The organism is Hoeflea sp. TYP-13, from assembly GCF_040932035.1.
GTDB lineage: Bacteria > Pseudomonadota > Alphaproteobacteria > Rhizobiales > Rhizobiaceae > Hoeflea_A.
Map to the genome: position 1 here is coordinate 515,180 of NZ_JBFRBB010000005.1, position 54,636 is coordinate 569,815.

Annotated in this window: 46 protein-coding genes and 1 riboswitch (1 of these 47 running past the window's edge); of the genes, 18 read left to right on the forward strand and 28 right to left on the reverse strand. The window is 57.6% G+C overall.

The features are described from left to right. Nucleotides 1–465: the 3' end of an AbgT family transporter gene (locus ABVT35_RS25440; protein ID WP_368470387.1), read on the forward strand. It extends 1,080 nt beyond the left edge of the window; the window shows 465 of its 1,545 coding nt (coding positions 1,081–1,545); its start codon lies off the left edge, out of view; its stop codon occupies nucleotides 463–465. A gap of 79 nt (nucleotides 466–544) precedes the next feature. Here the strand turns inward: ABVT35_RS25440 and ABVT35_RS25445 are convergent, their stop codons facing one another. Further along, nucleotides 545–1,249: a DUF1013 domain-containing protein gene (locus ABVT35_RS25445; RefSeq protein ID WP_368470388.1), complete on the reverse strand. Its 705-nt coding sequence runs from the start codon at nucleotides 1,247–1,249 to the stop codon at nucleotides 545–547. A gap of 237 nt (nucleotides 1,250–1,486) precedes the next feature. Between ABVT35_RS25445 and acs the strand changes: the two genes are divergently transcribed. Next, nucleotides 1,487–3,436: an acetate--CoA ligase gene (acs, locus tag ABVT35_RS25450; RefSeq protein WP_368470389.1), complete on the forward strand. Its 1,950-nt coding sequence runs from the start codon at nucleotides 1,487–1,489 to the stop codon at nucleotides 3,434–3,436. A gap of 45 nt (nucleotides 3,437–3,481) precedes the next feature. Here acs and ABVT35_RS25455 read toward each other — a convergent pair whose 3' ends face one another. The 6 genes from ABVT35_RS25455 to ABVT35_RS25480 all read right to left on the reverse strand — a co-directional run bounded on the left by ABVT35_RS25455 (nucleotide 3,482) and on the right by ABVT35_RS25480 (nucleotide 13,105). After that, nucleotides 3,482–4,777 carry a class I SAM-dependent methyltransferase gene (locus ABVT35_RS25455; protein ID WP_368470390.1) on the reverse strand — a complete coding sequence of 432 codons (1,296 nt, stop codon included), beginning with the start codon at nucleotides 4,775–4,777 and terminating at the stop codon, nucleotides 3,482–3,484. 196 nt (nucleotides 4,778–4,973) lie between these two features. Beyond that, entirely contained in the window at nucleotides 4,974–6,548 is a 1,575-nt protein-coding gene (locus ABVT35_RS25460) for a pilus assembly protein TadG-related protein (protein ID WP_368470392.1), read from the reverse strand. Between the two features lie 264 nt (nucleotides 6,549–6,812). After that, nucleotides 6,813–8,234, reverse strand: coding sequence for a pilus assembly protein TadG-related protein (locus ABVT35_RS25465; RefSeq protein ID WP_368470393.1), 1,422 nt, complete (start codon nucleotides 8,232–8,234; stop codon nucleotides 6,813–6,815). A 311-nt stretch (nucleotides 8,235–8,545) separates the two neighbouring features. Then, nucleotides 8,546–10,216 (reverse strand): pilus assembly protein TadG-related protein, encoded by a 1,671-nt coding sequence (locus ABVT35_RS25470; protein ID WP_368470394.1) that lies wholly within the window; start codon nucleotides 10,214–10,216, stop codon nucleotides 8,546–8,548. 521 nt (nucleotides 10,217–10,737) lie between these two features. Next, complete coding sequence (locus tag ABVT35_RS25475; protein WP_368470395.1) at nucleotides 10,738–12,390, reverse strand: pilus assembly protein TadG-related protein; 1,653 nt, start codon at nucleotides 12,388–12,390, stop codon at nucleotides 10,738–10,740. A 460-nt stretch (nucleotides 12,391–12,850) separates the two neighbouring features. Next, nucleotides 12,851–13,105, reverse strand: a complete 255-nt coding sequence (locus ABVT35_RS25480; protein WP_368470397.1) for a DUF1674 domain-containing protein — start codon at nucleotides 13,103–13,105, stop codon at nucleotides 12,851–12,853. 103 nt (nucleotides 13,106–13,208) lie between these two features. Here ABVT35_RS25480 and htpX point away from each other — a divergent pair, with 103 nt between their 5' ends. The 4 genes from htpX to purH all read left to right on the forward strand — a co-directional run bounded on the left by htpX (nucleotide 13,209) and on the right by purH (nucleotide 19,147). Beyond that, a complete protein-coding gene (gene htpX, locus ABVT35_RS25485; protein WP_368470398.1) occupies nucleotides 13,209–14,162 on the forward strand; it encodes a zinc metalloprotease HtpX in 954 nt (317 codons plus the stop codon). Further along, complete coding sequence (locus ABVT35_RS25490) at nucleotides 14,153–15,532, forward strand: transcription antitermination factor NusB (RefSeq protein WP_368470400.1); 1,380 nt, start codon at nucleotides 14,153–14,155, stop codon at nucleotides 15,530–15,532. The genes htpX and ABVT35_RS25490 overlap by 10 nt, the downstream gene beginning before the upstream one ends. 106 nt (nucleotides 15,533–15,638) lie before the next feature. Next, nucleotides 15,639–17,393, forward strand: a complete 1,755-nt coding sequence (locus ABVT35_RS25495; protein ID WP_368470401.1) for a heparinase II/III family protein — start codon at nucleotides 15,639–15,641, stop codon at nucleotides 17,391–17,393. 137 nt (nucleotides 17,394–17,530) lie between these two features. Next, nucleotides 17,531–19,147 carry a bifunctional phosphoribosylaminoimidazolecarboxamide formyltransferase/IMP cyclohydrolase gene (gene purH / locus ABVT35_RS25500; RefSeq protein ID WP_368470402.1) on the forward strand — a complete coding sequence of 539 codons (1,617 nt, stop codon included), beginning with the start codon at nucleotides 17,531–17,533 and terminating at the stop codon, nucleotides 19,145–19,147. Nucleotides 19,148–19,161: 14 nt separating this feature from the next. On the opposite strand, the gene ABVT35_RS25505 is transcribed toward purH, so the two are convergent. Together ABVT35_RS25505 and ABVT35_RS25510 are read right to left on the reverse strand one after the other, a co-directional pair. After that, on the reverse strand, nucleotides 19,162–20,532 hold the full coding sequence (locus tag ABVT35_RS25505) for an MFS transporter (protein WP_368470403.1): 1,371 nt from the start codon (nucleotides 20,530–20,532) through the stop codon (nucleotides 19,162–19,164). A gap of 76 nt (nucleotides 20,533–20,608) precedes the next feature. Next, entirely contained in the window at nucleotides 20,609–25,408 is a 4,800-nt protein-coding gene (locus ABVT35_RS25510) for an NAD-glutamate dehydrogenase (protein ID WP_368470404.1), read from the reverse strand. A gap of 120 nt (nucleotides 25,409–25,528) precedes the next feature. Here ABVT35_RS25510 and ABVT35_RS25515 point away from each other — a divergent pair, with 120 nt between their 5' ends. After that, nucleotides 25,529–26,104: a peroxidase-related enzyme gene (locus ABVT35_RS25515; RefSeq protein ID WP_368470405.1), complete on the forward strand. Its 576-nt coding sequence runs from the start codon at nucleotides 25,529–25,531 to the stop codon at nucleotides 26,102–26,104. 36 nt (nucleotides 26,105–26,140) lie between these two features. Here ABVT35_RS25515 and ABVT35_RS25520 read toward each other — a convergent pair whose 3' ends face one another. From ABVT35_RS25520 to ABVT35_RS25550, 7 genes are all read right to left on the reverse strand, one after another. Beyond that, nucleotides 26,141–26,773, reverse strand: a complete 633-nt coding sequence (locus ABVT35_RS25520; RefSeq protein ID WP_368470406.1) for a TPM domain-containing protein — start codon at nucleotides 26,771–26,773, stop codon at nucleotides 26,141–26,143. Then, a complete protein-coding gene (locus tag ABVT35_RS25525) occupies nucleotides 26,767–27,582 on the reverse strand; it encodes a YgcG family protein (RefSeq protein ID WP_368470407.1) in 816 nt (271 codons plus the stop codon). Before ABVT35_RS25525 ends, ABVT35_RS25520 begins: the two co-directional genes overlap by 7 nt. Nucleotides 27,583–27,590: 8 nt before the next feature. Continuing rightward, the gene (locus ABVT35_RS25530) at nucleotides 27,591–28,208 is read right to left on the reverse strand and encodes a LemA family protein (RefSeq protein ID WP_368470408.1); all 618 of its coding nucleotides are present in this window, start codon (nucleotides 28,206–28,208) and stop codon (nucleotides 27,591–27,593) included. 82 nt (nucleotides 28,209–28,290) lie between these two features. Further along, the gene (locus ABVT35_RS25535) at nucleotides 28,291–29,565 is read right to left on the reverse strand and encodes an aspartate aminotransferase family protein (protein ID WP_368470409.1); all 1,275 of its coding nucleotides are present in this window, start codon (nucleotides 29,563–29,565) and stop codon (nucleotides 28,291–28,293) included. Between the two features lie 9 nt (nucleotides 29,566–29,574). Continuing rightward, nucleotides 29,575–30,684: a mandelate racemase/muconate lactonizing enzyme family protein gene (locus tag ABVT35_RS25540; RefSeq protein WP_368470410.1), complete on the reverse strand. Its 1,110-nt coding sequence runs from the start codon at nucleotides 30,682–30,684 to the stop codon at nucleotides 29,575–29,577. After that, complete coding sequence (locus ABVT35_RS25545) at nucleotides 30,681–31,781, reverse strand: alcohol dehydrogenase family protein (protein ID WP_368470411.1); 1,101 nt, start codon at nucleotides 31,779–31,781, stop codon at nucleotides 30,681–30,683. The genes ABVT35_RS25540 and ABVT35_RS25545 overlap by 4 nt, the downstream gene beginning before the upstream one ends. Beyond that, the gene (locus ABVT35_RS25550; RefSeq protein WP_368470412.1) at nucleotides 31,778–34,255 is read right to left on the reverse strand and encodes an FAD-dependent oxidoreductase; all 2,478 of its coding nucleotides are present in this window, start codon (nucleotides 34,253–34,255) and stop codon (nucleotides 31,778–31,780) included. The genes ABVT35_RS25545 and ABVT35_RS25550 overlap by 4 nt, the downstream gene beginning before the upstream one ends. Before the next feature lie 75 nt (nucleotides 34,256–34,330). Here ABVT35_RS25550 and ABVT35_RS25555 point away from each other — a divergent pair, with 75 nt between their 5' ends. The 8 genes from ABVT35_RS25555 (at nucleotide 34,331) to ABVT35_RS25590 (ending at nucleotide 40,944) form a co-directional block, all read left to right on the forward strand. Next, nucleotides 34,331–35,227, forward strand: a complete 897-nt coding sequence (locus ABVT35_RS25555; protein WP_368470413.1) for a MurR/RpiR family transcriptional regulator — start codon at nucleotides 34,331–34,333, stop codon at nucleotides 35,225–35,227. A gap of 10 nt (nucleotides 35,228–35,237) precedes the next feature. Further along, complete coding sequence (locus ABVT35_RS25560) at nucleotides 35,238–36,329, forward strand: aromatic ring-hydroxylating dioxygenase subunit alpha (protein ID WP_368470414.1); 1,092 nt, start codon at nucleotides 35,238–35,240, stop codon at nucleotides 36,327–36,329. Then, a complete protein-coding gene (locus tag ABVT35_RS25565) occupies nucleotides 36,322–37,773 on the forward strand; it encodes an aldehyde dehydrogenase family protein (RefSeq protein ID WP_368470415.1) in 1,452 nt (483 codons plus the stop codon). Before ABVT35_RS25560 ends, ABVT35_RS25565 begins: the two co-directional genes overlap by 8 nt. Nucleotides 37,774–37,793: 20 nt before the next feature. Continuing rightward, nucleotides 37,794–38,174 (forward strand): carboxymuconolactone decarboxylase family protein, encoded by a 381-nt coding sequence (locus ABVT35_RS25570; protein ID WP_368470416.1) that lies wholly within the window; start codon nucleotides 37,794–37,796, stop codon nucleotides 38,172–38,174. Then, nucleotides 38,174–38,998: an alpha/beta hydrolase gene (locus ABVT35_RS25575; RefSeq protein ID WP_368470417.1), complete on the forward strand. Its 825-nt coding sequence runs from the start codon at nucleotides 38,174–38,176 to the stop codon at nucleotides 38,996–38,998. The genes ABVT35_RS25570 and ABVT35_RS25575 overlap by 1 nt, the downstream gene beginning before the upstream one ends. Nucleotides 38,999–39,087: 89 nt before the next feature. Continuing rightward, nucleotides 39,088–39,336, forward strand: a complete 249-nt coding sequence (locus tag ABVT35_RS25580; protein WP_368470418.1) for a hypothetical protein — start codon at nucleotides 39,088–39,090, stop codon at nucleotides 39,334–39,336. 9 nt (nucleotides 39,337–39,345) lie between these two features. After that, complete coding sequence (gene pdxY / locus ABVT35_RS25585) at nucleotides 39,346–40,239, forward strand: pyridoxal kinase PdxY (RefSeq protein WP_368470419.1); 894 nt, start codon at nucleotides 39,346–39,348, stop codon at nucleotides 40,237–40,239. Nucleotides 40,240–40,302: 63 nt separating this feature from the next. Then, complete coding sequence (locus ABVT35_RS25590) at nucleotides 40,303–40,944, forward strand: carbonic anhydrase (RefSeq protein ID WP_368470420.1); 642 nt, start codon at nucleotides 40,303–40,305, stop codon at nucleotides 40,942–40,944. A gap of 56 nt (nucleotides 40,945–41,000) precedes the next feature. Here the strand turns inward: ABVT35_RS25590 and ABVT35_RS25595 are convergent, their stop codons facing one another. Then, on the reverse strand, nucleotides 41,001–41,483 hold the full coding sequence (locus ABVT35_RS25595; protein ID WP_368470421.1) for a hypothetical protein: 483 nt from the start codon (nucleotides 41,481–41,483) through the stop codon (nucleotides 41,001–41,003). A gap of 1,419 nt (nucleotides 41,484–42,902) precedes the next feature. Between ABVT35_RS25595 and ABVT35_RS25600 the strand changes: the two genes are divergently transcribed. Beyond that, a complete protein-coding gene (locus ABVT35_RS25600) occupies nucleotides 42,903–43,805 on the forward strand; it encodes a LysR family transcriptional regulator (protein ID WP_368470423.1) in 903 nt (300 codons plus the stop codon). 219 nt (nucleotides 43,806–44,024) lie between these two features. Here ABVT35_RS25600 and ABVT35_RS25605 read toward each other — a convergent pair whose 3' ends face one another. The 8 genes from ABVT35_RS25605 to ABVT35_RS25640 all read right to left on the reverse strand — a co-directional run bounded on the left by ABVT35_RS25605 (nucleotide 44,025) and on the right by ABVT35_RS25640 (nucleotide 50,466). Further along, entirely contained in the window at nucleotides 44,025–44,852 is an 828-nt protein-coding gene (locus ABVT35_RS25605) for a lytic transglycosylase domain-containing protein (RefSeq protein WP_368470424.1), read from the reverse strand. A 161-nt stretch (nucleotides 44,853–45,013) separates the two neighbouring features. Next, on the reverse strand, nucleotides 45,014–45,439 hold the full coding sequence (locus ABVT35_RS25610; RefSeq protein ID WP_368470426.1) for a hypothetical protein: 426 nt from the start codon (nucleotides 45,437–45,439) through the stop codon (nucleotides 45,014–45,016). Nucleotides 45,440–45,579: 140 nt separating this feature from the next. After that, nucleotides 45,580–46,614, reverse strand: a complete 1,035-nt coding sequence (locus tag ABVT35_RS25615; protein WP_368470427.1) for an aspartate-semialdehyde dehydrogenase — start codon at nucleotides 46,612–46,614, stop codon at nucleotides 45,580–45,582. 358 nt (nucleotides 46,615–46,972) lie between these two features. Beyond that, nucleotides 46,973–47,806 carry a phosphatase PAP2 family protein gene (locus ABVT35_RS25620; protein ID WP_368470428.1) on the reverse strand — a complete coding sequence of 278 codons (834 nt, stop codon included), beginning with the start codon at nucleotides 47,804–47,806 and terminating at the stop codon, nucleotides 46,973–46,975. Nucleotides 47,807–47,872: 66 nt separating this feature from the next. Continuing rightward, nucleotides 47,873–48,985, reverse strand: coding sequence for a 3-isopropylmalate dehydrogenase (leuB, locus tag ABVT35_RS25625; RefSeq protein WP_368470429.1), 1,113 nt, complete (start codon nucleotides 48,983–48,985; stop codon nucleotides 47,873–47,875). Nucleotides 48,986–49,034: 49 nt separating this feature from the next. Further along, complete coding sequence (locus ABVT35_RS25630; protein WP_368470430.1) at nucleotides 49,035–49,415, reverse strand: RidA family protein; 381 nt, start codon at nucleotides 49,413–49,415, stop codon at nucleotides 49,035–49,037. 31 nt (nucleotides 49,416–49,446) lie between these two features. After that, nucleotides 49,447–50,052, reverse strand: a complete 606-nt coding sequence (gene leuD / locus ABVT35_RS25635) for a 3-isopropylmalate dehydratase small subunit (protein ID WP_368470454.1) — start codon at nucleotides 50,050–50,052, stop codon at nucleotides 49,447–49,449. 183 nt (nucleotides 50,053–50,235) lie between these two features. Then, on the reverse strand, nucleotides 50,236–50,466 hold the full coding sequence (locus ABVT35_RS25640) for a hypothetical protein (protein WP_368470431.1): 231 nt from the start codon (nucleotides 50,464–50,466) through the stop codon (nucleotides 50,236–50,238). Between the two features lie 231 nt (nucleotides 50,467–50,697). On the opposite strand from ABVT35_RS25640, the gene ABVT35_RS25645 reads away from it, so the two are divergent. After that, nucleotides 50,698–51,630 carry a CoA ester lyase gene (locus ABVT35_RS25645; RefSeq protein ID WP_368470432.1) on the forward strand — a complete coding sequence of 311 codons (933 nt, stop codon included), beginning with the start codon at nucleotides 50,698–50,700 and terminating at the stop codon, nucleotides 51,628–51,630. Continuing rightward, complete coding sequence (locus ABVT35_RS25650; RefSeq protein WP_368470433.1) at nucleotides 51,627–51,833, forward strand: DUF1737 domain-containing protein; 207 nt, start codon at nucleotides 51,627–51,629, stop codon at nucleotides 51,831–51,833. Before ABVT35_RS25645 ends, ABVT35_RS25650 begins: the two co-directional genes overlap by 4 nt. Before the next feature lie 45 nt (nucleotides 51,834–51,878). On the opposite strand, the gene ABVT35_RS25655 is transcribed toward ABVT35_RS25650, so the two are convergent. The 3 genes from ABVT35_RS25655 to ABVT35_RS25665 form a co-directional block, all read right to left on the reverse strand. Next, nucleotides 51,879–52,202: a hypothetical protein gene (locus tag ABVT35_RS25655; protein ID WP_368470434.1), complete on the reverse strand. Its 324-nt coding sequence runs from the start codon at nucleotides 52,200–52,202 to the stop codon at nucleotides 51,879–51,881. Between the two features lie 162 nt (nucleotides 52,203–52,364). After that, nucleotides 52,365–52,576: riboswitch (cobalamin riboswitch) on the reverse strand. Nucleotides 52,577–52,644: 68 nt separating this feature from the next. Continuing rightward, complete coding sequence (locus tag ABVT35_RS25660) at nucleotides 52,645–53,568, reverse strand: hypothetical protein (protein WP_368470455.1); 924 nt, start codon at nucleotides 53,566–53,568, stop codon at nucleotides 52,645–52,647. Next, complete coding sequence (locus ABVT35_RS25665; protein WP_368470435.1) at nucleotides 53,568–54,311, reverse strand: TSUP family transporter; 744 nt, start codon at nucleotides 54,309–54,311, stop codon at nucleotides 53,568–53,570. Before ABVT35_RS25665 ends, ABVT35_RS25660 begins: the two co-directional genes overlap by 1 nt. Between the last annotated feature and the right edge of the window lie 325 nt (nucleotides 54,312–54,636).

Sequence of the window (54,636 nt, forward strand, 5' to 3'; positions counted from 1 at the left end):
GCCATGTTCATCTGGTCGAATCTCGGGCTGATCCTCGCCATCGATGGTGCCGAATTCCTGCGCTGGACCAATCTTCCAGGCCCGCTGCTGCTCGCAGGTCTGTTGGTTCTTTCCGGCTTCATCAACCTTTTTGTCGGCTCGGCTTCGGCCAAATGGGCGCTGCTCGCGCCGATCCTGGTGCCGATGCTGATGCTGCTCGGCATCAGCCCGGAAACGGCGACGGCCGCCTACCGCATCGGCGATTCGGCCACCAACATCATCACACCGCTGATGGTCTATTTCCCGCTGATCCTGATCTTCTGTCAGCGCTGGGACAAGAATTTCGGCATGGGCAGCCTGATGGCGGTGATGATCCCCTATTCGGTCTGGCTGATGATCACCGGCGTCGTCATCATCGTCGCGTGGACGGCCTTCAATATCCCGCTGGGACCGGGCGCTGTGGTCGATTTCAGCCTGACCCGATAAAATCAAAAGGACCGCGCTACCTGTCTCGGCAACGCGGTCCGGTAAATTCCTCGACAGGCAGTGCCTGAGCGGTCAGCGCCTACTCGGTCGGCTCTTCGGGTGTGTCCGTTTTCAGCGAGTTGAGCTTGGCAAAGACGGCATCGGCGTCGATCTCGTCCTCTTCCTTCTTCGGCGCAGGTGGTGTCGTATCGAAGGCGAAGCCCTCGGTTTCCTTTGCCGGAAGCAGGGTTTCATCCTCGCGGGAAATCACCTCCGACGGACGTTCCTTGGCCGCCTTCTCCACCTCGATATCAAGATCGATCTGCGTGCAAAGCCCAAGCGTCACCGGGTCGAGCGGCGTAAGGTTCGCCGAATTCCAGTGGGTGCGTTCGCGGATCTGCTCGATCGTTGATTTTGTCGTGCCGACGAGACGCGAGATCTGCGCGTCGCGCAGTTCGGGGTGGTTGCGCACCAGCCACAATATGGCGTTGGGCCGGTCCTGCCGCTTGGAAACCGGCGTGTAGCGCGGTCCCTTGCGCTTGAGTTCGGGCACATGAACCTTGGGGCTCGACAGTTTCAGCTTGTGCGCGGTATCGGCTTCGCCCTTGGCAATCTCGTCGCGGGAGAGCTGTCCGGTCTGGATCGGATCGAGGCCTTTTATGCCTTGCGCCGATTCACCGTCGGCAATGGCTTTGACCTCAAGCGTGTGCAGCTTGCAGAATTGAGCTATCTGTTCAAAGGTCAGGGCCGTATTGTCGACGAGCCAGACGGCTGTGGCCTTCGGCATAAGCAGTTGTTGAGCCATGGATATAATTCTCCTGTCCGCCCGCTCCGGTGGCGCGGGCCGTGGGTAGTACCACTTATTTCCGGGAAATCACCGCCTCTATAGCGCCCTTCGCAAATAAATGCAATCAAAGAGGATATAGGCCCATAAGTCTAATTGCCGTGATAGAAACAACTGCTATTAAGGGCGCACAATCAGGTACATGCCGGCAGAACCGGGAGGTTGGCAACTGCCCGGTCGCAAGCAAAGGAGGAGTGTATGATCGAAAAGACCCACAAAGTGCTCAAGGCCGCTAAAAAGCGCGCACTGGTCGACAACGACACCTATCTTGACTGGTATCGTCAAAGCACCAAGAACCCGGAAAAATTCTGGAAGAAGCACGGCAAGAGGATCGACTGGTTCAAGCCCTACACGAAGGTCAAGAACACCTCATTTTCCGGCAAGGTGTCTATCAAATGGTTTGAGGACGGCGTCACCAACGTGTCCTACAACTGCATCGACCGGCATCTGAAGAGCCGTGGCGATCAGGTTGCGATCATCTGGGAAGGCGACAACCCCTATGACGACAAGAAGGTCACCTATAATGAGCTTTACGACAAGGTCTGCAGGCTTTCCAATGTCCTGAAGACAAATGGCGTCAAAAAGGGCGACCGGGTCACCATCTACATGCCGATGATCGTCGAGGCGGCCTATGCGATGCTTGCCTGCGCCCGTATCGGTGCCGTCCACTCGATCGTTTTCGGCGGCTTTTCCCCCGACGCGCTGGCCGGCCGTATCCACGATTGCGATTCGACCTTCGTCATTACCGCCGATGAGGGCCTGCGCGGCGGCCGGCCCATTCCGCTGAAGGAAAACACCGACAAGGCCATCGAGATCGCCAGGAAGGACGGGGTTACCGTCAAGAATGTTCTGGTCGTGCGCCGCACCGGTGCCGATGTCGGCTGGGTCGAAGGACGCGACATTGCCTATCAGGAAGCCATTCAGGCGGCCAAGCCCGACTGCCCGCCCGCCAAGATGAAGGCGGAAGATCCGCTTTTCATTCTCTACACGTCCGGCTCAACCGGAAAGCCCAAGGGCGTGCTGCACACAACCGGCGGCTATCTCGTCTACGCATCCATGACCCATGAATATGTCTTCGATTATCATCCCGGAGACATCTACTGGTGCACGGCCGATGTCGGCTGGGTGACCGGGCACTCCTATATCGTCTACGGCCCGCTCGCCAATGGCGCGACCACGCTGATGTTCGAAGGCGTGCCGAACTACCCCGATGCCGGCAGGTTCTGGGACGTCGTCGACAAGCACAACGTCAACATCTTCTATACCGCACCGACGGCGATCCGCGCCTTGATGGGGGCCGGCGACGATTTTGTCAGCCGCTCGTCGCGCAAATCGCTGCGCACGCTCGGCACGGTTGGCGAACCCATCAACCCGGAAGCCTGGGAATGGTACTACAATGTCGTGGGCGAGAAGAAATGCCCGATTGTCGACACCTGGTGGCAGACCGAGACCGGCGGCATCATGATCACGCCACTGCCGGGCGCAACTGATCTCAAGGCGGGCTCTGCGACGCGGCCGTTCTTCGGCGTCCAGTTGCAGCTCGTCGATGGTGAAGGCAAAGAACTCGAGGGCGCGGCGGAAGGCAATCTGTGTATTGTCGATTCATGGCCCGGCCAGATGCGCACCGTCTATGGTGACCATGACCGCTTCGTCCAGACCTATTTCTCCACCTACAAGGGCAAATACTTCACCGGTGATGGCTGCCGCCGGGACGAGGACGGCTATTACTGGATCACCGGACGGGTCGACGACGTCATCAATGTGTCCGGTCACCGCATGGGAACGGCCGAGGTAGAATCGGCCCTGGTTTCGCATGACCGGGTTTCCGAAGCGGCTGTCGTCGGCTACCCGCACGACATCAAGGGACAGGGCATCTACTGCTACGTCACCCTGATGGCCGGCCAGAACGGCAGCGAGAGCCTGCGCAAGGAACTGGTCAAGCATGTGCGCCAGGAAATCGGCCCGATCGCCTCGCCCGACAAGATCCAGTTCGCACCCGGATTGCCGAAAACCCGCTCCGGCAAGATCATGCGCCGCATCCTGCGCAAGATCGCCGAGGACGATTTCGGCTCACTGGGCGACACGTCGACATTGGCCGATCCGGCAGTGGTCGACGATCTGATCGAAAACCGCCAGAACAAGCAGTAGCTCTGCAAGCAACCGGAATGAAAAGGGGGCCTGCGGCCCCCTTTTTTACCTGTAAAGATCAGCCCTTGTCGGTGGCAGACCGCTCGGGCCCCGGCGCTTGTGTGAGGAAAGCGTCTGATAGAGCCGTGCGCCGTCGCGCTCGAAGGTGATCGCGCAACCGCCAAGATAAAGCAGCCACATGCGCGTCTTTACCTCGCCGACTTCCGCAACCGCGGCGTCGTAATTCGCCAGCAGCCGGTCATGCCACAACCGGCAAGTGCGCTGATAATGTTCGCGCCAGGCCTCCACGTCATGCACCTCGAAATCGTTCTGTTCCAGCATCGTCACCGTATTGCCGATATGGTCCAGTTCACCGCCCGGAAAGATGTATTTTGTTAAGAGCTTGAACTCTTCATTGCCCTTGCGGAACTTTTTGGCATCCCGCTTGGCCGGTCTTGTGATGGCATGGTGAAGAAACAGGCCCTCAGGCTTGAGGACACGTTTAACGGTCCCGTAATAAGTCGGGTAATTGTCTATGCCGATATGTTCCTGGATACCGATTGCCGCAACCTTGTCGAACTGGCCCTGAACTGTCGCATAATCGGCCAGTTCGAACTTCACCCGGTCAGAAAGCCCCAGCCTCTCGGCCTTGGCTCTGGCATATTCGACCTGCTGCGTCGCTAGCGTCACGCCGAGGGCTGAGACGCCGTAGTGCTGAGCGGCATAACAGGAAAGGGCGCCCCAGCCGCAGCCGATATCGAGCATCGTCTCGCCCGGTTTGAGCCGCAGCTTGCGGCAGATCATCTCCAGCTTGTCCTGCTGCATCTGCTCGATATCGTTGTCCCAGTCAGTGCAGTAGGCGCAGGTATAGACCATCTCCTTGTCGAGCCACAGCTCGTAAAATGCATTGGAGACGTCGTAATGGTACTGGATGTTCTTCTCGTTTTCCTCGCGGCTGCCGTCACTCGGCTTTTCGTCCGACTGCTCTTCGAGCGGCCAAGGGCCGCCGCGGCTGACAAACCAGAACTTGCGCGCCGTGTTGAACGCCTGCCATTTATTGAGAGACTTGCGGATTTCCCTCGTACGTACTTTCGGCTTTTGCGCAGTCAGATCAAAGAGGTCGCCGTTTTTCAGATCGATACGCTTCGATACCCACAGATTGAGCATGGTTTCCATAGACGGCTTGCGTATCAGCGCGGCAATCGCGCCCTCATCGGCAAGACAGATGGCGAACGCATCGGGCGCCAGGTCCTCAGGAACGGTCGTCCCGTCCCACAGATAAAATCCGACATCGACCTGCAGGATGTCACGTGCATGGGCAAGAAGTTTCCGGAAGGATTTAAGGCGGCCCTTTGCGCTCATGGATGATGTTCCAGTTCGTCGGTTCAAAACGCGGCGAACCTAGAGCATTTTGAGATTAAATGGAAACCGTCGGGCAACTGCTTCAGTACAACACTCCACAGGCAAACCGGCACCATTAAAATCAGTATTGCGATACTGCGGCGGTCCGGAGGCCGCCACAAAAACTCGCAGCAGTCTCCGGAGCGGAGCCAGCGGCCTAATGGGTCAGGCGCAGGCTTCGGATGGTCTGTGCGATATTCTCAAAGGCCGCCGTCAATTGGGCTGAATCGTCCGCCTTGTAGAAATATGTGACACGGTTCGTGTCGGGCGTCGCGCAATTGCGCAACAGCGTTTGAGCATCGCGAATCCAGCTCCGTCGCAGATCCGGATTGCTGTCGGCGACGGTTTCATCGAGATCGAAGCCGACGACAAAGATTTTGATATTCTGTTGCTTGATAGCGCGGCAGAAATCGCTCGTATGCTGCGGTGACTGCGACCTTGCGGGGTTATGACCAGTCCATCCGTTTCTGGTGGAATTTCCCGCATAAGCAGTGTTGAACACACCGTCAGTCATGAAGATGATGTATTTGTTCAGATCCGATCCCGACGCCATATGATCGCCCGGGCGGGATGTTGCAGGCAGATAGTCGCGCCATTTATGCGATATTGTGTACCAGGCCCACTGCAGACCGATATGGCCTGCCGTACCCCCATTTGTGCCCATACGGTCGATGGCTCTGTCGAGATCCCGCTTGTTCGTTGTCAAGGTGACGATTTTCTCGCTGATGCAACTGCCTTCACTCAATCGTGAGTCGCGGCTGATCATGCCGCCTCGAACAGGATTTTCGTCGGTGAACTGATAGGAGGTACGCCCGCCGGTATCAGGCGCTTTGCGGTCCGTGGCGCAGTAGTCGACATTGGTCCCGTCACTTTCAACTCTGAAATCGCTCGGCAAAACGTTCGTGCAGACTCTGCGTCGGCGTCCGTTGCGCCATCTCCGGACTTTATAGGGCTGCTGAAATGCTGCGTAGTCGTATCCGACGCCAGTGCTGTTGAAAAGGGCCGCATCATAGGCAGGCGCATCGCTCTTCGGCTCCAGATAGTCGGCATAGACATATCTGCTCAGGAATGAGCCGACATTCACGGATTGAGAATAGGGAACCAGGCTGATCTTCACCGCGCCGCGGCTGTTTTTCAAAAGCTTGTCCACCGCATTTTTGGCCGCCGCCTTCAGCGAAGTCATCTTGTGATCGCCGTTTGCGTCATCCCAATCCATCGAACCGGTGACATCCAGAACCATCGCGACCTCAATGTCGGATGCGCCAAACGTCACCGCGGAATTGTTGGAAACATCCATGTGGGTTGTCCCCATCCCGACATTTATGAATTTCAGCTGCTGATTGTAGGTTGCTTTCGCGCTGACTGCATTGTTTGCCGGATCAATCACGATATTGTGGAGGGAGTATCGGCTGGTTGCCAGATTGTCGACACCGATATTGGCAGCAAAAACCTGTTTGAGATAGTCCGGAGCATTTGCCTGTGTCACTTCACCGATGGAAATCGCTCGCGCGGTTGCCAGTGTTGCTGCGTCGAGTGCATTGGTAATTCGTGTGCGCTGCGAAAGCGCGAGCGTATACTCAACAGCCAGACCGGCTGTAAGGAAAAGGACGCCGGTGGCAAATGCCATCAGGACTGTAAAATTGCCGTCCCGGTTTGCGCCGAACCGGCCCAACCAACCGGCAAGCCGGCCAAACAATCCACCCACACAAGCGACCTGCCGCATCGACGCCATCGCACCCTCCGAAAATAATCCTCTGGCGACGCACACAATGCGCGCCGCGGGACGGATTAGGCGCTCGGACAGGCACCTTGGACCATTACACAAAGGATTATTTCTCCGTGTGGAACGGAGGTTTATTTATGGAGTACTAAAAGTTGAACTGTCGCCGGCAACAACCCGGGTTTCGCAATAAAAAGACTTAAGAAAACGTTGCTGAAGGCAAAAAAAGACCAGCCGCTTTTGGCGGCTGGTCCGTAGGGCGCTGCGTTGACGAGGCTATTGGATCAAGCGCAGGCTTTGAATTGTGCGAGCGATATTTTCGTAAGTTTCCTTCAGCTCGCTGCCCGTCACCGGTTCATAGTGATAGGTAATGTCACCATCGTCCGGTGTTGCACAACTCTTGAGCATGTTAAGTGCCGTCGAGCTGTAGAGCTGGAAGCCGATGGTGAAGATCTTGACGTCGTTGTCCTTGATCTCCGTGCACAGGCTGTCCGTGAAGCTGCGTGACGTCGATCCCTGTTTGCCGCCTTTCCAGTTCTTCTTCTTCACATCGGCATAGGCAGTATTGAACTCACCGTCGGTCATCAGGATGATGTATTTGTCGATGTCCTTGTCCGGGTCGGTGTGATCCGCGGGTTTCGCGGCAGTCGGCACATAGTCGGCCCAATCGTAGGAAATCGTGTAATACGCCCACTGCAGCCCGATATGACCGGCCGTCCAGCCGCTCGCCGCAAGACTGTTGATTGTGTTTGTCAGCGCCGTATTGTCGGAAGACAGCAACATGAGTTCGGCACTCGGACAATTCACTGTATCGAGACGTGAATCGCGCGAAATCATGCCGTAGGACGGGTTTGCGTCCTTGTGCTGATAACTCGTTCCCGATATCGGCTTCTTGCGGTCCGTCGCACATTTGTCAACGGCTGAACCGTCCGCATTGGCGACCATATCACTCATGTTGCCGGTGGCCTGGAAGCTGGCAACATCATATCCGACACCGGTCGTATCGAAGAGGTCCTGGTCCCAGACGGGAGCGGCGCTTTTCTTCGATTTAAAGTCCGGATAGACATATTTGGCCAGAGGTCCGGTGTTGACCGCCCAGCTGTAGGGCACAAGGCTGATGCGCACCTTCACATCGGTCGGCGTATTGACGCTCAGCAATTCATCCACGCCGATTTTCGCGGCATCCTTGAGCGCCGTAATCTTCGAGCCCCACATCGATCCCGTGACGTCGAGCACCATGGCAACCTCGATGTCAGACATGCCGTAGCTGGCAGCCGAAAGGCTGTCGACGTTCTGATTGGTTGCGGCTGTACCGACGCTGATAAATTTCAGATCCTGGTCGTACCGCGCGGTTGCGGAGACGGTCTGGCTCACCGTGTTGATGGTGATGCTCTCGAGCGAATATTTGCTCTTGGAAAGATCATCGACGCCGATATTGGCGGTGAATACGGATTCAAGATAATCCGCGCCCTGGGCTTCGGTGATATCACCGATGGATATCGCACGGGCCGTTGCCAGCGTCGCGGCATCCAGCGCATTGGTAACGCGGGTTTTAATGTTGATCGATTCCGAATATTCGACGGCCAACCCGACGGTCAAAAAAATGACTCCGGTTGCAAAGGCAAATATCATCATGAAATTGCCGCTTTCGTCGCGCCGGAACCTCTTACATAACTTGTTTAGTTTTCCAGTACTCATCGTCATCTTCCCATCAGATTGATCGTCAGACGAAGTCCTGATGCACGCTCTTTCGCACGCAGCATCCGGGTTCATCCCGTTCTGTTTTAAAAGATCAGGATTGAAACCGGCTTAAGTTCATTGTTCGTATTTTAGTAAAAGGCTCAAAGCACTGAGCTTTCTTACGTTTCAAGCCAATTTATCAGGAAAAAAGGCGATGAGAACCAATAAAAAGTTCAATTTTCCAGCTTATAGCGCCTGCCATTTGTATAGAAAATCAATAAAAAGGCAGGAAAAGGGGCCCGCTATACGACAGCGGGCGCCCATTGTTGTTACTTGGTCAGGCGCAAGCTCTGGATAGTCTGCGCAATCTGTTTATAGGTCTTCTTCAGTTCCGTTGAGGTACTTGGCTGATAGAAGTAGGTGAAGTCGCCTTCGTCGGGTGATGCGCACTTCTGCAGTTCCTTCAGGGCTGTGCTGCCGCTGGTCAGCATGAAGCCGATCGTAAAGATCTTGATTTCATCTTTCTTGATGGCCACGCAGAGCTTATCGAAGTGATGATACGCCTTGGTTGACTGGTAGCCGGCATACCATCCATCAGGAGAGGTATTGGCATAGGCCGTGTTGAAAACGCCATCCGTCATCATGATGATGTATTTGTCGATCTCATTGTCCGGATTTTTGTGATCGCCGGACTTTGAGGTAGACGGCATATAATCCGCCCAATTGTGCGAGATCGTATACCAGGCCCACTGCAGGCCGATGTGACCGGCCGTCCAGCCACCTGCCGAGAAGGCATTGATCGCATCATCCAGGGTCGTCTTGTTGCTGCTCAGGGTCACGATCGACGAGCTCGGGCAACCGTAATCTTCAAGGCGGGAATCGCGTGAGATCATGCCCTTTGCAGGACTGTCGTCCGTATACTGATACGATTTACCGCTATTTGGCGCTTTGCGATCCGTGGCGCAAAAATCGACATTGCTACCGTCATTATTGACGACAAAATCACTTGGCAGATAGCAGCTGTATTTTTTCTTCTTCTTCTTCTTCTTCTTTTTCTTTTTCTTGGCCTGAAAAACATAAGCGCCGCCATATTCATAGCCGTCATTGTTGCTGTATCCGCCACCGATGTCGCCGATCCAGCCGCCATACCCGGCATTCGCAATGTAACTGCTGTAATGATCATTGTCCTGATCGAAATAGGCTGCATAGTCCGGTATGCCGGGTACGCGGTAGCTGGTGTAACCGCAAATCTCATAGTCCGCCTGAAAAGCGGCAACGTCGTATGCAAGGTCCGTCGCATTGAAAAGTGTCTTGTTGTAGGCCGGGGCGTCGCTCTTTTCCTCATTGTAATCCGAATAGACATAGCGGGTGAGGAAGGAGCCCACATTCACCGCCTTGCTGTAAGGTACAAGGCTGATGCGCACCTTGTCATCGGTGCCGCTGTCGTTGACGCTCAGAAGTTCGCTGATGCCCAGCTTGGCCGCTTGCTTCAGAGCGGAAATACGTGCACCGCTCATGGAACCCGTGACATCAAGCACCATGGCGACCTCGATATTCGAGGTGCCGTAACTGACTTCCGAATAACTGGCTACAGCCTGGGTATCCTTACTGACCCCGACCGGAAGAATCCTCAGCGGCATATCGTAATTCGCCTTCGCCGAGACAGACTGCTTGTCCTCGTCAACCTTGAAGTTGACGATTGTGTAGCCGCTGGCGTTGAGGTCGGTGATCCCCAAATTGGCCATGAATACCGAGGTCATATACTCCTCGGCCTTGTCGACCTTGATTTCGCCCGTCGTAAGCGCGCGCGCGGTAGCCAGCGTCGCCGCATCCAGCGCATTGTTGATGCGCGTTCGGCTGCCGATGGCAGCGGAATAGTCCACAGCCAGACCGGCCGCCATAAAGACGACGATCGCGCACAGCCCGAACATCATCATGAAGTTTCCGCCCCGGTCCTCTACGAACCTGCGAAAAACGCCGGTGAAATTGCTATTACCCATCTTCAGCCCACCCTGAAGTTAAAGAAAACGGATGCTTCCAGCCTCAGGCAAAGCCTTCTTGGCTGAGTCACACCGAAGCGCGTCGGTCCGTTCTCATGATTGCCGGTCCTTGCTTGACCGATGAAGTGCGCGCCGTCGGTTCCCGTCAAACCGAAGACACCCCCGCGCAAATTTATGCTTTATGCGATCGAGAATAGATCATGTCTCATGCTGCCCCATCCGAACCGACTATATGTAATAGTCCCAAAAAAGCATTGATTGAGCTGTTTGGCACCAATCACACACTTTTACTGGGCAGACAGTTAGGAGAAACTAGATTGCACAAAGATTAACCGGCCAAGGATTGACCGGTTAGGTGGGTTTCTTTGTACTGTATGCTGAACATATGCTTTACGGATAACCGCATAGCGTGCATTATGCAACCAATGCGATAATGCCTTGGTCGTAAGGTCCGTTTATACGGGGTCCGGATGCCGGGCGCGACATTCTCAGATGACGCCGTGCCCGGCCCTCAGGCGAAATTATTTGGTCAGCCGCAGACTGTTGATGGTATTTGCGATATCCTCAAAGGTGTCCTCCAGCTCGCTGGCGCTGTCTACATCATAATAGTAGGTGACTTCCGCCGTATCATCTGTGGCACAGTCATCAAGCGCATCCTTTGCGTCGTCGTCGCTCAGATAAAACCCGATCGTGAAAATCGTGATGTCATCGTTTTTGATGGCAGTGCATAATTCGTCGAAATGATCGTACGATTTGCTTGACTGGCTTCCGGTTGAAAACCCGTCATAGTCCACATCTGCATAGGCAGTGTTGAACACGCCGTCAGTCATCATGATGATGTATTTTTTCAGATCTTCATCCGGATCCGTGTGGTCGGCAGGCTCCGATCCGCTCGGCATATAGTCCCTCCAGTCATAGGAAACCGTGTACCAGCCCCATTGCAGGCCGATATGACCCCCGGTCCAGCCGTCGGCCGAAAATCCGCTGATCGCATTCTTCAACGTCGTTTCGTTGCTGGTCAGGGTGACAATCGTCGAGTCTGGACACTCGTCCTCTTCCAAGCGGGCGTCACGGCTGATCATGCCGTAGGAGGGATTTGCATCTGTATACTGATATGACGTCAGACCACTGGTTGTCGGAGCCTTGCGGTCGGATGCGCAATAGTCGGAATTGGTACCGTCGCTTTCGGTGACGAAATCCCAGCATTCCGCGTAAACTTTGCTGCCGCCGCCTTTGCCACTGCCTTTTTTAGCTTGATAAATGAATGCATCTCCAAAGGTGTATCCATCAAACCCGTAGCTGCTTCCATACGAAAAGCCGCCTCCGGAACGGAAGCCTCCGGCAAACTTGAAATTCTGGCCGCCATCCAGTTGCGTATAGTAGTTGCCGCACCCGGTATAACCGCTTTCGTAGCCCGACCAGTAACCGCTCTGTAGCGTTGACCAGTCATAGCCGACACCGGTGCTTGAATAGAGGCTTGAATCAAATGCGGGTGCGTCGCTCGTTTCGTAGAAAAAGTCGGCATAGACATATTTGCCAAGATCGCTGCCCACATTAACGCCTATCGCATAGGGAACAATGCTGATGCGAACCTTCTCGTCCGAATCCGTATTGACGCTGAGCAGTTCCTCGACACCCAGTTCCGCAGAATCCTGCAATGCCGAGAGTTTCGAGCCGCGCATGGAACCGGTAACGTCGAGTACCATCGCCACTTCGACATTACCGACGCCATAGGCCACGGCCGAATCGGTCGCCACCGTCATACTGTCGCTGCTGGTGCCCACCTGCAGGAGATAAAGCGGCTGATCGATGCTGGCTGTCGCAGAGACGGTTCCGGCGGCGGTATCAACGCTGTAGCTGTCTATTGCATAGATACTGGCATCGAGATCGTCGACATCGAGATTGGCGGCAAATATGGCCTTCAGATAGGTTTCCACCTCGCCATCGACACTGGCAGAGATATCGCCGGAGGCCAACGCCCGGGCCGTTGCGATCGTGGCAGCGTCGAGCGCGTTGTTGACGCGTGTTTTGTTCATCAGGCCAACCGAATAGTCGACGGCCAGACCGGCGGCCAGGAAAAGCACTCCGACGCCGAGGCCGAACAACATTAAAAAATTGCCGCGTTCGTCGCGGAGGAACCGGTGAAAAACCGTTTTAATGGAATCGGTGTTCATCTTCAGCAAACCCTAAAGCTCTGAAGAACACTCGCCCCGATACAATTTGGCTGATAATCACCGCTTTAGGCGGTAGCCAGCCGATTGCATTTGTTCTCGTGATTGGTGACCCGATGGGTCTTTGAAAACGGCGGCGTGGATGCCCATCACACCACGACCGCGATTTACTCACTTAAAAATACTGATATTTCAATTGTCCGATGTGGTTGTATTCGTCCTATCCAGTCTGAAATTCCAATTGCTCTAAGCACTTTTGTAAAATATGCGGCCAGGGCCGCGACACTATCTGCCGGGCAGTAGCGCGTATGACATAGGATCTAACAGAGCAGATTTTCACAAATGTTAAATCTTAAGATGAATGGCCATTTCGGCCCGCTCATCTGATTTCATGCCTAATATGGGGTTAAGGGCGGCACTGACGGGATCTCACGCCGGAGGGGTTTGGCCCCTTGAGCCAAAGTTAGAAATCAATGGCGCGACCGTCGATTTCCCAATCACCGTAACGGGCCGGATCCTTGCCGCCGCGCCCGCCGATTTCTTTGGGCTGCGATTCCTCATCGGCGTTCGCGTTGCGGCGCTCTTCGGCTTCCTTCAGTGCCCGTTGCGCGGCCGGCGGCAGGTCCTCGAACCGTCTGCGGACGGTCGCGTCTGCAGCACCTTCCCGGGCCACATCGGATTGCGGCTCGTTCCTGTGCGGTGCCGATTTTTCACTCATGATCACACAGCCCTGCATCTGCATTGAACTATCGTGTTTCACTCCCAACATATAGGGAGTATAGGCCGGTAGGAAAACCGGCCCTGATTCTGGAGTATCTGCCATGAATATGGTGCGAACGGCAATGCTGCTTGCGTTTATGACGGCATTGTTTATGGCCATTGGATTTGTAATAGGCGGCACCGGCGGTATGCTGATTGCGTTGGTGATCGCCGCTGCAATGAACCTGTTTTCCTACTGGAACGCGGACAAGATGGTCCTGCGCATGCACCACGCAATCGAAGTCGACGAACGTTCAGCGCCGGAATATTACGGGATCGTGCGGCAGCTGGCCGAAAATGCCGGCCTGCCGATGCCGAAAGTCTATCTCATAAAGAACGATCAGCCGAACGCCTTCGCCACAGGGCGCAACCCCGAAAACGCTGCCGTCGCGGCAACAACCGGGCTTCTTCACATGCTTTCGCACGAGGAAGTGGCGGGCGTCATGGCCCATGAGCTTGCTCACGTGAAGCACCGCGACACGCTGACCATGACAATCACCGCCACGCTTGCCGGCGCCATCTCCATGCTTGGAAATTTTGCATTCTTTTTCCGTGGCGGCCGCAACAATCCGCTCGGGATTATCGGAATTCTGGCGGCCATGATCCTGGCGCCATTGGCCGCCGGCATGGTTCAGATGGCCGTCAGCCGAACCCGCGAATATTCGGCGGACAGGGGCGGCGCTGAAATCTGCGGACACCCCATGTGGCTAGCCTCGGCATTGGCAAAAATTGCCGGCGGCGCCAAGCGTGTCGTCAATGAGGATGCCGAACGCAACCCGGCCACAGCGCACATGTTCATCATCAATCCCCTGTCCGGTCAGCGCATGGACGGACTTTTCTCCACCCATCCGGCGACGGAAAACCGGATTGCCGCACTGCGCAAGATGGACGCCGAGTTTGGCCGGACCGATAACATCGACATGCCCAACGCTCCCCGGAGAAATGCAGATAGTCGACAGGGCGGCCCTTGGGGCCGCAGCGGCGGGACCAGGGAATTCAAGGGTCCATGGTCGTGAGGCAGCACAAGAAAAGCCGGCGTGCAGCAAACTCGAACGAAGCCCTTGGCAATTTGAAACCCGGCCTTGCCGCCCGGCAGGTCGCGGCAAAGCTGTTGTCGGCCGTGGTCGACAAGGGAACGTCGCTTGACGGCATTCTGGATCCGAAGGGCGGCAATCCCGCTTTCCGCAGTCTCAGTGATGCTGACCAGGCTTTGGTTAAGGCGATGCTGCTGGCAACGCTGCGGCATTTACCGATTATCGAGGCAGTGCTGACACGGCTTGTCGACCGCCCGCTGCCAGCCGGTGCGCGCGCCCTTGCCCATGTCCTTCACATTGCGGCTGCGCAGATTGTTTATCTGGAGGTTCCCGACCACGCAGCGGTCGATATCGCGGTCGAACAGGCCAATATCGATCCCAGGAACCGGCGCTTTGCTGCGCTTGTCAACGCCGTCCTCAGACGCCTTATCCGCGAAAGGTCGGATCTGTTGCCGAAGGTCGAGGCGGAAACGATCAACGCACCGCAATGGTTCGCCGACCGGCTGGAAGCTGCCTATGGCGAAAGCGCCGAGCAGATAATGCGTGCGCACACTGTTGCGCCGGCTATCGACCTCACCGTCAAATCGGATCCGCAAGGCTGGGCCGACCGCCTCGGGGGCATCGTCCTGCCCACCGGCACAGTGCGGCTCGCCACCATTGACGGTCCGGTATCGGAGCTTGCCGGCTTCGCGGAAGGCGCGTGGTGGGTACAGGATGCGGCGGCCTCCATTCCGGCGCGGCTGCTTGGCGATGTCGCAGGCCGGCGCGTCGCCGATCTTTGCGCTGCTCCCGGCGGTAAGACGGCACAGCTGATCGCGGCCGGTGCAACAGTTACGGCCGTCGACCTGTCGCGCAACCGGCTCAGGCGTCTTGCCGAAAATCTCGGCCGCCTGCAGCTCGAGGCAGAACTGGTCGAGGCGAACGTGATTGACTGGCAGCCGGACACGCTCCTTGATGCGGTGCTTCTGGACGCGCCGTGCTCATCAACCGGTACAGTCAGGCGGCACCCCGATATTCCATGGACAAAGAGCCTTGCCGACATCGAAAAACTCGCCGCATTGCAGGAAAAGCTGCTGCGGCATACCATCTCGCTGGTACGGCCGGGCGGAACCATTGTCTTTTCCAACTGCTCGCTCGACCCGCTGGAAGGTGAGGATATGGTGCGGCGCGTGGTGGAGAGCGAACCGGAGCTGGTAAGAAAGAAAATCGACCCCGTCGATTGGCCGGGCCTTGAGGAGGCCATCACCGTCGATGGAGACATGCGCACGACACCGGCCATGCTGGCAAATGACAATCCTCGGCTCGCCGGAATGGATGGATTTTTCGCCAGCAAATTTACGCGCACAGAGTGATTGTTAACTGCTCAAAATTATGCCTGCCGTCGATTTTGTCTTATGTTATAGTCGCGGCAAGGGACCCCAGTAATGGGGTATACGGGGACTAGAATTGGCGGCAGTATTGTTGCAATTTCGGCAATTTTTGCCATTGTATTTCCGTGAAAGCTGGCGCCGGGTTTCACGCCAGCTGGCCGTTGGCCGTGTAAATCCGCTACGTTTCATTGGAACTTCTCCGGATCGACTGGTTGTCGCGCCGACGGACCTGCGTATTGCCGATCCCTATATTGCCCATGAGGTGCACCAGGGCCGCTTTCCGCTGGCCGGACGGGTGCTTGAAGCCGGCGATATATCGCCCTTCCTTCACCCCGGCCCATCGCTCGGCTTTGATGAAATGCTGCACAGTTTCCGTTGGCTTCGGCACCTGCGGGCTGCGGGCACGGCCGAATCCTACACCGATGCAAAGGCCCTCACGGAAGACTGGATCAACATCTGGGGCCGTCGCTTCTCCGGCATCGGATGGGACGCTGATGTATGTGCCCAACGGGTTATCGCCTGGTTGTCCCATTCCCCGATCATCCTGAAGAACCAGGACCGTGGTTTCTATCGGCGCTTCATCAAGAGCCTGGCACTGCAAATACGTTATCTACGCAAGATCGCTCCGGCGACCCGAGACGGGGAAAAGCGCTTCCGCGTCCGTATCGCACTGGCTATGGCGACCCTTGCCCTTCCTGCCACACCGACATCAATCAAATCGGCGGCACGCAATCTCGATCAGGAGATCGAAAAGCAGATTCTGCCGGATGGTGGCCATGTTTCCCGCAATCCACAGGTTGCAATGACCCTTCTTGCGGATCTGCTGCCGCTTCGCCAGACCTATCTGAACCTTGGATACACACCGCCCAAGGGGCTCGTATCCAGCATCGACAGGATGTTTCAGGCCCTGCGGTTTTTTCGTCATGTTGACGGAACGCTGGCGCTGTTTAACGGTACCACTGCACAACCGGCGGACCGGCTGCTTTCCGTGTTGCGTTATGACGAATCGACCGGCGAGCCGCCAAAGCACACGCCGCAGATGAATTATCAGCGGCTTTCCAGCCAGAACACGGTGATTATCGCAGACACCGGACCGATACCGCCCGGGGAACTGTCGGCGACGCACCACGCTGGATGCCTCTCCTTCGAGATGTCGTCGGGACAACACCGGTTTATCGTTAATTCGGGCGCGCCCGCCTTTTACCATGCGGATTACCGGAGGCTGGCGCGGTCGACGGCTGCGCATTCGACACTGATCATTGACGATACGTCTTCCGCAGCAATTTCCAACTCGACGTTCCTCGGACCCATATTGACCAATGGGCCGCACAAGGTTGACGTTGAGCGCCGTGACGAAGCAACCAGCACGCAGGGTTTTATTGGCCGGCATGACGGCTATGCCGAGCCGTTCGGCTTGATCCACGAGCGCTCCATTAGTCTGAGCGTCGATGGAAACACAGTGACCGGACGCGACCGCATCGCCAAATCCGCACATCATGATCTGGCTATCGACGAAAACACGAACGCGGCCATCCGCTTCCACATCCACCCGAAAATCGTGGTCACCCACGACAGCAACGCCAATATTGTGTTGACGGCGCCGGATGGAGAAATCTGGAAATTCTACTCCCCCGATATCGAAACCGAGATTGAAGAAGACATATTTTTTGCTGACCTCGCAGGTCCGCGCCGGTCGCAGCAGATTACACTCAATTTCACCATTGCCCGGCGATCGGAAGTCAATTGGAGCCTGGTGCGCACCGTGCCCAAGACAAAAAACGGCAACAATGAAGCATCACCGCTTGAGAGCGATGCCCGGCCGGACGGGCCGACGGCGGCCTGATACAATCTTACTACCGCTTGCCGGTTTCATCTTTCCCGGGCCTATGCTAGTCGAACGGCAATTCCAAAAGAACGGACAGGACGGCTCCGGCAAGCGGACGATCGCGCCTTTCCGTGCCGTTACCACAGGACCCTGCAATGGCCGTCGCATCCAAGAAGATTCCAGCCCCAGAACGCGTCACTCCCAAAAGGGCGCTGCTTTCCGTATCCGACAAGGCCGGTCTCATTCCACTTGCACAGGCCTTTGCAGCACGCGGCATTGAACTCGTATCCACCGGCGGAACGGCCGCTGCCATTTCAAAGGCAGGAATGGATGTCCGCGACGTGTCCGATCTGACGCATTTTCCCGAAATCATGGATGGCCGGGTCAAGACGCTGCATCCATCCGTTCATGGCGGGCTGCTGGCGATCCGCGATGATGCCGAGCACACCGGGGCGATGGCCGCAAATGATATTGTGCCCATCGATATTGCCATCATCAATCTTTATCCGTTCGAGGATGTGAGAGCCGCAGGCGGCGACTATCCGACAACGGTCGAAAATATCGACATCGGCGGGCCGGCGATGATCCGGGCAGCGGCCAAGAACCATGCCTATGTGACCGTCATTACAGATCCGGCCGACTATGATGACCTGGTGGCCGAGCTTGAAGAAAATGACGGGGACCTCACCCTTGCGTTTCGCAAGAAAATGGCAGCAAAGGCCTACGCCCGCACTGCGGCCTACGACTCGGCAATATCCAATTGGTTTGCCGACGAATTGGTTTTGGAGAACCCGCGCCACCGGTCCGTCGCCGGCACGCTGAAGGACGTCATGCGCTATGGCGAAAACCCGCACCAGACGGCAGGCTTCTACGTCAATGGAAACAATCGCCCGGGTGTCGCCACCGCTACGCTGCACCAGGGCAAGCAGCTTTCCTACAACAACATAAACGACACGGACGCGGCATTCGAGCTGGTGGGTGAATTCGATCCGGCCAGGGGCGCGGCCTGCGCCATCATCAAGCACGCAAACCCTTGTGGCGTTGCCATGGGAACGGACCTGGCCGACGCCTACCGCAAGGCACTGGCCTGCGATTCCGTATCTGCCTTCGGTGGCATCGTCGCGTTCAACAACGCGCTGGACGCAGCAGCAGCGGAGGAAGTCGTCAAGATTTTCACCGAGGTCATCATCGCCCCCGACGTCACGGACGAGGCCCGGGCGATCATTTCAGCCAAGAAGAACCTGCGCCTGCTGACGACCGGCAGCCTGCCGGATCCGCGCGCAGCCGGTTTGACGGCAAAGACCGTTGCGGGCGGTCTGCTCGTACAATCGCGTGACAATGGTGTCGTCGACGATCTGGAACTCAAAATCGTCACCGACCGCGCTCCAACGGATAATGAACTGAACGACCTGAAATTTGCCTTCCGCGTTGCAAAACACGTTAAATCCAACGCCATCGTCTATGTGAAGGACGGGGCAACGGCGGGTATCGGTGCCGGGCAGATGAGCCGCGTCGATTCGGCCCGCATAGCAGCGCGCAAGGCGCGGGACGCTGCGGACACTTTGGGGCTCGCAGACCCCCTGACCAAGGGCTCAGTCGTTGCGTCGGACGCATTCTTCCCGTTTGCCGACGGCCTTTTGTCCGCCGTCGAGGCGGGTGCCACGGCGGTCATTCAGCCGGGCGGTTCCATGCGCGACGACGAAGTGATCAAGGCAGCCAACGAGGCCGGCATTGCCATGGTCCTGACCGGCATGCGCCATTTCCGCCATTAAAGCCGGACACTTCATCAGCCTTTTGAGTGGGCGCTGCGGACAAAAGGCAACAGCACGATACCGAACAAAAGCAATGCAATAATCGGCGTAACGCCAACGCGCTGGCTGTCGAACAGCCCCGTTGCCTGCGCAACCAGAAGCGGTCCGATGAAGGTCGTTGCTTTTCCTGAAAGCGCGTACAGACCAAAGGCTTCCGTGACCTTTTCCGGCGGCACCTGATCGACCAGTAGCGTGCGCGATGCAGCCTGCAGCGCCGCACCGGATGCGCCGATCAGGCAGCCCGCAATATAAAATACGATATCAGGCAGGGACGAAGGCGCAGCGGCGCTGCCCACCTTGATGAACAGAACCTCGCCGGGCGCGGTCGAAACGATGACGAGGCAGCACAGCGTCAAAATGACGATGCCGATGGAGACCACGATCTTGGGGCCCATGCGGTCATCCATTTTGCCGCCGATCCATCCGCCGATAACCCCGGTCGCAGCAGCCAGAATGCCGAACACACCGATTTTGATGATCGACCAGTCTAGGACACCGGCCGCATAAATGCCGCCGAACGCATAGAGCGCATTGAGACCGTCGCGGTAAAGCATGCTGGAAATGAGATAGCTGAAATAGCTTCGCTGCTTCGGCAGTCCGCGCAATGTCGCCCACAATTCGCGCAGCCCGTTGACGACGACACCGCCGCTCAAAACCCTGCGGTGAACATCGGGCGTGAACAGAAACATCGGCAGCACGAAAATCACATACCAGACCGAAGTCAGGGGTCCCGCAGCCCTGTCGCCTGCATAGGTGGCCGGATCAAGACCGAAAACCGGCACCAGACCGAACAGGGTCTTTCCGGTCGACGGCGACGCCGACATGAAGCCCAGAACGATAACAAGCGAAACAATTCCGCCAATATAGCCCAGCGCCCATGCCGAACCGGAAAGACGGCCCAGACGCGATCGGGGCACCAGATCCGGCATCATGGCATTGTTGAAAACCGCAGCGAACTCCATTCCGACGAGGCCAAGGACAAGCCCCGTGACCACGATCGCCATGTTCGTGCTGCCAGGCACGGAGTACCAGAGCATCCAGCAGCCGACGACACCGAACAGAGAAAAGAACACAATCCAAGGCTTTCGCGGACCTGACGTGTCTGCAATGGCTCCCAGGATCGGCGCCAGCAGCGCTATCCCAAGTCCGCCGAAGCCGGTGGCATAGCCCCAGATCTGTTGTCCTTTGACCGCCGAATCAGCGACATGAGCAACGAAATAGGGTCCGAAGACGAAGGTGATGATGAGCGTGTGAAACGGCTGAGTTGCCCAGTCGAACATCATCCAGCCGAATATACCTTTCCGGTCAGCCTTCGGCGCGCCGGTTTCCTGTGCAATGTCGCTCATTCACTCCCCCAGAACCCGAACCGCAGCCTGCAAGATCGCATAGTTGTTGAATATGATCATGTCAGGCCCCGACGGGTCAGTTTCTCCCGCGGGCAATATCGCCCATCATGCCTGCGGCAACGGTCAGCCGCGCAATGTTGATTTCGCCTCCGTCGATCAGCTCGCTGATGCGCTCATGGCCGCGGTCGATACGGATCTGGTCGGCCGAGTGCCATGCTGCCACGGTATCCTTGTCGGTTCCGAAATTTTCCAGCGCCGTCGTGGTGATGGACCGCCTGGCGGCTGTGATCTCGTCGAGGCTGCGCGCAATGGCAAGCGCTTCGTAGTGATCGGAAACATTCGCCTGATGCGCAGCAGTATCCATGCGGCTGATGCGGAACAGCTCGGTGACATCGAAAAAGGTCTTGGCGGTTTTCTTCAAATCCGCGCCCGAGGCCTTTGCGATCTGCATGATTTCCGGAATCAGTGCAAGGCTCGGCAACTGCGACAGCCGCGTTGCGAGCTTTTTGGGCACACCGTGTTCGACAGCGCGCTCATACCAGCGTTTCGTTTCCTCCTGCATGAAGCCGGGCAGCAATGACGGCAGGATCAATTCCAGCGAATCGACCGCGGCACGAAGCGCTTTGACGGTCGGTGCCAGTGGTTCTGAATTGACCCCGGTCTTGAGCGCCCAGCGCGACACCGTCTGAATGACATGGCCGACGCCCGCATAAAGCTCGTTCTGGATCTCGCCCGGAACCTTGTTGTCCAGCGCGTCGATGGAATCGTACAGCGCCGGCAGGCTGAGCCCGTCACGCACCATCACATAGGATTTGACGATATCCGAAGGCAGCATGCCGGTGGCATCCACAAGCCGGCTGATAAAGACCGGGCTGCCGCGGTTGATGGCGTCATTGGCAAGCACGGTACCGATAATTTCCCGCCGCAGCCGGTGCTCACGAATATCCTTGGCATGGGTCTTGTGCATGCGCTTGGGGAAATAGTCGATCAGCTCGGATTCGAAATAGGGATCATCAAGCAACGCACTGTTGGTCAGATCGTCGAACAGAACGATTTTTGCGTAGGACAGCAGGACACCGATTTCGGCGCGCGTCAGCGGTTTTCCTGCCGCAACGCGCTCTGCCAGCGTCTGATTGTCCGGCAGCGTTTCGACCGTCCGGTCGAGATGGCCATAGGTCTCCAGGCGGTTCATCAGCCGGGAAAGATCGCCCGTTGCCCTGGCGCTGCGTCGTTCGACCAGTGAAATGGCGAGGGTCTGCAGGTAGTTGTTGCGCAGAACCAGTGCCGCCACCTCGTCGGTCATTCCGATCAACAGCTTGTTGCGATTGGGCAGGGACAGCCGCCCCGCGCGCATCGCGGCCGCCAGTGCGATCTTGATATTGACCTCAAGGTCGGACGAGCTGACGCCCGCCGAATTGTCGATCGCATCGGAATTACAGCGCCCGCCGCGCATGTTGAACGCGATACGGCCAAGCTGCGTAACACCGAGATTGGCACCCTCCCCGATCACCTTGGCACCCACCTGGTCAGCCGTTATGCGCACAGCATCGTTGGTACGGTCGCCGACATCCGCATCACTTTCACCCACAGCCTTGATGTAGGTTCCGATGCCGCCGAACCACAGGAGATCGATCTCCGCCTTCAAAATGGCGATGATGATTTCAAACGGCGTCGCCCTGGTGTCGGAAAGTCCGATTGCCGCCGCCGCCTGTTTGCTGAGCGTGACGGATTTTTCGGTTCGGGAAATAATCATCCCGCCGGGCGATAGCAGCGACTGGTTGTAGTCCTGCCAGCTCGAGCGGCCGACTTCAAAGAGGCGCTTGCGCTCGGCAAATGAAATTTTGCAGTCCGGATTCGGATCGATAAAGATATCGCGATGGTCAAAGGCCGCCACCAGCCTGATCTTGGGCGACAAAAGCATGCCGTTGCCGAACACGTCTCCCGACATGTCACCGACGCCCGCCACCGTGAATTCGGTTGTCTGGATATCGATGTCCATTTCGCGAAAATGGCGCTCGACGGCTTCCCAGGCACCGCGCGCGGTAATCCCCATCTTCTTGTGATCGTAACCGTCGGAGCCGCCGGACGCGAAAGCATCGTCCAGCCAGAAATGATGCTCCTGGCTGATGGCATTGGCGGTATCGGAAAACGTCGCAGTTCCCTTGTCGGCGGCGACAACGAAATAGGGATCGTCATCATCGTGGCACAGTGTGTTCTTGGGCGACACCACCTTGCCGTCCACGATGTTGTCGGTAACCGACAGCAGCGTCGAGATGAAGATCTTGTAGGCATTGCGCCCGGCATTGAAAATGTCGTCGCGCGTCCCGCTGGCCGGCAGGTTTTTCGGGTAAAAGCCGCCTTTAGAACCGACCGGTACTATAACTGCATTCTTGACCTGCTGCGCCTTGACGAGGCCAAGTACCTCGGTGCGGTAATCCTGCGCCCGGTCCGACCAGCGAAGGCCGCCGCGGGCAATCGGTCCGAAGCGAAGGTGAACACCCTCGACGTCTGAGCCGTAGACAAAGATTTCCCGATAGGGACAGGGATCGGGAATACCGTCCAGAGAGCGCGGATCCAGTTTGAAGGCCATGGTCGCGCGTGGTGCGCCATCCTCTTCCTGCTGGTAGTAATTGGTGCGCAGGGTCGACGAGATGACATTGACGAGGCGCCTGAATATCCGGTCTTCGTCAAGGCTTGGAACCCGCGCCAGCGCCGTTTCGATACGGCCATTGACCTCGTCATATTCCTTGGCTGCGGCCCTGACTTTGAGCGACGGGTCGAAGCGGGCACGGAAAAGGTTGAAAATATCGGAAGATATTTCCGGATAGCGGTTGAGCGTTTCGGCAATATAACCTTGAGAATAGGTAATACCCGCCTGCCGCAGATAGCGCGCATAGGCGCGAAGTACGGTCACTTCTCTGGCGGTCAGTCCCGAGTTGATAACCAGCCTGTTGAAGCCGTCATTATCGATGCGGCCATACCAGGTAGCCAGAAACGCCTCATCGAGAAGATCAACGAGACGGGCAAGATCGACCGCCATGCCCTCGCGGTGCACCAGCTCCATATTATGCAGGACCACCTTGCGAGTCTGGGTTACATCGACGCCGACGGCAACTTCGAAAGTCTGCTCGCTGATGACGCTGAAACCGAGATTTTCCAGCAGCGGAACGCGCCGTGACAGGGACACGGGTGCATCCAGATGGAAAATCTTCAGCGATAGGTTTTCGCTGGCTTCCCCGTCACGCTGGTAAAAATCGATGCAGATCGGATTGTTCTCAGCGCACTGCAGGAAGCTCGGCAGGTCTTCGACCGCTTCTTCCGGAGTGAAATTGTCGCGATAGGCGTCGGATGTGTGCAGCGCCAGGCTGTCGACGCCGGCAAGTTTTGCAAACTGATCCTCCCAGCGCGTGACAATGCTGCGAACGGTATTTTCCAGCACCTCCTGCGAGACACGCGGCGTTCGCCCGCCCGAGCGGCCGAGCACGAAGTGCACACGCGCGACGCCGCCTTCCGGAAACGCCGGATAATAGGCCGACAGGCGTGCATCGAACACATCCTTGAGATAGGCGCCGATGCGGCCTCTGGCATCGGTGTCGTACTGGTCCCTCGGCACATAGACGAGCACCGAGACGAACCGGTCGAACCGGTCGATGCGTGGCAGGACGCGCACGCGGGGCCGGTCGCTGAGTTCGATGATCTGTTCGCAGAACCCGGCCAGCATCGGCACATCGATCTGGAACAGCTCGTCGCGCGGGTAGCTTTCCAGTGCATTGAGCAGAACCTTGCCTGAATGGCTCTCCTTGTCGAAGCCGAAACTCGACACAACCGCATTGGCCTTTGACCGCAAAAGCGGAATGCGCTGGACGGAGCGTGTATAGGCGGTCGAGGTAAAAAGTCCGACGATACGCAGCTCGCCGGTCACCCGGCCGCTTTCGTCGTACCGCTTGACGCCGACATAATCCATATAGGTCCGGCGATGCACCAGCGAGCGCACATTGGCCTTGGTCACGATAAGCGCATCAGGGCCCTGCAGGAATGCAAGAAGCTCCGGTGTTGTGGTGACGTGGCCGGTGCCGCGCCTGAGCACCCGCACATCGGGATCGGACAGGATGCCGAGGCCGGTTTTCTCCGCCCGCTCGACCGTGGCTTCCTTGCCGGTGCCGCGGAAATGATATTCGCGCATTCCGAGAAACGTGAAATTGTCGTCCCGCAGCCACTCGAGAAAGGCGAGCGCCTCTTCGCGTTCGGCCAGATGCTGGCTGCCGCCCGATTCCTGAAGTTCGGAAACAACCCGGTCGAGCTTTTCAAGCATTACACGCCAGTCGGCAACCGCCCGATGCACCTGGTCGAGCACCTTGAGCAGGTTGGCCTTGAGCAGCTTGACGGCCTCCGCCGAAAGCCTTGGCAGGTGGATCTGAACGACGCTGACTTTTTGCCAGCCATCTTCCGTCTGCCCCGCCACGGCAAGGTCAATGTCCTTGATTGCCCCGTCCGTGGCCCTGCGCAGCTTGATGACCGGATGCGCGGCAAGGCAGATATCCCTGTGCGCATTGGAGACCTCACCCATGATCGAGTCATAAATGAACGGCATATTGTGATCGACGATGGACACGACGGTCAAAGACCGTCCCGCAAGATCTATGCCCTCTACGGGTCCGACAAATATGCGGGTATTATCGCCGTTCCATTGCTCAATCTGCTCATGGGCGTGGATACAAGCGGCGGCAAGAGATTCCGGCCGGTATAAAAGCACATCGTCAGCGCTGACATGGCCCAATAGCTGGTCGGGATCGATATATTTGTTTTTTTGCTGGTTGAGGATTTCGGCTATTCTGGCGATCTGCTTGTCACGCTTTGGATGACGGCGCGTGCCCATGTCTTTCTCCCGGTAGATGCCGCAAGGCTCTCGACCTTGCCTGGCGAAGGATGGTAGCAGAACTGGTAATGGATGCGACGCAAATATTCATCCGACCAATAAAAATCACCGGAGATTGAGATGAGCAGCAGATCAAAGCCCACCACCGCCCTGAATCTGGAGCCAGCGGCGGATCTCGGACCGCAGACAAAGGCCTATTTCGACAAATGCGAGGAAAAACTCGGCATGATCCCGAATGTGCTGCTGGCCTATGCATTTGACGAGGCCAAGCTGCAGGCGTTCAGCACATTCTACAACGATCTCATGCTCGGCGATTCCGGGCTTTCAAAACTGGAACGCGAAATGATCGCGGTCGCCGTTTCTTCAGTCAATCACTGCTTCTATTGCCTCGCCGCCCATGGTGCAGCCGTTCGCCAGCTTTCGGGCGATCCGGCGCTCGGCGAACAGATGGTGATGAACTATCGCGCCGCCGATCTCGACGAACGCCAGACGGCCATGCTCGATTTTGCGGTCAAGCTGACCGAAGAGCCGGACAAAATCGTCGAAGCGGACCGGCAGGCGCTGCGCGATGCGGGCTTTTCGGACCGGGACATCTGGGACATCGGCGCAACAGCATCCTTCTTCAACATGTCCAATCGCATGGCATCGGCCACCGATATGCGCCCGAACGACGAATATCACGCCATGGCCCGATAGAGTTTAGCCGACAATATTTCCTGACGTGCCGGACGATCATATTTCCACGACGTGGTCTGGCAGTTCGTTTTTGTCGTCGGAACCGGGCGGGAAATGTGCCGCGAGCAATTCACCCGACCGGTTGACGGCTTCGACCAGTGCGTCCGCGAGCTGGTGCCGGCTTGCGCCGGTGGTGAGCGCGCCAACGATGTCGTTCCATTCTTTCTGTGCAACCTTGGCCGATATACCGCTGTCGGCGACGATCTCCGCATACCGTTCCGCAAGAGAGACGAATATCAGGATGCCGGTCCGCGCCTCCGTGACATGGATATTGCGCCCGAAAAACTGTTGCAGCGCATTGGCGTGGGCGCGGCGGTAGCAGATCCTCCTCGGAACCATGGGAATCCGCATCGCAGGAAATCTCCACAACAGGAGAAGGCCCAGCGCCCAGGCTGCAAGCTGTATGGCCGCCAGTTCCATCGGTGCAATGTCGATCCAAAGCCAGTGCAGAACCCAGCTGAACACCAGGCCGAGAACCAGCGCGGCAGAGGAAAGGAAAAAGGCTGCTGCCAGGAAATACGGGTCGGACCGGCGGCAGACGGCGCAGTGGATTTCACCGCTGGTCCGCGCCTCGACGGCCCGTATTGCTTCGGCGATCCTTTGGTGTTCGTCTTGGCTGAGCACTACCATCCCCCCGATGCGCCTCCCCCGCCGGAAGATCCGCCGCCACCTGAAAACCCGCCCGAACTTCCTGAGCTCCATCCGGACGACCGGCTGCCGGATGAGCCGCCGGAGCCCGAAGTGCTGACATCGACACCGAGCCATTTGTAGCGACCGGGACCGATCTTCTTGCCGAATATCCTCGCAAGAATGCAAAACAGGATCATCCCGCCGAAAAACAGGAAGAAGAGCGCAAAAAAGCCGATGGCGAAATAATCCGTTGGGTCACGCCGCTTTTCATAGCGCTCGGCCCGTTCCATCAGACCGGCGGAATCGCCCTCGAGCACTGCGATAATGTCGTTGACGCCGGCTTGGATTCCACCCGGAAAATCGCCGGCCCGAAATTCCGGCACGATCGTTTCGCTGATGATCAGCTTGGCCAGTGCATCGGTCAATACGCCCTCAAGACCGTATCCGACCTCGATGCGCAGTTTCCTGTCTTCGACTGAAACGAGCAATAAAACGCCGTTATTTTCCTCGGCCTGCCCCAGCTCCCAACGCCTGAACATCAGATTTGCGTAATGCTCGATGGTCCATTCACCGGTTGTCTTGATGGTGGCAACGACAAGCTGGTCTGAGGATTTGTCCTCGAAGGCCGCAAGCTGCGCGATCAGGCGGGACTTAACATCTGCCGGCAATATTCCGGCCGTGTCGACCACACGGCCGGATAATGGCGGGATATCCTGAGCGCCGGCGCCGGGAGCGGCTGTAACAATCGCTACAACGGCAAAAAGCAGCCCGACGAACAGGCGGCCCGCGCTATGCAAAGATCCCCGCATCACCCCACTCAATCGAAACTGACTTTTGGAACTGAGTGACTTTCCGCGTCTATCGTGAAGGTCTGCATGGGCTTGGCATCCGGGTAAAACCACGATGCCCACCAGCGGCCCGGAACGGTTTTAAGCTCCGTATTATAAAGACGCACCGCCTCGATATAGTCGCGGCGGGCAACCGCAATTCGGTTTTCGGTGCCTTCGAGCTGCGATTGCAGCGCCAGGAAATTCTGATTGGATTTAAGATCCGGATAGCTTTCCGATACGGCCAGGAGCCGGGTGAGCGCCGATGTCAGTGCCGCCTGGTTCTGCTGGAAGGTCTCAAACGCCTTCGGGTCGGTCAGCACATCCGCCGGGATTTGCACCGACGTTGCCTTTGCCCGCGCATCGACGACCGATGTCAGAACATCCTTTTCATGAGCCGCATAACCTTTCACCGTTTCGATGAGGTTGGGAATGAGGTCAGAGCGCCGCTGGTACTGGTTCAGCACCTGGCTCCAGGCGGCTTTCGCCTGCTCCTCATAGGTCGGGATGGCATTGATGCCGCAGCCCGAAAGCGCAAGCAGGCTGAACAGCATAGCAAGGATGAGGCCGGGCCGCATGGACGACAACGTAGTGTGGGCGACAGTCATTTGGTGGATTCCCCGATTTGTCGGGAATCACCATATCGGATGGAAGCGTCGCGCGAAACCGTCCAAACCGCACAACCGAACGTCAGACCGGTTGCCGGCAAAGCTCATAGGCGGCAAATGCGATCGCATCGATCGTCTGATCGATGTCTTCCTTCGTCAATGCCAGCGAAGGATAGAGTTTTCCGGGCGACTTGAAGATGCCTTTTGCTCGAAGTGCACCATTGAAATGGGCGTTGCGCGCTGCGTCGGCCTTGAAGACATCACGGTAGTTGCGAACCTCCCCTGACGTAAACACCACATCAAACAAAGTCGGGTCGCCGACAATCCGGTGATCGATACCCGCCTTCGTCAGCGCGGCCGCAATCGCATCCATCAGCGTTTCACCGGACTGGCGCAGTTTTTCATAGGCTCCCGGACGTCTCAGAATTTCCAGCGTCTTGAGCCCGGCCGTCGCTGCCACCGGATTGCCGCTAAGCGTGCCGAGCTGCATCAGGAAACCCTCTTCACCGACGATGGACTTGTCGAAATGGGCCATGATGTCCGCGCGACCGGCAATCGCGGCAAGCGGAAACCCGCCGCCGATGACCTTGCCAAGGGTGCAAAGATCGGGCGTCACACCATAAAGCTCCTGAGCGCCGCCATAGGCAAACCGGAAACCGGTGACGATCTCGTCGAAAATGAGCACGATGCCGCGCCGCGTGCATTCTTCGCGCAGCGTTTCCAGGAAGCCCGGCTCCGGCGGGACGATACGCTGTAGCGGTTCGACGATAATGGCGGCGATCTCGCTGCCGCGTTCGCCGATTAAGGAGAGGGCAAATTCGATGTCGTTGAACGGCGCTATCAGCATTTCGTCCCGCACGCTAACAGGAATGCCGGCGGAATCGGGCACAGGGGTCGGAAAATTGGCCAGCCGCGCGGGCGCAAGACTCATCTGCGCTTCCGCCGACATGCCGTGATAGCCGCCTTCGAATTTCATGATCTTGTCGCGCCCGGTATAGGCGCGGGCAAGGCGCATTGCGTACATGTCCGCCTCCCCGCCGGTGGAGACGTAGCGCAGCATCTCGCCGCACGGCATGGCCCGGCAGATTTCCTCGGCCAGCTCGATGCCGCGTGCGTTGTTGGCAAAGAACGTCATGCCTTTGCCGAGCTGCTCGTTGACCACATCAAGCACTTCCGGATGGCCGTGACCAAGCAGCATCGGCCCGGACCCGATCAGATAGTCGATATATTCATTGCCGGCCTCGTCCCAGACGCGTGAGCCCCTGCCTTCGCGGATAATGATGCCGGGATCGAAATTGCCGAAACCGCCCGCAGGCAATACGGCCTTTGCCCGGTCTATCCACTGTTGCTGATTCATGGCCAATTCCTACTGGTAGATGGCAACCGGGTCGCCGAGGATGTTTTCATCCGGATCACAACCGAGGCCCGGCTCCTCGCCGGCCGTCATAAGACCGTTTATGCAGCGGCAACCATTGCCGGGTGCAACGTCGACGGTCAGCATATCCTGACAGGACCAGCTTGCCCGGATGAATTCCTGCGGAACGGTCTGGGCTAGATGGGCCGCCTCGGTATCGGCCATCACGGAACCGCCCGTCGCCATGACAAACATCTGGATACCGTGAGCCACGCCGACGTCGCGGATACGGCGGGCCTTCGTCAGACCGCCGACCCGGTTGAGCTTGATACCAAAGATATCGGCTATGCCCTCCCGGGCAATGCGGCAGGCATCCTGCAACGTGACCAGGCTTTCATCCACACTGATCGGAGAAGTCGTCACTTTTCGGATCTCGGCGATGTCATCGAGTGTCTCGCCGGGTTGCTCAAATGTCACGCCAAGATCGGCTACCGCGTTCATGACGATATTTGCCTCGCGCCGCGTCCAGGCGCGATTGACATCGTACAGAATAATCTCGTCCGGCCGCCGGTTCGCCTCCAGATGGCGAATGCGCGCAATGTCCCTTTCGACATCGCTGCCGCCAACCTTGGCCGAATGGGCGTAGTAGCCCAGCTCCCGGTATTGGTTGATAATTCCCAGCATATAGTCGGGATCGCCCGATGAGACCGAGGACGCCGCCGGCGTTCCGGTCTCGCGCCTGCCGCCCAAAAGATCGGCTATCGGCAAGCCGAACGCCTTGCCCGATATATCCCAGCAGGCCAGATCGATCGGCGCTTTGGCATAGAGATGGCCGGGCAGGCACAGATCCATGGATCGTTCCACCAGTTCCACCTTGCGCGGATCAAGTCCAAGGACCGCCTTTGCCATTGTCTCTATTCCGGCGCGGATACCGGGTCCGTGTGCGGGAACATATGTATGACCCCAGGGCGTGCCCTCTCCCCATCCGACCAGACCGGAATCGGTCTCCAGTTTGACGAATGTCGCGTCCAGGACCTCGAATTTCAGGCGTCCGCCGGACAGCCAGTACGGGTCCGCCAGCGGAAGATCCTTCTGATAGACGGATATGCGGGCGATCTTCATTCCATCGTCACCACGATATTGCCGATATGCTTTTTGTCGATAAAGGCTCTTTGCGCGTCGTGCAGCCGCTCCAGCGGATAGGTTCCGGCCAGCACCGGCCGGACCTCGTGGTCCTCAATATAGCGGACCAGGTTCCCGAAAGTTCCCGGCGGCACGGCCGTTGCGCCGGTAAATGTCAGATCGCGCAGGTAAAATGTGCGCAGATCAAGCTCAACGATCGGCCCGGCGATCGCACCGGCGCAGGTGTAGCGCCCGCCGCGTGCCAGCGCATCAATCATCATCGGCCAATACGCACCGCCGACGACATCTGCCACGACCGAGACCGTCTCGCTGCCGATCGTGCGCTTAAGTTCCGCCTTGAGATTATCGGGAGACCGGTCGACCACCGCATCGGGACCGAGCGCCGCCACTTCATCGTGCTTGGACCTTGTGGCCATGGCGACCGTCGTCGCGCCCCGCCGGTTGGCAAGCTGGACCAGGGCCGAACCGACACCGCCGGACGCGCCGGGTATGAGAACCGAATCGCCATTTGTCACATTCGCCCTGTTGAGCATATTTTCTGCCGTGATCCAGGACGTGGCAAAGGTGGCCAGCTCTGCATCATCCAGATCGCATTCGACGGGACATACATTGCGTTCGACGACCTTGGTGTATTCAGCAAATCCGCCATCGCATTCGGAACCGAAATAGCCGTATTTGTTCATGTTGAGCGGGTCACCGGGGTCCCGGATCCAGGGCTCGATCATCACGCGCCTGCCGATCAGCGAGATATCGGCGCCTTCGCCGACGGCAACAACGGTTCCGACCGCATCGCCGCCTTGTATACGCGGAAACCGGATCGGCGCACCGCCCCAGGAAGGATCGTCCGCGCCGACCGTCTCATGGGCAGAGCCTGTCGTCGCATCGCTCACTGTCTTGGAATACCAGCCGGTGCGCGTGTTGACGTCGGTATTGTTCAACCCGCAGGCATGCACCTTGATCAGCACTTCACCAGGGTCCGCTTGCGGCACCGGCCAGTCGGTGCGGTATTCCAGCTTGTCCATTTCGCCATGGCCGGTAAGCACCATGGCGCGCATCGTTTGAGGGATCTCTGTCATTCGGCTGCATCCTTCCGGGAAGCATCAGTGCGCGGCAACAGGCTTTCGGGATCGTAAGCCGGTTCCGCAAGCACAACCGCCGAACGCGGCTTGCCGGCAATCAGCACGGTCAGCGCGGTTCCCGGCCTTGCCGCATGCGGCTTGATATAGGCAAAAGCTAGGATAGTTCCGACCGTATGGCCATAGGCGACAGAGGCCGTGGAGCCGACAACCTTGCCATCGTGGAGGACCGCTTCCCCTCCGTGGCCGTCCTCATCGCCGTCTGGCTCGATTGAAAGATAGGCGCAAATCCAGGGCAACTCGCCCGCCGCACTCCTTTGCGTCTCCGTCATGCCGATAAAGTCGCCCTTGTCCATTTTAACAAAGCGCATGACATCAGCCTCCGGCAAAGTGACCTCATTGGTCAGTTCACCTGCACCCTTGAACATTTTTTCCATGCGCATGGAATTCATGGCAAAGGAGCCGTAATCGGCAATGCCGAAGGGTTCGCCCGATGCCCACAGCGCATCATAGACGGCGGGCATATTTTCGCGTGGACCATGGATTTCCCAGCCCAGCTCACCGGCATAGGACATGCGGAACGCCCACATCGGGTAGCCGGCAATCTTTATTTCCCGAGCGGTGAGCCATCCGAAACCGGCATTGTCGAGCGCACAATCCGTAACTTTACCCAAAACCACACGGGATTGCGGGCCCTGCAGGGTAATTGCTGCCCACTCGTCGGAGCGTTTGATTATCGTCACCGATTCCTTGCCGAGATAGCGATTGAGATGGTCGAGAAGCCGTTGCTCGAAGAAGGCGGCGCAGACCAGATAATAACGTTCATTCGCCAGCTTAACGATGGTCAGCTCGATTTCGATCCGGCCGCGCCGGTTGAGCAGATGGGCAAGCGCAATACCCCCGGCCTTTTGCGGCAGGCGATTGGCGACCAGCCGATCCAGAAGCGCCTCGGCATGCGGCCCGATGACCTCGACCTTGGTAAAGGCGGATATGTCCATGATACCGACGCGCTCGCGCACTGCCCTGACTTCAGCGCCGACGATGTCGTGAACAACATTGCGGCGGAAAGAATAGTGATCCTTCTGTTCCACACCGTCCCTTGCGAACCAGCGCGGGCGTTCGTGGCCGTAGACCTCTTCATAGACGGCGCCTTTTTGATGAAGCCGCTCGTAAAGCGGGCTCGGCTTGATCGGCCGACCCGCCAGCCGGTTGAAATGCGGAAACGGAATTTCATGGCGCAGGCAATAATCCTCCTTTGCCTTGACCACCTGCCAGGCCTTGTCCGCATAGCTGCCGAAACGGCGCGGATCATAGTCGCGCATGGAAATGTCGGACGCACCATGGACCATCCAGCGCGCCAGCTCGCGAGTCAGGCCGGGGCCCCAGCCGATCCCGATCTGCGTGCCGCAGCAACACCAGTAATTATTGCCCCCCGGCGCCGGACCGATCAGCGGATTGCCGTCCGGCGGGTGCGAGATGGCGCCATGGACCACGCGCTTGACGCCGAGCTCGGCAAATATCGGCATGCGGCCCATGGCGTTTTCCAGCCATGGCATAATGCGGTCGTAATCGGCTTCGAAGAGTTCGTTCTCGGCCTCCCAGGGGCAGTGATCCTCCCAGACCGTGTTGGGATTTGCCTTTTCATAGATGCCGATCAGCCCGGACTTTTGCTCCATGCGGATATAACCGGAAACCAGCCTGTCATCCCGGATGACGGGCAATTCTCGCTCAAGCTCCTCAAATTCAGGGACCGTATCGGTAACGAAATAATGATGGGTCATGGAGGTCGTCGGCAGTTGCAGCCCGCTCCACTCCCCCATTTGCCGCGCATAGGTGCCGCCGGCGTTGACGACGTGCTCGCACAGAATATCGCCTTGCACGGTTGAAACCTTCCATTCTCCTGACGGCATCTGTCTGATGTCCGTTACTCTGCAGTGGCGGAAAATCCTGGCGCCGAGCCGGCGTGCGCCGGTTGCCAGCGCCTGCGTTATGCCCGAAGGATCCGCGTGACCGTCATCAGGGGTATGCAGCGCTCCAATAACGCCATCGAGATTATAAAAAGGGTGCAGTTCGGCGATGCGGTCCTTGCCAACAATCTCGATGTTGAAGCCGAGCGAACGACCGACGCTCAAAGTGTGGCGCAGCCAGTCCATCTCGTCCTGCGTATAGGCAAGCCGGAAGGAACCGCATCCGTGCCAGGTGACGGAGTGACCGGTCTCTTCTTCCAGTTTTCCCGAATAAAGGCCGATATTGTATTCGACGCACTTGCCAAGCCCGAAACTTGAAGTCGAATGGGTGATCTGGCCGGCCGCGTGCCAGGTCGAACCTGACGTCAGCTCGGCTTTTTCAAGCAGAACAACATCGCTCCAGCCTTCATGGGCAAGATGATAGGCAAGGCCGCAGCCCATGATGCCGCCGCCGACAATGACGACGCGGGCAGTTGTTGGCAAGGATCCCTGAATTTTGTCGTTCACCAGATTTTCCCGTTTGGCAACAATTCTGGTGGACAGGCTAATTGTACAAATGTACTCTCGTCAACCATGAATAACATGAACGTACCAAACACAGTTTCCCAGCCACCCCAAGCCGTGCTTGAAGCGCTCTCGGCAGAACTTGAAAACCTGACGCCGGAGACGCGAAAGGCGGCAGCCTACGTGCTGGAGAACCCCAACGATGTCAGCGTGTCATCGATCCGGGAAATCGCCGACGCGGCCAACGTCAAACCCAACACCTTCGTGCGCATGGCACGCTCTGTCGGCTTTGACGGCTATGAAGATTTCCGCGAACCCTTCCGCGACGAAATCCGCAAGGGCGGCGTCAGTTTTCCCGACCGGGCAAGGTGGCTGCAGTCGCTGGCCAAGGGCGGCGAACTGTCAAAACTCTATGCCGACATGGCCGCAAGCGCCATCCGCAACATCGAGGAGACATTCGCGGCAACCAGTGACGGTGCCATGAAGCTTGCGGCAGATGCAATCGTCGCGGCGCGGCGCACCTTCGTGCTCGGCGTCGGCGTCAACAGCTCCAATGCGCGTAACTTCACCTATCTCGCCGACATGGCCGTCGATACGATCGAGGCGATACCGCGCTACGGCAGCAATGCCATTGACGATCTGGCCCGCGCCGAGGCCGGCGATGTTCTGATTGCCATGACCTGCAAGCCCTACCGTTCGGAGGTCGTCGATGCCGTTGAACTTGCTCGCGAACAGGGGCTGACCATCATTGCCATATCCGACAGCCCGGCGTCTCCCATTGTCATTGCCGGCGATCATGCATTTGTCATTGATGCGGACACACCGCAGTTCTTTCCCTCCTCGGTGGCGACCATCGCACTGCTCGAAACGCTGATGGCCTTCGTCATCGCCGATGCAGATCCCAAGGTTATTTCCAACATCGAACGCTTCCATGCGCGCCGCCATGCGCTTGGCATCTACTCCGCCGACGAATGAGGTAACGCCGATGACCGCACCGCTCCATCCGGTTCGCACACTCGACGCCCGCTACTACACCGATCCTGAAATCTTCCGCATTGAGCAAAACGGCCTGATGGTGCGCACCTGGCAGTTTGCCGGTCACGTGTCGCAATTGCTGAAGCCCGGTGACTATTTCACTTTCGATGTTGCCGGCCAGAGCCTCTTTTGCATCCGTGACAAGGAAGGAGAAATCCGTGCTTTCCATAATGTCTGTCAGCACCGGGCCCATGAGCTGGTCAAGGGCGAAGGCCATACCGGCCTGATTGTTTGCCCCTATCATGCCTGGACCTACGAGCTGACGGGCAAACTGCGCTCCGGCCCGAACATCGGGTCAGTACCCGGCTTCGACCGCGGTGAAATCTGCCTGACTTCGGTAAAGGTCGAGGAGTTTTGCGGTTTCGTGTTCGTCAATCTTGATCCCGATGCCCGCCCGATGGACGAATGGTTCCCCGGAGCACGCGATGAGCTGGCAGCCTTTGTTCCTCATTTTGCTGAGCTGAAGCCGGTAGATTGGGTGGAGATTCCCGAAAACTGCAACTGGAAGGTATCCGTCGAAAACTATTCGGAATGCTATCACTGCAGGATCAACCATCCCACCTTTGCAAATGGCGTGGTCAAGCCGGAGACCTACGACATCCAACCCCAGGGATATTGCCTGCGCCACACGACCGAGTGCCAGAATCTCGACCGTATGACCTATCCGGTCGATCTGGACGCGAACGAACATGCCGGAGAGTATTCGTCCTGGTTCCTGTGGCCGATGTTTTCGTTCCAGGTCTATCCCGGAAATATCCTCAACACCTATCACTGGCGCGCCATTGGCGCAGATCATGTCGTTGTGTGGCGCGGCTGGTACACCATTGGCGGTACGGAATCCGATATCATCAAAAACCTGGCCGCGCAGGACCGCGAGACCACTGTTGAAGAGGACATCCAACTTGTCGAATCGGTGCAGCGGGGTCTCAAAAGTCGCGGCTTCAGGCCGGGACCGCTCGTTCTCGACCCGGCCTGCGGTGTGAATTCGGAGCACTCTGTTCAGGTGCTGCAGCAGTGGATGAGGGAAGCAGTTGATGGCTGATATCCGGCCCTATTGGCAAAACTACATAAACGGCTCATTTGTCGATGGTGGCGCCGGCCGCATCGGTATCGACGATCCGGGAACCGGTGAACGGATCGCCGAGCAGGCAATGGCCGATGCTGCAGATGTCGATCGCGCTGTCCAGGCGGCGGGACAATGTCATGAAAGCGGCGCGCTGACGGATATGAGGCCCGTGGAGCGTGGCCGCATGGTACGCGCCATGGGTAATTATCTGATTGAAAATATTGACGAAATAGCTCCTGTCCTCACGCTGGAAGCCGGTAAGCCCTTGTGGGAGTCCCGCATCGAAATCGAGGGGGCCGCCCGCTATTTCGAATATTACGGCAACCAGGCCGAAACGGTTGAAGGGCGCTCCATCCCGCTTGGCGCCGGTTATTTCGATTTCACCACCTACGAGCCCCGCGGCGTGTCGGCGCAGATTATCCCGTGGAATTATCCGGTCGAGATGACGGCACGTTCCCTGTCGGCCGCACTTGCGACCGGCAATGCCTGTGTCATCAAGACGCCGGAGCTCGATCCGCTGACCAACCGTTATTTTGCGCTTGCTGCCGAAGCCGCAGGCCTGCCGAAAGGCGCGGTCAATATCTTATGTGGTCACGGTCACGAAGCCGGCGCTGCACTCTCTTCCCATTCGGATATCAACCAGATTGTCTTTACGGGCTCGGTACCGACCGGTGTGGCCATCGCAACAGCCGCCGCGCAGAACGTGGTTCCCTGCGTGCTGGAGCTTGGTGGCAAATCGGCAGCGATTGTGCATGACGATGCCGATATCGACGCCTTCATGAACGACGTGCGCTGGGGCATATATTTCAACGCCGGGCAGGTGTGTTCGGCAATGTCCCGGGTCATTGCGCATGAAAGCGTTCACGACAGGCTGGTCGAGGGTGTTGTGTCGCTGGCCGGCGAACTTTCCGTGGGTCCCGGGATCGAACGCAACAAATTCGGCGCGAATATGGGTGCCATGATATCCGAAAGCCAGCGCGACCGGGCGGCCGGCATGGTTTCCGAAGCCCAGCGCGAAGGTGCAATAGTCGCTGCCGGCGGCCACAAAATGAACCGGCCCGGCTTTTTTCTTGAGCCGACCGTACTGTTCGGCGTCACACCCGCCATGACGATTGCCAACGAGGAGGTCTTCGGCCCGGTCCTGTCCGTTTTGAAATTTTCCTCCGATGAAGAAGCAATCCGCATCGCCAACGGCACGCCCTACGGCCTGGTCGGCGGGGTCTTTACCCGCGATATCGACCGGGCCACCCGGGCGGCGAAGCAGCTGCGCGCCGGGCAGGTCTTCGTCAATGAATGGTATGCCGGCGGCGTGGAAACGCCCTTCGGCGGCTACGGCAAATCCGGTTACGGTCGCGAAAAGGGCCGTGAAGCGCTATGGAACTACGTGCAGACAAAAAACGTGGCGATCAAGCTCGGATAAGGATCGGATAGGAATGAACAATGGATAAGGAACGATTTGAACAGGGCCTGGCACAGCGCAAGGCCACCCTTGGCGCTGAGTATGTGGAGAAAAACCTCGCCGCGGCGGATTCATTCACCCGTCCCTTCCAGGAGGCGATGACCGAATGGTGCTGGGGCTTTGGCTGGGGCGACGGGGCGATCGATCCGAAAACACGGTCGATGATGAACCTGGCAATGATCGGCGCGCTCGGCAAGATGCATGAATGGGAGCTCCATTGCCGCGGTGCGCGCAACAACGGCGTCACCATCGAGGAAATTCGCGCCATCATCCATGTGGTCGCCATCTATTGCGGCGTTCCCCAGGCGCTGGAGTGCTTTCGCGCGGCACGCATAGTGCTGGAGGAAGAAGGCGCCCTTTGATGTTCTCCCGTGCGCTGCGGTTTGTTGCAACGGCCGCAATTGTCTACGTCGCCGCAGCCGGTCTGATGTATGCCTTTCAGCGGGACCTCCTGTTCAGGCCCTCCGGCATGCTTACTTCCCCGCAGCAAAACGGCCTTGAAGACGTAGATGCCGGGTCCGTAGAGATGCGCGACGGCACGCCTGTTGCCGTCTGGCGCAAGGCACCCTCCAGCCCGGAAAAGCCGACAGTGCTGTATTTTCACGGAAACGCAGGAAATCTTACCAGCCGCGCAGAGCGGTACAGGCAGATAATCGATAGCGGCATGGGCCTTTATGCGCCCACCTATCGCGGATTCGCCGGTAGCGGCGGCACCCCGTCAGAATCGGCGCTTGTCGCCGATGCCCTGGAACATTTTGACCGTGCAAGCCGGGACGCAACACAAATCGTGCTTTACGGCGAATCACTCGGCTCGGGTGTCGCGGTGGCAGTGGCTGCCCAGCGGGATGCCAAGGCGCTCCTTCTGGAAGCACCCTTTACCGCAGCCATGGATGTCGCAAGCTCGGCCTATCCCTGGCTGCCGGTATCGCTCTTGATGAAGGATCCGTTTCTCAGCAGGGAAAAAATAGGCAGTGTCGACGAACCGCTGCTGGTTCTCCACGGAACCGAGGATGGAACAATCCCCTTCACCCAGGGACAGGCGCTCTACGATATGGCCAATGAACCAAAGACAATGGTGATGTTTGAGGGGGCCGGGCACAACAATCTTTGGGCGCATGGGCTCTGGCCGGCGGCCATGGAGTTCCTCAACCACATTGGCACCAATGCGTCTGCCGATCAGCGGTAGGATTGATAGCGGCCGATTTTCCGCCATCAGATGCTTCTATTTGATGGCCCGTCGCTTTAAGTTACATAAAAATCACGAAGGTAAGAGCAATGTCGGATCAGGACGATCGATCCCGAAAGGCACAGCGGGATCTCGACAGGCTGAGCGAGGAAGGCGGTCTGCTGAACGCGCCCAAGCTTAAGGGGAAATCCAAATCGGTCAAAGGTCATTTCATGGCTGACGATGTCGACCAGTCGGACCGCATCGAAGTCTGGGGCAGCCGCATTGGCCGCATTCTTTCCTTGATCGCGGTCGGCCTGCTGCTTATCTGGTTGGTCAACTTCCTGCAAAATAGCTGAGGAACCTGAATGTCCGAACCCCAAGCGCAGACGACTCCGGAACGCCAGGCCGTTCTGGTGATATCAAGTCACGTCGTGCGCGGTTCGGTCGGAAACCGCGCTGCCGTGTTTGCGCTTGAAACGCTTGGGCATCCCGTCTGGGCTCTGCCAACCGTCATTTTGCCCTGGCATCCGGGCCACGGCCCCGCAACACGGTCGGTCCTGCCTGCGGAAGACTTTTCAGCCATGATCGATGACCTGTGCCGCGCGCCCTGGCTGGGTGAAGTCGGCGCCATCCTTTCCGGCTATCTCGGCAATGCAGGGCAGGCGGAAGACATTGCCCGTCTCGTTAAAGCCCTGCGCGACAAAAATCCCGATGCGCTCTATGTGTGCGACCCGGTTATCGGTGATATAAACGGGCTTTATGTTCCGGAAGAGACTGCATCCGCCATTCGTGACAGACTCATTCCGCTGGCATCGATCACTACGCCAAACCGTTTTGAACTGGAGTGGATCGTCGGCGCGAAACTTACCGACAACACGGAAATTCTCAAAGCCGCACAAGGACTTGGCCGTGAGCGCGTGCTTGTCACCTCGGCAATCGCGATGATGTCCGGAAACACCGGCAACGTGCTGCTGACGGCCAGCGACGCACTTATGGCCGAACACCGCGAAATCGCGGATCCGCCCAATGGCACCGGGGATCTGCTGGCGGCCGTGTTTCTTGCCAATGTGATGAACGGCAAACCCGATGAAAAAGCGCTGCAGGATGCGACGGCCTCGGTGTTTGAGATCCTGGCGCGCACCGCCAAGCATGGCGCCGACGAATTGACACTGGAGAGCGAGGCGAAAAGTCTCGTGCGTCCCTTCGCGCTGGTGCAGATGCGCCGCCTGATGCATCCTGAGCGTCAGCCACAGCACTGAGGAGAAAATTGAGAAGTGAATGTTTCAGACAAACCGAGCGAAAAATCCCAGGGGCGAAATACGATGAACAATTTTCCCGACCGGCTGCTTTCCGGCTACAGCCGGTTTATGTCCGGAAGCTACGAGGATGAGCGCCAGCGGTACCGCGAACTCGCCGAAAAGGGCCAAAAGCCCCAGACACTCATCATTGCCTGCTGCGATTCCCGCGCTGCGCCTGAGACCATCTTCAACAGCGGGCCGGGGGAACTCTTCGTGGTCCGCAATGTCGCCAATCTGGTGCCTCCCCATGCACCGGACGGCGATTTCCACGGCACATCCGCCGCCCTCGAGTTTGCCGTTCAGTCGCTCAAGGTCACGGACATTGTCGTCATGGGTCATGGACGCTGCGGCGGCATTTCGGCTGCACTCGATCCCGATGCCGAGCCGCTTTCTCCGGGTGATTTCATCGGCCAGTGGATGAGCCTTCTCGCCCCGGTATCGGAACAGATACAGCAAAACACGGTGCTTACGCCCGGAGAACGTCAAACAGCGCTGGAGCGTATCTCGATCCGCAATTCCATCGGCAATCTGCGCACGTTTCCCTGCGTCAAGATTCTGGAAGACAAAGGAAAGCTCAATCTGCACGGTGCATGGTTCGACATATCGTCGGGTGAGTTGTGGGTTATGGACGCCGAGACCGGCGATTTTGCCCGCCCGGACCGCTGATCCGGATGCGTGTATCAATGCTATCCGGCCTGTTTCGCGCAGCGCGCCGTCAAGGCCTATGATTTCGGTTTCCGGCTGCTGAACAGCGGTGTTCCTTCCGCGTCCCGGACCTCAATCACGTCATTTTTGTCAATGGTAAGACCATATCGGTCGTCATCGTCCAGCCAGCCGCCATCGCGGTAATAAAGCAGGATGCCCGTCTCTTCGTCCGGCAGAAATAGCTCAAGCGGCATGGTGCCCCCGCCATCGACGACATAGGCCACCGACGTTGCCGACGGGTCCTGCAGATTATAAAGCGGCGCCCCCGCTTCAAACAGGCGGACGCAGTCCTGTCTGACCTCAGACCACGTATAGCCCGCAGACCCTATGCAGCCATGTTTGTCTCTGTCACTACCGACGGGTTTTCCGCCTGACTGGCTTTCCGCCGCGGCCAAAGAAACCGTTGGCGTCAATGAAACCGCCGCAAAACAGACAACCAGGCCAAAGAGCACTGCGTTTATTGCCGATCTCGAATTCTCCAATGGGAAAATTTTGCTCATGGGACACGATCTTTGTCTGTCTGATGTTTGTAGCGAATTATTTCGACAATTTAGGCCCGTACACTGCCGTGCGTCTACAATGTCCCAAAAATAATGGGAGCATCGTATTCGGCATTGCGAATCTTAATTAGTTAGCCGCATAATTTGTCGACTAAATATTTACGCCTCAAACATGTAAATAATGTAGTGATTGCCGAGTCACACCCAATTAGCTCCCATTCAGCCATCCGAGACCGCGAGATGGGGTTTATCGCGAACCACAACGCGGGGACAGCACGGATACGTGGCTTATCGAGCAGTTCGCCGATCCAATTGAAAACAAACGCCTAAAGCCCCCTTATGAGGGCAAAAACCATACGGATTGCCCCTCGCGGGAGTATTGTAATGCGAAGTCCGGGCCACCAGCGGGTCTTCACCACCAATGAATATGGCTCTTTTTTTGCAATTCTGTGCCCCGGATGCATGTTTCGGCGGAATCCACGCAGCAAAACGGCCTTTCCATTTCATCAGCCTTCCGGTGCATCGTATCGTCGTGGCCATCAAAACCCGGAGAGATGCTGCTTCCAAACCCCGTGTGTCGGGACAAAACCGTCTTTTTGCGGAGCATCGCCCGGCCGAATGCGGCGTGTCCCCAAACGAAAGCAATCTTTACCGCGCCGGTCTTCAAAATCACAATGGACAGCTGCCTATCGGCAGGACCTGCTATGCGTGACAGACGTCTTTGCGCCGGCTCTTAACGTTCTGTTGCGGCCCGTCACCCAACGCAAAAGCAACAGGACCCGATTGGGCCACGCCGCAGTACCGGGAAACCTCTCACCGGTTGAACGCAACAACCTGTATTGCGCCTCATCCTGGGCCGCCTGAAGGTCCTGGACGCGCTTGCCTGCTAAAGCGGAATACGCTTGCGGTCAAATATGCTCAAAACTGTCGCTGACCCGCCTTTGCGCCGGGTTGAACATTCCCCCAAAAAAGAGGCACTGTCGTGCGGCCAGCCGCCAATATTCCCGCTGGCGGCAATGCAGGATTTGCGAACCGATAAAGTTCGGCCGCAACACGCTTTTCCGCGCTGCCCGCGAAATTCTTCGCCCACCAACATCGTTTTGAATTCCCGTGCCACATATTGGTAATACGTGGTATAGTATGTCTCGCACATCTGGAGGTTCTGCCGAATCAAGCTTTAATCGGCAAAGACACAACACAAATTGTAATATCCTCCTTCTTTTCATATTTGAAAATCCAATCTGTTGTGGCCTCATCCATGCTTGAGAGTCCGTAGAGCGGACGGGTATTTTATATCTCTCTGTTTATATTGAATTAAATCGTCTATACTTCACGCGGAGCGGCTAGAGCCATAGCCAGCGGCCTGTGAGGGGCGGCCGTAACACGGTGTGGCGCAAGCAAGTCTGGGGAATACTTTTCATGTATGAAAGGTGGAATTGGGACGATCTCAGATTGTTCATTGCCGTTGCGCGGGGCGGTGGATTATCGATGGCAGCGGACAGGACTCAGTCGAGCGCCCCGACATTGGGCCGGCATATTCTCGCCCTTGAGCGTGCCCTGGGGATGGATTTGTTCCACCGTAGCAAGGACGGATATATCCTCACCACGGCAGGGCTGGAATTGCTGGAAATTGCCGAAAATGTTGAGGCGGAGGCCACCAAGATCGATCGCTGGCGGGACAAGGAACTGCAGTCCCGTAAGGTACATATTGCCGTCGGCTTCTGGACCGGCCTTTTTCTTGCGCACAAGATCGCGGAACTGCGTCCGCGGAAAGGCGATATCGAACTTGCCCTTATAACCGGCGTGAATGATCTGGATCTGCTGAGGCATCAGGCGGACATCGGATTGAGAAGCCGCCGGCCGGTTCAGACCGGCCTCACTGGACAGAAACTTTCGCGTGTTGAATTTGCCGTTTATGGCGACACGGACTATGTCGACGCAAATCCGCTTTCGAAATCCCATCGCCGTTTTTGGGAGTGCGACTGGATAACCGTATTGCCGTCCGGCACGAAACCGCAATCGACCGCCTGGCTGGAAACACACCTCGAAAAGGATGCCCTGTTAAGCTGCAATTCACAGGCGGCGCTCATGGCAGCCGTCAGCACCGGCGCCGGTCTTGCCGTCATGCCCTGTTTCGCAGGAGACGCCTCACCGCGGCTTGTCCGCTGCAGCGACACGATCGGTGAACTGGCCTACGACCAGTGGCTGGTTAGCCATGACGAGAACCGGGATGAAAAACATATCGCGGAAATACTGGACAATATTGCGGATTTAATTGGAAGGCACCGCCGCCTTTTCGAGGGAATGTCGGCGGCAGCCTGATCATTTGATGCATCGGAAGGTGCTATGTGCCCGACAGGGAGCCCCGGCGGGGCTGTGGGCTGTTCCACACCGGGGCAACCCATCTTGAGATCCCTTATTCGCCCGTTCGTGCGGTTTTCGCTGAATTATTGCAGGGCAAACAATTTCGCGGGCTCGGCCGGTTCAGCCGATGCTCGCGAACACGACAGTTTCATCATGATAAATTACTAATGAAGCCGGCTAACTATCGATCTGCAATGCGATAATGGCGATCGCCTGCTGGTAGACACTGGCCGCGTTCCATGCCTGTATGGCCCGGAAGTTGGTCTGTCCCGGCTGATAGCCCCGGCCTCTTTTCCAGCCGTAGCTGCGCAGGTAGTTCGCGGTCGACGCCAGAGCATCGGTCCGGGATCCGACAAGGTCGCGCCGGCCGTTGCCGTCTCCATCCACCGCGAAGCGGATATAACTCGACGGCAGGAATTGCGTGTGCCCCAGCTCGCCATGGCCGGCACCGCGCATCTGTTTGCGCGAGAGCTGCCCCTGCTGAATGATGGTCATTGCCGCATAGAGCTCATTGGTAAAAAAAGCCGACCGGCGACAGTCATAGGCAAGTGTCGCCAGAGCCGAGATCGTATCCTCGGCGCCCATAAACCTGCCGAACCCGGTTTCCATGCCCCAGATCGCCAGGATCACACCGGGCGGAACGCCATAGCGCCGCTCGAGCGAATTAAGGAGCTTCTGATGCTTCTTCTTGAGCTGTTTTCCCTGTCGAACAATGGTGCTCGCACCACGCTTTCGCATGAACTGGTCAAGCGACAGTTTGAAGCTGCGCTGACTGCGGTCCATCCGGATTGTCTTTTTCCGGTAAGAAACATTTCCGAGCGTGGCGTTGATTGTGCGCTGGTTGAATCCCCTTGCCGCCGCCTCTTTTTTTGTTTCAGCCACCCACCTTGAAAATCCGGCGGCGTTGTTGCCGCATTTGGCGGCATGTGCTGCAGGTGCGCTCAACGCCAATACAACCAGCCCCACACCCAGACCGCAAACGGTATTTCGAAATCTCCAGTTCACCACTGTGCCCCCTGATCCAAATCGATACACAATACCACCGGACCTTATATTGATCCCGACACTGATTTATACAGCTTAGAGCATCTATTGTCCGGTTTAAACTTGTTGCCGGCAATCACCGCGCGATTTCAGGCAAAGATAGATAATATATTCGCGACAAATCACATGGGGACCTGTTCCCCTTCAAAGCCGATGACATCGCGCTCGCCTTTGAACCAGCGCCGCGTATCGACAAAATCAAAGCCGAGCGAGATCCCATTGATGATAAGTACAACAAGCGTGAGCCGGGTTTCCCCCTCGCCCATATCGGCTGCGAAATAGCGGCCAATCAGCACCAGTTCCAGTGGCAGCCAGAATATCAGATGCGGGATCGCCAGAACCCTGGAAAAACCCGCATTGAGCAGAACCAACACGGTATTGATGACAAGTGCACCGCCGCCAAGCACGGCAATCCATTTGCCGCTGACGGTATCCAGCATGAAAAAGCCTGAAAGATTGGCCGGGATCAGGAACACGAACATCCATATAAGAACCCAGACCGGGATAGCTAGGAGCGATGTGAGAATGCGTGCAAAGAGCCGAATCATGCGGCCATGATCAGCAACATGCCTGATGCGGACAAGGCATCGCGATTCACAAATCCGTCATCCGCAATCGCTTGAACGCCGAAAAGCAAAACGGGCCGGCAAACCGGCCCGTTTCTCGATTTTCTTTTTTAACGCTCCAATCAGGCAGCCTGGCTCTTCGCCTTGATCAATCCGCGTGCAACCAGCAATTCCGCGATCTGGATCGTATTGAGCGCCGCGCCCTTTCTCAAATTGTCGGAAACCACCCACATATTGAGACCGTTTTCAACCGTTGCGTCTTCGCGGATACGCGAAATATAGGTCGCGTCCTCGCCGGCGCATTCATGTGGCGTGACATAGCCGCCATCCTCGGTTTTGTCGATGACGAGGCAACCGGGAGCATCGCGCAGTATATCGCGCGCCTGATCGGCGGTGATTTCGCGCTCGAACTCGATATTGACGGCCTCGGAGTGACCGATGAAGACCGGCACGCGCACAGCCGTGCAGGTGACCTTGATCTTCGGATCCAGCATCTTCTTCGTTTCGGCCAGAACCTTCCACTCTTCCTTGGTGTATCCGTCTTCCATGAAAACATCGATATGCGGAATGACGTTGAAGGCGATGCGTTTGGTAAAGACGTTCTTTTCAATCGGATCGGAGACGAAAACCGCGCGCGTCTGGTTGAACAGTTCGTCCATACCGTCCTTGCCGCTGCCCGATACCGACTGATAGGTCGAAACGACGATCCGCTTGATGCCGGCCGCGTCATGCAGCGGCTTGAGCGCTACCACAAGCTGAGCCGTCGAACAGTTCGGATTGGCGATGATGTTCTTCTTGGAAAAATCGGTGATTGCGTCCGCATTGACCTCCGGCACGATCAGCGGAACGTCCGCATGATAACGCCAGGCAGAGGAATTATCGATGACGACGCAGCCCTGCTCGCCGATCTTTGGTGACCATTTCTGCGATATCGAGCCGCCGGCGGACATCAGGCAGAGATCGGTCGTGGAAAAATCATGGGTTTCCAGGTTCTTGACCGTCAGCGTCTTGTCGCCGAACGAGACCTCCTTGCCGACCGACCTGCTGGAGGCAAGCGCAATGACCTCGTCGACCGGAAAGTTCCGCTCCGACAAAATATCAAGCATTTCCCGGCCCACATTTCCGGTGGCGCCAGCAATAGCGACTCTAAATCCCATTTGAAAATTCTCCTGTCCCTCTTCCTGTTCGCAACCCGCCGGCCGGCAGCGGGTCCCTTCCCCGGCTGGACCGGGAAGAGCGCGGACAAGCCAGAGACGTCAGACCGTTTTGGTCGTTTTCTTGGCCGTGGTTGTGACAGGACGCGCGCATGCGATACCGTTTCCGGCGTCGATCGCCGGAAAAGACTTCACCATCAATGGCAGATATGCGGTGTGCATGGTCCGTTCCTGTTTCGCTGCGGGTTTTACATCGCCAGCACGAGGAGTCAATCTCTGCCGCGCATAAAGACAGCCGCCAGGACCAATTGCGTGACAGGGGCCGTTCCAGCGGGCCCGGTTGCGGAAAGGCGGTGGTCGATCAGCCCCGCACCCAGAATCTCGTCAGTTCGTAGCCACGGCGGCGCACCGGCCAGCCATTTTCGTCTGTGGTGAACAATATTCCGTAACGGGCAAAGAAAAGGGCTGTGAAATAGGAATACCAGGCACCGAAGGCCACCCCCGCAATGACATCGCTTGGAAAATGCGCGCCCACCAGCACACGGCTGAAACCGAGCCATATGGCCAGCACAAGCGCCACGAAGCGCATCCGCGGAAAGAAGATCGCAATGGCTGCGAACATCGCGCCCGATGTGGTCGAGTGCCCCGAAGGAAAGCTGGCAAAGCTGGCATTTGAAAACGGCTGGAAATCAAACGCGCCCAGCTCTTCGAAATGCACCGGACGTGCCCTGCCGATCAAGCGTTTGAGGATTGCGACGATCAGGCCGGACAGGCCGACGGAAAGAAAGATATATCCGCTCGCCGAGACCCATTTTGCAAGCGTCAGTTGGGTGCGGGCTCTAAAGCGGCTCCAGTCCAGCCCGAACCCGATAAGGACGAGGAGCCCGGTGGGAACGAGTATCCAGCCGGATTTCGCAATATCGGTCAGCTCCGACGCCCACCATAGGATCTCGGGCGGCCACTTGCCACGATAGGCCCCGACCGGGTTGTCGAGAACGACCGCGGCCAAAAAGACCGTCATGGCGACAAGGAAGAAATAGCGAAATCCGTGCACACGGATGGATAAATTGCGGTTTTTGCGCCGCCTTTTCATCAGCGCGCGATTTGCGGTTACGTTGGACCGGATCCGCTGAGACAACTGGCGCCCGGCGCGCTGGATGCCATTTGTCCCGCTGTCTGCATTTTGAGCGTCCATCACATCGTCCGTCGTTTATTGCAGGCGGCATCAGCACCGCGCTATCGCGCGACCGGGCACACTACATCAGGCGGTCAGTTTCTTGAATTGTTCCAGCACCGCATCGCCCATTTCCGACGTGTTGACCGTCGGCAGGTGTGGCGAGGCGATATCGGCGGTGCGAAGGCCGCTGTCAAGAACATTGGCGATGGCTTTTTCAAGCAAATCGGCTTCTTCGACCATGTTGAAGGAATAGCGCAGGCACATGGCAAAAGACGCGATCTTTGCGATCGGATTGGCAAGGCCCTTGCCGGCAATGTCCGGGGCCGACCCGTGAACGGGTTCGTACAAAGCCTTGCGCACGCCGGTCTTTTCATCGGGCGCGCCGAGCGAGGCGGACGGCAGCATACCCAGAGATCCGGTCAGCATGGCGGCAACGTCGGAAAGCATGTCGCCAAACAAATTGTCGCAGACAATGACGTCGAACTGCTTCGGCCAGCGCACCAGCTGCATGCCGCCGGCATCGGCCAGCATGTGTTCCAGTTCCACGTCCTGGTATTTCGCCTGATGAGTTGCGGTAACGACCTCGTTCCACAAAACACCTGATTTCATCACATTGCGCTTTTCCATGGACGTGACCTTGTTGCCACGCGTCCTTGCAAGTTCGAAAGCCACACCGGAAATGCGCTCGATTTCATACGTGTCGTAAATCTGCGTGTCAATGCCGCGCTTCTGGCCATTGCCGAGATCGATGATCTCCTTTGGCTCTCCGAAATAGACGCCGCCAGTCAGTTCGCGCACGATCAGGATATCAAGGCCCTCGACAACATCCTTTTTCAGCGAAGAGGAATCGGCAAGAGCCGGATAGCAGATGGCGGGGCGCAGATTGGCAAACAGCTCCATATCCTTGCGCAGGCGCAGCAGTCCGGCTTCAGGCCGCACTTCATAGGGCACATCGTCCCATTTCGGGCCACCGACCGCGCCGAAGAGAACGGCATCGGCTGCAAGCGCCAGCTTCATATCGTCTTCGGAAATAGACAGGCCGTGCACATCAAAGGCCGAGCCGCCCACGAGGCCTTCCTCGATCTCGAACCCGGCCTGAAGCCCTTCATTCATGAAGGCAATCAGCTTTCTGACCTCATTCATCGCCTCCGGACCGATCCCGTCACCGGGAAGCAGGAGAAGTTTGCGCGTTGCCATTATCTGTCCTTTGTCTTTGTTTTTTGAAAGCCGGCCCCGACCGGATACGTCAGGACGGCCGATAAGCCGTCGCCTCGATTTCGACGCGCATTTCCGGACGGATCAGACCCGTGACCAGCATGGTGGCGGCAGGCCTGATATCGGCGAAAAACTCGCCCACGATGGGAAACACACGCCCGGCATCCGAGGCATCGGTAATGTAATACTGGACCCTGACAATATCGGAGAGCTTGAATCCGGCCTCCGTCAAAGTTCTTTCGATGGTCAGCAGGGCGTTCTGGGTCTGCTCTTCGACCCTCTTCGGCATCTGCATCGATTCATAGTCGTAGCCTGTCGTACCGGCCACGAAGCAGAAATCACCCTGAACGACCGCCCGGGAATAGCCGGCAGCCTCTTCAAAAGGCGAACCGGTCGAAATCAGTTTGCGCATATCGGCTCTCCGAATTTAGAGCGAGATAATGTCAATGCCACGGGCGATGGTTGGAAATATGGCCTTCGTGGCGATCGATATGATGATCCTTCTCCATCGTCAGGCCGATATCATCGAGACCGTTCAACAGACAGTGCTTCTTGAAAGGATCAATATCGAACTTGATGACGCCGCCGTCCGGCCCGTGGATCTCCTGGGTCACCAGATCGACGGTAATAGTAGCGTTGGCGCCGCGCGAGGCGTCGTCCATCAGCAGATCGAGCTCTTCCTGGCTGACGACAATCGGCAGCAGGCCGTTCTTGAAGCTGTTGTTGTAGAAGATATCGGCAAAGCTGGTGGAGATGACGCAGCGAATGCCGTAATCCATCAGTGCCCAGGGCGCGTGCTCGCGTGAGGAGCCGCAACCGAAATTGTCACCCGCAACCAGTATCTGGGCGTTTTCATAGGCGGGTTTGTTGAGGACAAAATCCTCATTCTTCGAACCATCGTCCTTGAAACGCATTTCGGCAAAAAGCCCTTTGCCCAGGCCGGTACGCTTGATGGTTTTCAGATAGTCCTTCGGGATGATCATGTCCGTGTCGACATTGACGATCGGCAGGGGCGCCGCAACGCCGCTGAGTCTGGAAAATTTCTTCATCACGAGAACCTCAACTTCCAACGCCAGCATAGCCAGGTCCTCTCGTTCGGAGGCCGGCCGGCGGCTGGCAATATGTCTTTTGCCAAGCGTTTATCAAAGCTGACGCGGAAAAAGAAGTGCTTTGGACCGTTTCATGATCAAATTGAGTGATTTGATCGAAACGGCCCAGGGCGAATTTCGAAACTACATATCGATGATGGTGCCGTGACCGTCATTCCATACGCGCGGTCCGCGGCGTTTGTGTTCGGTGTGGACCTTCGGACGATAACCGAGTTTTACGGCGATCAGACCGATGGCGCCGGCAACGACGGCAAAGCCAACGACAGCAAGCCCGACAGTGGCCATGACGACGATCATCAGGGCGGCAATTGCCAACCCGATGATACCGACGATAATTGCGCGAAGATTTTCCATAACCTAACCCCCCGCTTTCAAACCTTTTCCATCGACCGGGTAACAGCCGGCCATATCAAGCACCCGATGGGGATCGGGCCTTGTAATTCAATTGGTCATTGCGCCTGCCTTTTTCAACCGCCCGAACCTTACAAATCGGACATGTTGACCCGTGGGCCTGAAAATCCCCGAAATTCGAAGCCGCTGTTTCGGTGTCTTGCGCATCATGGTTTTCGCAGGCAAATAGACACGATGACACAGCCAAATGACAGCACTGCCGGACTTTCCCGTCCGGTCCGCGCCCGCCGTTCGGTCCTTTACGTTCCGGCCAACAACAGCCGGGCCATGGAAAAAGCCGCCGGTCTTGCCTGCGATGCGGTGATTATTGACCTCGAGGACGCAGTCGGTCCCGACGACAAGGCACGGGCGCGCGGCACTTTGAAGAACTGGCTTTCCGAAATACGTAGCGCGGACAAAGAATACGTCATTCGCATCAACGCACTTGCCAGCGAATGGGGTGGCGATGATCTGGAAGCAGCCTGTGCCTGCCTTCCGGATGCAATCCTGCTGCCGAAGGCCGAGCGGGCCGGTGATATACTCGAAGCCGAGGCGATCCTTTCGGATCTCGATCCTGAAGAGGAGATCCGGCTGTGGGCAATGGTGGAAACGCCGCGGGGCATTTCGAATGCGGTTTCCATTGCCGATACGGGCAACCGGTCCCAAGGAAGGCTGGACTGCCTGGTGGCAGGCACCAATGATCTTGCCAAGGACACCGGCGTTGTACTTCCGGACGGGCGCTCGTTCATGCAGCCCTGGCTGATGCAGATCATCCTGGCGGCGCGGGCAGCGGGTCTGGATGCCCTCGACGGCGTTTATAACAATTTTCGCGATCCAGACGGCTTTCGCTCCGAATGCGAGACCGGGCGCCTGATGGGTTTTGACGGCAAGACCCTTATCCACCCGGCGCAGATCGAGGCCGCGAATGACGTCTTCGGAGCGGACGCCGACGCAATAACCGTGGCGCATTCGATCGTCGCAGCGTTTTCCAAAGCCGAGAACGCGGGCAAGGGTGTGATACAGATAGACGGGAAAATGGTTGAGCGGCTGCACCTGGAGCAGGCCGAAAAGCTCTTGAAGAAGGCTGCATTGCAGCAGAACCCGAAACAGGACGGAGTTGCGCGATGAAATTGTACAGGCTGCTGACGGGCCCCGATGATTCAAGCTTTTGCCACAAGGTCAGCGAAGCGCTCCACGATGGCTGGGAGTTGCACGGCGACCCGGCATACGGCTACAACAACGAGACCGGGGCGATGCAGTGCGCCCAGGCCGTTATCAAGCATGTGTCAGGCAAGACCTACAGCCCGGATATGAAACTCGGCGAGCAATAGAGCCGGGATGCTTAAAGAAACGATCGGTATTTAAGTACGGATCGGTCAGGAACGCCGGCTGCGCCTGCCGCCCCGCCTTAGCCGCGGACTGTTGCCTGCAGCGGTCATGGCCTGACGCAGATAACCGCAGAAACGCTCGACTTCCGGGCTGTTGGCACTTCCTGCGTCGGCATATCTGAGGGCATGGCGCGCCGCTTTCGGTATTGCCGCATCGTCCGGCAGATCAAGCATCCAGCACACAAGCGCCTCTTCCGCCGACAGCGGTTCAAAGCTGCGGTCCTTCCGTATCGCGACAACATTGGCGCGGTCCGGCTTTCCTATCCGGCGCACCAGCCTGCCGAGGTCGCTGCTGTCTTGCATAGGACGCATGAGTCAGCCTCCCATTGTTGCGCAAAATGGCATGGGAAGGTGTCGGTCATATATGGTCGTAATTTGCATATGTCTCTCCTTCAAAGGCAGAGACGGGGCAAAGAAAGTGCAGGTTCGCCGGCCTTAGCCGACGCCGCCGCTCTTCCGGGGCACCCCGCCCGGGTTGCAGTTGCTTGTGAAGGCAGGTCTCCTGGCTCGCGGGTCTTCATCTTCAGCTCCCGCCTTCCCGGTTCTTGAACCAGTGGCGATCGGGAGAGACTCACCGCTTACAGTTGCGGGGGCAGCGCCGGAATTGCACCGACTTCCCTCTTGGCTCCGCCACATGCGTTGCATCACGCGAATCGCGGCAAAGAACCTTCACACCTGAGAATTTACCCGATCGGACGAAAAAAAGGGAACACACATGCGACGCATTGCGTCGCACAACCGAACCGTATTGCCATCAGGAACGGTAAAATCGGCGCAGCAGGATCGGCGTCAGATACATTGGCACCTGATAGCAGCCGATAAACAACAGCATGGGCTCCATGACACCAACAGGCAGAGCAGCCAGAAACAGAGCAATGTTTCGGTTTCCGGCCGAAACGGCTATTCCGGCGCTTTGCTGCGGCAGCTTCCGTTTCAACAACAGGTACGAACCGATCTGAAGGCCGAAATTGGCAGCGAAGGCAATGAAGAGGTTGAACAGAAGGCCACCGGGATTTTGCGTGATCGCCGGCCGGATGGCGGCCATCAGCCCGACCACCATGATCGCCATCGTCAGTGCCGCCATGCCTTCGATAGCACTCAGACTCGCCGGTCCCGGGTTCTTCAGCAATACTCCGCGAATGAAAAAAGCGATCGATGTCGCGATACCGATGAGAAGAAGCAGACGCAGGGCAGCGCCGAACACGCCTTCTCCGGCAACGAGCTCAGGCAGCAGCCAGAAAACCGGAATGGTCGTCAGCGGCAGCAATGCGGTGCCCGCGATCAACAAACGCAGCGCCGGCGCAGCATCCTTGCCGAGCAGGAACGTCAGGCTTGGGCTTCCCGAAATGGGAGAAGCCGTGAGCATCAGCGCCAGGCCCAGGGCCAAGGGACTGTTCCACCCGGTCGCGATCAGGATGCCGGCAAAAACCACCGGGCAAACGAGCTGAAGAGCACCCACCAGATAAAGCGAATGTCCAAGGTCACGCGTCGCGCCGATGGCTTGCCGGGGCCCGACACGCAGCGCCGAAAAAAACAGCAACAACGCGACCGCTGCGGGCAGATGATCCTGCATCAGGGCCGCAAGCTCTGGAAATGCCACCGCCGCGCACAATCCCGCGACGAGCAGCCAGCGGCCATGGGTTGCTGCAAGTTGAAACGGCAGGAGCAGGATCCGCATCACGACAGCCCCCGGACGATCAGGAGCAGGCCCGCCGCGCCTGACACGGCGAGCAGCCATGGCCGGTACCACCTGGCAAATCCGAGCCGGAAGCGATGCGCCAGCCATAGGCCGAAGACCATGGGCGGCGCCATGGCGAGCGCAATATAGATGTCGCGTTCGCCGGCAAGCCCGCTTGCATAAAGACCGGCCAGCGAGCCTGCGCATCCCACCGCAAAGAACGCTGCCAGTGTCGCACGCGATGCGGCCGGGCTCCTGCCGTGGTAAATCAACGCAAGAGGTGGCGCTCCGACGGACGTGATCGTGCCCATGACACCCGATATGGCGCCCATCGACAAAAGCGACAGCCGGTTAAACGGCAGCGCGCGGCCTGCAACCGACAACAGCACCGCCACCAGCACCATAATGCCGAACAACAGGCTGAACCCAGCGGCGCCCGATATCCAAAACAGCAGCAAAAGACCGGCCGCAACGCCCGCAAAGCGGCCGGCCGATGCGGTCGCCACCTCGCCCCACCGGATGATACCGCGGTCGGCCCAGGCGCCCCAGGTCGCTGTAAACATGCCGAGAAACAGTGTTGGCGCCGGGACAAGAACCGGATCGATCAACGCCAGCAACGGCGCGACCATGAGACCGAAACCCATGCCGAGCCCCGACTGCACGATGGAACCCGTCACGATAACAAGGGCCGCAAAGGCGATCGTCCAGGGTGAAAGGGTCTGTGCTATGTCAAATGCGTTCAAGAAACTACCCGCCGGAACCCGGACACTTGTTTTCCCGCTGTCAGGTCGTGATATCGGGGATGCGAATGAGCACGAAAACCGTCAGCCCGTGATCAGAAAAATGGATATGCAGCTTCCGCAATATCGCTGATGTGGTGATTTGTCATGCTCCGAATGACAAAAAGATCAGTGCGGCAGGGTCACAATTGAAAGGGAGGCGCTGAACGCCTCCCTTCAGGCTCTATTCCATTGCCTTGTATGCATCGATGATGGCCTTGCCGTCATCGCCTGAGTTGGCCAGCCACTCGGCCGCCATGGTGGCGCCGATCTCCTGCAGTTCGCCCTT

Excerpts from the sequence above, each read along its gene's own strand:
- ABVT35_RS25540 (WP_368470410.1), bottom strand. The coding sequence starts at position 30,684 with ATGAAGATCGCCCGCATATCCGTCTATCAGAAGGATCTTCCGCTGGCG.
- ABVT35_RS25525 (WP_368470407.1), bottom strand. The coding sequence starts at position 27,582 with ATGCGGGGATCTTTGCATAGCGCGGGCCGCCTGTTCGTCGGGCTGCTT.
- ABVT35_RS25620 (WP_368470428.1), bottom strand. The coding sequence starts at position 47,806 with ATGGACGCTCAAAATGCAGACAGCGGGACAAATGGCATCCAGCGCGCC.
- ABVT35_RS25640 (WP_368470431.1), bottom strand. The coding sequence starts at position 50,466 with ATGGAAAATCTTCGCGCAATTATCGTCGGTATCATCGGGTTGGCAATT.
- ABVT35_RS25470 (WP_368470394.1), bottom strand. The coding sequence starts at position 10,216 with ATGGGTAATAGCAATTTCACCGGCGTTTTTCGCAGGTTCGTAGAGGAC.
- ABVT35_RS25545 (WP_368470411.1), bottom strand. The coding sequence starts at position 31,781 with ATGACAGAGATCCCTCAAACGATGCGCGCCATGGTGCTTACCGGCCAT.
- ABVT35_RS25570 (WP_368470416.1), top strand. The coding sequence starts at position 37,794 with ATGGATAAGGAACGATTTGAACAGGGCCTGGCACAGCGCAAGGCCACC.
- ABVT35_RS25510 (WP_368470404.1), bottom strand. The coding sequence starts at position 25,408 with ATGGGCACGCGCCGTCATCCAAAGCGTGACAAGCAGATCGCCAGAATA.
- ABVT35_RS25575 (WP_368470417.1), top strand. The coding sequence starts at position 38,174 with ATGTTCTCCCGTGCGCTGCGGTTTGTTGCAACGGCCGCAATTGTCTAC.
- acs (WP_368470389.1), top strand. The coding sequence starts at position 1,487 with ATGATCGAAAAGACCCACAAAGTGCTCAAGGCCGCTAAAAAGCGCGCA.
- ABVT35_RS25610 (WP_368470426.1), bottom strand. The coding sequence starts at position 45,439 with ATGATTCGGCTCTTTGCACGCATTCTCACATCGCTCCTAGCTATCCCG.
- ABVT35_RS25520 (WP_368470406.1), bottom strand. The coding sequence starts at position 26,773 with ATGGTAGTGCTCAGCCAAGACGAACACCAAAGGATCGCCGAAGCAATA.
- ABVT35_RS25660 (WP_368470455.1), bottom strand. The coding sequence starts at position 53,568 with ATGCGGATCCTGCTCCTGCCGTTTCAACTTGCAGCAACCCATGGCCGC.
- ABVT35_RS25530 (WP_368470408.1), bottom strand. The coding sequence starts at position 28,208 with ATGACTGTCGCCCACACTACGTTGTCGTCCATGCGGCCCGGCCTCATC.
- ABVT35_RS25445 (WP_368470388.1), bottom strand. The coding sequence starts at position 1,249 with ATGGCTCAACAACTGCTTATGCCGAAGGCCACAGCCGTCTGGCTCGTC.
- ABVT35_RS25650 (WP_368470433.1), top strand. The coding sequence starts at position 51,627 with ATGAAATTGTACAGGCTGCTGACGGGCCCCGATGATTCAAGCTTTTGC.
- ABVT35_RS25655 (WP_368470434.1), bottom strand. The coding sequence starts at position 52,202 with ATGCGTCCTATGCAAGACAGCAGCGACCTCGGCAGGCTGGTGCGCCGG.
- ABVT35_RS25595 (WP_368470421.1), bottom strand. The coding sequence starts at position 41,483 with ATGAGCAAAATTTTCCCATTGGAGAATTCGAGATCGGCAATAAACGCA.
- ABVT35_RS25465 (WP_368470393.1), bottom strand. The coding sequence starts at position 8,234 with ATGAGTACTGGAAAACTAAACAAGTTATGTAAGAGGTTCCGGCGCGAC.
- ABVT35_RS25590 (WP_368470420.1), top strand. The coding sequence starts at position 40,303 with ATGAACAATTTTCCCGACCGGCTGCTTTCCGGCTACAGCCGGTTTATG.
- ABVT35_RS25505 (WP_368470403.1), bottom strand. The coding sequence starts at position 20,532 with ATGAGCGACATTGCACAGGAAACCGGCGCGCCGAAGGCTGACCGGAAA.
- ABVT35_RS25630 (WP_368470430.1), bottom strand. The coding sequence starts at position 49,415 with ATGCGCAAACTGATTTCGACCGGTTCGCCTTTTGAAGAGGCTGCCGGC.
- ABVT35_RS25455 (WP_368470390.1), bottom strand. The coding sequence starts at position 4,777 with ATGAGCGCAAAGGGCCGCCTTAAATCCTTCCGGAAACTTCTTGCCCAT.
- ABVT35_RS25600 (WP_368470423.1), top strand. The coding sequence starts at position 42,903 with ATGTATGAAAGGTGGAATTGGGACGATCTCAGATTGTTCATTGCCGTT.
- ABVT35_RS25535 (WP_368470409.1), bottom strand. The coding sequence starts at position 29,565 with ATGAATCAGCAACAGTGGATAGACCGGGCAAAGGCCGTATTGCCTGCG.
- leuD (WP_368470454.1), bottom strand. The coding sequence starts at position 50,052 with ATGAAGAAATTTTCCAGACTCAGCGGCGTTGCGGCGCCCCTGCCGATC.
- pdxY (WP_368470419.1), top strand. The coding sequence starts at position 39,346 with ATGTCCGAACCCCAAGCGCAGACGACTCCGGAACGCCAGGCCGTTCTG.
- ABVT35_RS25565 (WP_368470415.1), top strand. The coding sequence starts at position 36,322 with ATGGCTGATATCCGGCCCTATTGGCAAAACTACATAAACGGCTCATTT.
- ABVT35_RS25515 (WP_368470405.1), top strand. The coding sequence starts at position 25,529 with ATGAGCAGCAGATCAAAGCCCACCACCGCCCTGAATCTGGAGCCAGCG.
- ABVT35_RS25460 (WP_368470392.1), bottom strand. The coding sequence starts at position 6,548 with ATGGCGTCGATGCGGCAGGTCGCTTGTGTGGGTGGATTGTTTGGCCGG.
- htpX (WP_368470398.1), top strand. The coding sequence starts at position 13,209 with ATGAATATGGTGCGAACGGCAATGCTGCTTGCGTTTATGACGGCATTG.
- ABVT35_RS25475 (WP_368470395.1), bottom strand. The coding sequence starts at position 12,390 with ATGAACACCGATTCCATTAAAACGGTTTTTCACCGGTTCCTCCGCGAC.
- ABVT35_RS25615 (WP_368470427.1), bottom strand. The coding sequence starts at position 46,614 with ATGGGATTTAGAGTCGCTATTGCTGGCGCCACCGGAAATGTGGGCCGG.
- ABVT35_RS25580 (WP_368470418.1), top strand. The coding sequence starts at position 39,088 with ATGTCGGATCAGGACGATCGATCCCGAAAGGCACAGCGGGATCTCGAC.
- ABVT35_RS25555 (WP_368470413.1), top strand. The coding sequence starts at position 34,331 with ATGAACGTACCAAACACAGTTTCCCAGCCACCCCAAGCCGTGCTTGAA.
- ABVT35_RS25480 (WP_368470397.1), bottom strand. The coding sequence starts at position 13,105 with ATGAGTGAAAAATCGGCACCGCACAGGAACGAGCCGCAATCCGATGTG.
- ABVT35_RS25560 (WP_368470414.1), top strand. The coding sequence starts at position 35,238 with ATGACCGCACCGCTCCATCCGGTTCGCACACTCGACGCCCGCTACTAC.
- leuB (WP_368470429.1), bottom strand. The coding sequence starts at position 48,985 with ATGGCAACGCGCAAACTTCTCCTGCTTCCCGGTGACGGGATCGGTCCG.
- purH (WP_368470402.1), top strand. The coding sequence starts at position 17,531 with ATGGCCGTCGCATCCAAGAAGATTCCAGCCCCAGAACGCGTCACTCCC.
- ABVT35_RS25645 (WP_368470432.1), top strand. The coding sequence starts at position 50,698 with ATGACACAGCCAAATGACAGCACTGCCGGACTTTCCCGTCCGGTCCGC.
- ABVT35_RS25490 (WP_368470400.1), top strand. The coding sequence starts at position 14,153 with ATGGTCGTGAGGCAGCACAAGAAAAGCCGGCGTGCAGCAAACTCGAAC.